At 63.2% G+C, this 56,772-nt stretch carries 49 protein-coding genes, 3 tRNA genes and 1 pseudogene (2 of these 53 running past the window's edge); 28 read left to right on the forward strand and 25 right to left on the reverse strand.

The features are described from left to right. Both ABDW57_RS06040 and ABDW57_RS06045 read right to left on the reverse strand, forming a co-directional pair. Positions 1-385 carry the 5' portion of a metalloregulator ArsR/SmtB family transcription factor gene (locus tag ABDW57_RS06040; protein ID WP_343729303.1) on the reverse strand. Its footprint begins 236 nt before the window's first position, so the window shows 385 of its 621 coding nt (coding positions 1-385); the start codon lies at positions 383-385; its stop codon lies beyond the left edge, outside the window. Beyond that, the gene (locus ABDW57_RS06045) at positions 382-1,599 is read right to left on the reverse strand and encodes an MFS transporter (RefSeq protein ID WP_343729304.1); all 1,218 of its coding nucleotides are present in this window, start codon (positions 1,597-1,599) and stop codon (positions 382-384) included. The genes ABDW57_RS06040 and ABDW57_RS06045 overlap by 4 nt, the downstream gene beginning before the upstream one ends. 122 nt (positions 1,600-1,721) lie before the next feature. Between ABDW57_RS06045 and ABDW57_RS06050 the strand changes: the two genes are divergently transcribed. Then, complete coding sequence (locus ABDW57_RS06050) at positions 1,722-2,060, forward strand: hypothetical protein (protein WP_343729305.1); 339 nt, start codon at positions 1,722-1,724, stop codon at positions 2,058-2,060. Between the two features lie 45 nt (positions 2,061-2,105). After that, on the forward strand, positions 2,106-2,630 hold the full coding sequence (locus tag ABDW57_RS06055) for a hypothetical protein (protein WP_343729306.1): 525 nt from the start codon (positions 2,106-2,108) through the stop codon (positions 2,628-2,630). On the opposite strand, the gene ABDW57_RS06060 is transcribed toward ABDW57_RS06055, so the two are convergent. From ABDW57_RS06060 to ABDW57_RS06070, 3 genes are all read right to left on the reverse strand, one after another. Then, positions 2,578-3,603 carry a transporter gene (locus tag ABDW57_RS06060; RefSeq protein ID WP_343729307.1) on the reverse strand — a complete coding sequence of 342 codons (1,026 nt, stop codon included), beginning with the start codon at positions 3,601-3,603 and terminating at the stop codon, positions 2,578-2,580. The two genes, ABDW57_RS06055 and ABDW57_RS06060, sit on opposite strands and share 53 nt — an antisense overlap. 6 nt (positions 3,604-3,609) lie before the next feature. After that, positions 3,610-4,449: an HDOD domain-containing protein gene (locus tag ABDW57_RS06065; RefSeq protein WP_176647119.1), complete on the reverse strand. Its 840-nt coding sequence runs from the start codon at positions 4,447-4,449 to the stop codon at positions 3,610-3,612. Between the two features lie 172 nt (positions 4,450-4,621). Further along, on the reverse strand, positions 4,622-5,905 hold the full coding sequence (locus tag ABDW57_RS06070) for a D-amino acid dehydrogenase (RefSeq protein WP_343729308.1): 1,284 nt from the start codon (positions 5,903-5,905) through the stop codon (positions 4,622-4,624). 97 nt (positions 5,906-6,002) lie between these two features. On the opposite strand from ABDW57_RS06070, the gene ABDW57_RS06075 reads away from it, so the two are divergent. From ABDW57_RS06075 to ABDW57_RS06085, 3 genes are read left to right on the forward strand one after another with little or no spacing between them, the layout of a single operon-like run. Next, a complete protein-coding gene (locus ABDW57_RS06075) occupies positions 6,003-6,500 on the forward strand; it encodes an Lrp/AsnC ligand binding domain-containing protein (RefSeq protein ID WP_072788401.1) in 498 nt (165 codons plus the stop codon). Between the two features lie 54 nt (positions 6,501-6,554). Further along, the gene (locus ABDW57_RS06080; RefSeq protein WP_343729309.1) at positions 6,555-6,803 is read left to right on the forward strand and encodes a hypothetical protein; all 249 of its coding nucleotides are present in this window, start codon (positions 6,555-6,557) and stop codon (positions 6,801-6,803) included. Between the two features lie 52 nt (positions 6,804-6,855). Next, positions 6,856-8,394, forward strand: a complete 1,539-nt coding sequence (locus ABDW57_RS06085) for a hypothetical protein (RefSeq protein ID WP_343729310.1) — start codon at positions 6,856-6,858, stop codon at positions 8,392-8,394. Here the strand turns inward: ABDW57_RS06085 and ABDW57_RS06090 are convergent. From ABDW57_RS06090 to ABDW57_RS06105, 4 genes are read right to left on the reverse strand one after another with little or no spacing between them, the layout of a single operon-like run. Further along, positions 8,391-9,539 (reverse strand): efflux RND transporter periplasmic adaptor subunit, encoded by a 1,149-nt coding sequence (locus ABDW57_RS06090; protein WP_343729311.1) that lies wholly within the window; start codon positions 9,537-9,539, stop codon positions 8,391-8,393. The two genes, ABDW57_RS06085 and ABDW57_RS06090, sit on opposite strands and share 4 nt — an antisense overlap. Before the next feature lie 12 nt (positions 9,540-9,551). Next, positions 9,552-10,985: an efflux transporter outer membrane subunit gene (locus tag ABDW57_RS06095; RefSeq protein WP_343729312.1), complete on the reverse strand. Its 1,434-nt coding sequence runs from the start codon at positions 10,983-10,985 to the stop codon at positions 9,552-9,554. Between the two features lie 11 nt (positions 10,986-10,996). Continuing rightward, a complete protein-coding gene (locus ABDW57_RS06100) occupies positions 10,997-12,529 on the reverse strand; it encodes an MDR family MFS transporter (RefSeq protein WP_343729313.1) in 1,533 nt (510 codons plus the stop codon). After that, positions 12,526-12,960 carry a MarR family transcriptional regulator gene (locus ABDW57_RS06105; RefSeq protein WP_343729314.1) on the reverse strand — a complete coding sequence of 145 codons (435 nt, stop codon included), beginning with the start codon at positions 12,958-12,960 and terminating at the stop codon, positions 12,526-12,528. Before ABDW57_RS06105 ends, ABDW57_RS06100 begins: the two co-directional genes overlap by 4 nt. A gap of 141 nt (positions 12,961-13,101) precedes the next feature. On the opposite strand from ABDW57_RS06105, the gene ABDW57_RS06110 reads away from it, so the two are divergent. Further along, on the forward strand, positions 13,102-13,566 hold the full coding sequence (locus ABDW57_RS06110) for a hypothetical protein (protein ID WP_343729315.1): 465 nt from the start codon (positions 13,102-13,104) through the stop codon (positions 13,564-13,566). 37 nt (positions 13,567-13,603) lie between these two features. After that, positions 13,604-14,884, forward strand: a complete 1,281-nt coding sequence (locus ABDW57_RS06115) for an FAD-dependent oxidoreductase (protein ID WP_343729316.1) — start codon at positions 13,604-13,606, stop codon at positions 14,882-14,884. Here the strand turns inward: ABDW57_RS06115 and ABDW57_RS06120 are convergent. Both ABDW57_RS06120 and ABDW57_RS06125 read right to left on the reverse strand, forming a co-directional pair. Next, positions 14,881-15,615 (reverse strand): ATP-binding protein, encoded by a 735-nt coding sequence (locus tag ABDW57_RS06120; RefSeq protein ID WP_343729317.1) that lies wholly within the window; start codon positions 15,613-15,615, stop codon positions 14,881-14,883. The two genes, ABDW57_RS06115 and ABDW57_RS06120, sit on opposite strands and share 4 nt — an antisense overlap. A gap of 75 nt (positions 15,616-15,690) precedes the next feature. Then, positions 15,691-17,310 carry a response regulator gene (locus ABDW57_RS06125; protein WP_343729318.1) on the reverse strand — a complete coding sequence of 540 codons (1,620 nt, stop codon included), beginning with the start codon at positions 17,308-17,310 and terminating at the stop codon, positions 15,691-15,693. Positions 17,311-17,489: 179 nt separating this feature from the next. Between ABDW57_RS06125 and ABDW57_RS06130 the strand changes: the two genes are divergently transcribed. Beyond that, positions 17,490-17,909: a hypothetical protein gene (locus tag ABDW57_RS06130; RefSeq protein WP_343729319.1), complete on the forward strand. Its 420-nt coding sequence runs from the start codon at positions 17,490-17,492 to the stop codon at positions 17,907-17,909. A gap of 44 nt (positions 17,910-17,953) precedes the next feature. On the opposite strand, the gene ABDW57_RS06135 is transcribed toward ABDW57_RS06130, so the two are convergent. From ABDW57_RS06135 to ABDW57_RS06145, 3 genes are all read right to left on the reverse strand, one after another. Next, positions 17,954-18,931 (reverse strand): diguanylate cyclase, encoded by a 978-nt coding sequence (locus ABDW57_RS06135; protein WP_343729320.1) that lies wholly within the window; start codon positions 18,929-18,931, stop codon positions 17,954-17,956. Positions 18,932-19,152: 221 nt separating this feature from the next. Then, entirely contained in the window at positions 19,153-21,351 is a 2,199-nt protein-coding gene (locus ABDW57_RS06140) for an ATP-binding protein (protein ID WP_343729321.1), read from the reverse strand. A 67-nt stretch (positions 21,352-21,418) separates the two neighbouring features. Further along, complete coding sequence (locus ABDW57_RS06145) at positions 21,419-22,237, reverse strand: response regulator (protein ID WP_343729322.1); 819 nt, start codon at positions 22,235-22,237, stop codon at positions 21,419-21,421. Between the two features lie 218 nt (positions 22,238-22,455). On the opposite strand from ABDW57_RS06145, the gene ABDW57_RS06150 reads away from it, so the two are divergent. The 8 genes from ABDW57_RS06150 (at position 22,456) to ABDW57_RS06185 (ending at position 26,124) form a co-directional block, all read left to right on the forward strand. After that, positions 22,456-22,683 carry a hypothetical protein gene (locus ABDW57_RS06150; protein WP_343729323.1) on the forward strand — a complete coding sequence of 76 codons (228 nt, stop codon included), beginning with the start codon at positions 22,456-22,458 and terminating at the stop codon, positions 22,681-22,683. A 192-nt stretch (positions 22,684-22,875) separates the two neighbouring features. Then, a tRNA-Arg gene (locus ABDW57_RS06155) sits at positions 22,876-22,952 on the forward strand. A gap of 74 nt (positions 22,953-23,026) precedes the next feature. Further along, positions 23,027-23,103 (forward strand) — tRNA-Arg (locus ABDW57_RS06160). A gap of 57 nt (positions 23,104-23,160) precedes the next feature. After that, positions 23,161-23,237 (forward strand) — tRNA-Arg (locus tag ABDW57_RS06165). A 231-nt stretch (positions 23,238-23,468) separates the two neighbouring features. Continuing rightward, on the forward strand, positions 23,469-23,987 hold the full coding sequence (locus tag ABDW57_RS06170) for an FxDxF family PEP-CTERM protein (protein WP_343729324.1): 519 nt from the start codon (positions 23,469-23,471) through the stop codon (positions 23,985-23,987). Positions 23,988-24,123: 136 nt separating this feature from the next. Beyond that, positions 24,124-24,423, forward strand: a complete 300-nt coding sequence (locus ABDW57_RS06175; RefSeq protein WP_343729325.1) for a hypothetical protein — start codon at positions 24,124-24,126, stop codon at positions 24,421-24,423. Positions 24,424-24,496: 73 nt separating this feature from the next. Continuing rightward, positions 24,497-25,642, forward strand: coding sequence for an alpha-hydroxy acid oxidase (locus tag ABDW57_RS06180; protein ID WP_343729326.1), 1,146 nt, complete (start codon positions 24,497-24,499; stop codon positions 25,640-25,642). After that, entirely contained in the window at positions 25,642-26,124 is a 483-nt protein-coding gene (locus ABDW57_RS06185; protein WP_343729327.1) for a VOC family protein, read from the forward strand. Before ABDW57_RS06180 ends, ABDW57_RS06185 begins: the two co-directional genes overlap by 1 nt. 12 nt (positions 26,125-26,136) lie before the next feature. On the opposite strand, the gene groL is transcribed toward ABDW57_RS06185, so the two are convergent. The 6 genes from groL to ABDW57_RS06215 form a co-directional block, all read right to left on the reverse strand. Next, entirely contained in the window at positions 26,137-27,741 is a 1,605-nt protein-coding gene (gene groL, locus ABDW57_RS06190; RefSeq protein WP_343729328.1) for a chaperonin GroEL, read from the reverse strand. A 26-nt stretch (positions 27,742-27,767) separates the two neighbouring features. Further along, positions 27,768-28,085, reverse strand: a complete 318-nt coding sequence (locus tag ABDW57_RS06195; RefSeq protein WP_343729572.1) for a co-chaperone GroES — start codon at positions 28,083-28,085, stop codon at positions 27,768-27,770. A gap of 103 nt (positions 28,086-28,188) precedes the next feature. After that, entirely contained in the window at positions 28,189-28,821 is a 633-nt protein-coding gene (locus ABDW57_RS06200) for a diguanylate cyclase (protein WP_343729329.1), read from the reverse strand. 200 nt (positions 28,822-29,021) lie between these two features. Beyond that, positions 29,022-29,825 (reverse strand): alpha/beta hydrolase, encoded by an 804-nt coding sequence (locus ABDW57_RS06205; protein WP_343729330.1) that lies wholly within the window; start codon positions 29,823-29,825, stop codon positions 29,022-29,024. Then, a complete protein-coding gene (locus ABDW57_RS06210) occupies positions 29,822-30,790 on the reverse strand; it encodes a D-2-hydroxyacid dehydrogenase (RefSeq protein WP_343729331.1) in 969 nt (322 codons plus the stop codon). Before ABDW57_RS06210 ends, ABDW57_RS06205 begins: the two co-directional genes overlap by 4 nt. Then, entirely contained in the window at positions 30,787-31,740 is a 954-nt protein-coding gene (locus ABDW57_RS06215; protein ID WP_343729332.1) for a LysR family transcriptional regulator, read from the reverse strand. The genes ABDW57_RS06210 and ABDW57_RS06215 overlap by 4 nt, the downstream gene beginning before the upstream one ends. Before the next feature lie 124 nt (positions 31,741-31,864). Between ABDW57_RS06215 and ABDW57_RS06220 the strand changes: the two genes are divergently transcribed. The 5 genes from ABDW57_RS06220 to ABDW57_RS06240 all read left to right on the forward strand — a co-directional run bounded on the left by ABDW57_RS06220 (position 31,865) and on the right by ABDW57_RS06240 (position 39,004). Beyond that, positions 31,865-32,077 (forward strand): hypothetical protein, encoded by a 213-nt coding sequence (locus tag ABDW57_RS06220; RefSeq protein WP_343729333.1) that lies wholly within the window; start codon positions 31,865-31,867, stop codon positions 32,075-32,077. Next, the gene (locus ABDW57_RS06225) at positions 32,074-32,940 is read left to right on the forward strand and encodes an alpha/beta hydrolase (protein WP_343729334.1); all 867 of its coding nucleotides are present in this window, start codon (positions 32,074-32,076) and stop codon (positions 32,938-32,940) included. The genes ABDW57_RS06220 and ABDW57_RS06225 overlap by 4 nt, the downstream gene beginning before the upstream one ends. A 141-nt stretch (positions 32,941-33,081) precedes the next feature. Next, entirely contained in the window at positions 33,082-34,317 is a 1,236-nt protein-coding gene (locus ABDW57_RS06230; RefSeq protein WP_343729335.1) for an efflux RND transporter periplasmic adaptor subunit, read from the forward strand. A 6-nt stretch (positions 34,318-34,323) separates the two neighbouring features. Continuing rightward, entirely contained in the window at positions 34,324-37,512 is a 3,189-nt protein-coding gene (locus tag ABDW57_RS06235; protein ID WP_343729336.1) for an efflux RND transporter permease subunit, read from the forward strand. A gap of 1 nt (position 37,513) precedes the next feature. Next, positions 37,514-39,004, forward strand: a complete 1,491-nt coding sequence (locus ABDW57_RS06240) for an efflux transporter outer membrane subunit (protein WP_343729337.1) — start codon at positions 37,514-37,516, stop codon at positions 39,002-39,004. 137 nt (positions 39,005-39,141) lie between these two features. Here the strand turns inward: ABDW57_RS06240 and ABDW57_RS06245 are convergent, their stop codons facing one another. After that, entirely contained in the window at positions 39,142-39,486 is a 345-nt protein-coding gene (locus tag ABDW57_RS06245) for a hypothetical protein (protein ID WP_343729338.1), read from the reverse strand. A 157-nt stretch (positions 39,487-39,643) separates the two neighbouring features. Between ABDW57_RS06245 and ligD the strand changes: the two genes are divergently transcribed. Next, positions 39,644-42,142: a DNA ligase D gene (ligD, locus tag ABDW57_RS06250; protein WP_343729339.1), complete on the forward strand. Its 2,499-nt coding sequence runs from the start codon at positions 39,644-39,646 to the stop codon at positions 42,140-42,142. A gap of 70 nt (positions 42,143-42,212) precedes the next feature. On the opposite strand, the gene ABDW57_RS06255 is transcribed toward ligD, so the two are convergent. Beyond that, complete coding sequence (locus tag ABDW57_RS06255; protein ID WP_343729340.1) at positions 42,213-43,238, reverse strand: Ku protein; 1,026 nt, start codon at positions 43,236-43,238, stop codon at positions 42,213-42,215. Positions 43,239-43,240: 2 nt separating this feature from the next. Next, positions 43,241-44,233, reverse strand: a complete 993-nt coding sequence (locus ABDW57_RS06260; RefSeq protein WP_343729341.1) for an SDR family oxidoreductase — start codon at positions 44,231-44,233, stop codon at positions 43,241-43,243. A 200-nt stretch (positions 44,234-44,433) separates the two neighbouring features. On the opposite strand from ABDW57_RS06260, the gene ABDW57_RS06265 reads away from it, so the two are divergent. Beyond that, positions 44,434-45,921, forward strand: a complete 1,488-nt coding sequence (locus ABDW57_RS06265; RefSeq protein WP_343729342.1) for a GGDEF domain-containing protein — start codon at positions 44,434-44,436, stop codon at positions 45,919-45,921. On the opposite strand, the gene ABDW57_RS06270 is transcribed toward ABDW57_RS06265, so the two are convergent. Then, positions 45,918-47,054 carry a thiolase family protein gene (locus tag ABDW57_RS06270; RefSeq protein ID WP_343729343.1) on the reverse strand — a complete coding sequence of 379 codons (1,137 nt, stop codon included), beginning with the start codon at positions 47,052-47,054 and terminating at the stop codon, positions 45,918-45,920. The genes ABDW57_RS06265 and ABDW57_RS06270 overlap by 4 nt on opposite strands. Before the next feature lie 87 nt (positions 47,055-47,141). Here ABDW57_RS06270 and ABDW57_RS06275 point away from each other — a divergent pair, with 87 nt between their 5' ends. Together ABDW57_RS06275 and ABDW57_RS06280 are read left to right on the forward strand one after the other, a co-directional pair. Continuing rightward, complete coding sequence (locus ABDW57_RS06275) at positions 47,142-47,708, forward strand: TetR/AcrR family transcriptional regulator (RefSeq protein WP_343729344.1); 567 nt, start codon at positions 47,142-47,144, stop codon at positions 47,706-47,708. A gap of 117 nt (positions 47,709-47,825) precedes the next feature. Then, complete coding sequence (locus ABDW57_RS06280; RefSeq protein ID WP_343729345.1) at positions 47,826-50,213, forward strand: glycoside hydrolase family 95 protein; 2,388 nt, start codon at positions 47,826-47,828, stop codon at positions 50,211-50,213. Positions 50,214-50,383: 170 nt separating this feature from the next. Here ABDW57_RS06280 and ABDW57_RS06285 read toward each other — a convergent pair. Then, positions 50,384-51,412, reverse strand: a pseudogene (locus tag ABDW57_RS06285) (IS256 family transposase); the annotation flags it as partial. Positions 51,413-51,913: 501 nt separating this feature from the next. Here ABDW57_RS06285 and sulP point away from each other — a divergent pair. From sulP to ABDW57_RS06300, 3 genes are all read left to right on the forward strand, one after another. Then, positions 51,914-53,560, forward strand: coding sequence for a sulfate permease (gene sulP, locus ABDW57_RS06290; protein WP_343729346.1), 1,647 nt, complete (start codon positions 51,914-51,916; stop codon positions 53,558-53,560). Between the two features lie 86 nt (positions 53,561-53,646). Further along, positions 53,647-56,208 carry an ATP-binding protein gene (locus ABDW57_RS06295; protein WP_343729347.1) on the forward strand — a complete coding sequence of 854 codons (2,562 nt, stop codon included), beginning with the start codon at positions 53,647-53,649 and terminating at the stop codon, positions 56,206-56,208. A 50-nt stretch (positions 56,209-56,258) separates the two neighbouring features. Further along, positions 56,259-56,772, forward strand: partial view of an EAL domain-containing protein gene (locus ABDW57_RS06300; RefSeq protein WP_343729348.1) — the start only. Its footprint extends 1,670 nt past the window's final position; 514 of the gene's 2,184 nt are visible here — the first part of the coding sequence; the start codon lies at positions 56,259-56,261; its stop codon lies off the right edge, out of view.

Here is a 56,772-nt window from a genome sequence, read left to right on the forward strand (position 1 = left end):
CCAGGGCCTGCACCCGTTCCTGCAGTGTGCGGCTGCCGGCCATGTGCTGGCGGTAATCGCGCTCGCTGGCCGCCTCGCGCGAGCTGATCAGCTTTTCCAGCCCGGCGTCGCCAAACAGCGTGCGCACCTGGTCGATCAGTTGCAGGGTCAGTTCGGCGTGGCGATCGGGAAAGCGCGCGTGGCCGGCCTCGGTCAGCAGCCAGCGGCGCGCCGGCCGGCCCGGTTTGTCGGCCACGTCCTCATAGGTGACCATGCCTTTGTCCTGCCACGACTCCAGTTGCCTGCGCGCGCCCATCGAGGTCAGGTCGAGCAGGGCGGCCAGTTGCTGGGCGGTTTGCGGGCCGCGCGTTTTGAGCAGGAACAGCGTTTGTTCGGCGGTATTCATGGCACGGCGCCTTCCACCCGGCGGTTCATGCTGTGGTGCCAGCTGTGCATGCGCCAGGCCGACCAGGCGCTGAGGGCGGCGCCCAGCAGCAGGATCAGGCGGGTATCGATCAGCGTCAGCACCGCGCCGGCCTGCGCCATGATGATGTTGGCCAGGCAGAAAGTGGTGGAGATCAGGCCCATCACCGCGCCCTGGCCGTGGGCGCCGCCGAAGCGCTCGGCGCAGTAATTCGGCACGATGGCGTTGTAGAACGAGTGCGGAATGCCGTACAGGATGATGCAGATCAGCCCCAGCGTGGCATTGCTGGCGGCCAGCAGGGCGATGATGGCGGCCACGGTGAAGGCATACAGGCGCGCGCGCAGCAGCGGCTCGCCCTTGAACGGGCGGCCGGCCACAATGGTGGTGGCGGTCATCACCGCGCACATGGCGGCTGTGACCCAGGCGATGCCCTGGGCGCCATAGCCGGGCACTTCCACCAGCCACAGCGGGTAGAACTCATAGAACGCGGTGACGCCGCAGGTGTAGGCCAGCGTCACGATGAACAGGCTGCGCAGGTCCGGCTCGCGCAGCAGATTGAGCGAGTGACGGTCGCGCGCGACCTGCCACCATGCGGTGGTGGCGCCGGACGCGGCTTCGCGCGGCAGCGTGGCGGCCACCAGCGCGGCCACCAGCAGCAGGGCGGCGACCGCGACCCAGAACGGCGTGGTGATGCCGAACTGCAGGGTGGCGCCGGCCAGCAGCGGTCCGGCCAGCCAGCCCATGTAGAAGGCGCCATTCAGCCACGACAACGCCTTGCGGCGCAGGTCGCCGTCGAGCCGGTCGGCCAGCAGGGCGCGCGCGACCGAGCCGCTGCCTTCCAGCAGGCCGGTCACGAAACGGGCGATGATGAACAGCGGATAGTTTTCGATGATCAGCGCGCCCGCCGTCACAGCGTGGCCGATGGCGGCGCCGACCGCGGTAATCAGCAGCACCGGACGGCGGCCGTAGCGGTCCGACATCGGCCCCAGCAGCGCCGAGCCGATCAGCAGGCCGAGCGGATTGATGGTCAGGGCCAGGCCGAACAGCAGCTTCGGCGGCAGGCCGAGGAAGGTATTCAGGCCGTTGGTGGCGCCAGCGGCGAACAGCGGCGGCAGGATGGGATACGGCAGCGCCGCCCCGATGGTCGAGAGCAAGGCCAGCAGGCAAGCCGAAGCAATAAGCAGATGTGTTTTCATGCCCTCCACTGTAAGCCTGGCTCATCAATAAGTAAACAAAAAAGTTTATAAATTATGGGTTTGACGAAGATCAAACCTGCTCAGCTTGTCTGAGCGGGAATGCGCGGCGCAAGATAGATGGGATGGAAACGCAGACCGCACAAATCGAAGAACAACTGGGGTCGCTGGATCGGCGGCTGACGACGGTCGAACGCAATCTTGCCGCGCTGACCGTGGAAGTGGCGGTGTTGTCCAAGACCGCCGCAACAAAAGAGGATCTTGCCAAACTCGAAGGCGCACTGCGCGGCGAAATTGCCCGCATTGATGCCACGCTGCTTGTGCTTCAGGAAAACTGTGCAACCAAAGCGGACTTGTATAAGCTGGAAACACGCATCACGAAGTGGATGATCACGACCCTGGTTGGCGTGGCGGCCATGAATTCAGCCTTGATTCTGATTGTGGTAAAACTGCTGCAGCCATGAAAAGCGAGGCTGTATCATACGGCTTTTCATACAAGCAAACTCAACATGAAAGACTGGTTTGCCGGCGAGCGGGGTGCGTATTTTTTTCTTTGGCTCGGCATCGGCCTGATGGCGCTGTTTGGCGTGCTGGAGTACCGCTTTCCCAAGCCCGGGCAGCTGGAGACGGCGCGCGGGCGCGTGGTGTGGCAGCAGGAGACGCGCGGAGCGCTGTATTTCACCCTGTCCGACCAGCAGCAGTTGGTGTTATACGCGAAGGGTGATGCGGATGGCCGCCAGCGCGCCACCATCCGTGACGGCGCCATGTATCCGGTCAGTGTACAGTTTTTCCGCCAGCAGAAAACCGCGATCGGCTTCGCGCCCGGCAAGTTTTACACCGCGTATCTGGTGGCGGTCGGCGGCAAGGAAGTGGTGCCGCTCGCTGCGGTGCGCAGCGCGTATCGCCGCGATAATCTGATTGCGCTGGTGATGGGCATCGCGGCAACGCTGGCCGGCGCCTGGCGTGTGCGTGCGTTCCGGCCTAGCGTACCTCGCGCTGGCGGCGGAAGGCCAGCCAGCCGGCGATCACGGTAAAGCTGGCCACGATCACCACCACAATCAGGAAGCCGTGCTTCGATTCCGCCAGCGGAATGCCGCCCACGTTCATGCCCAGCAGGCCGGCGATGATGTTGATCGGCAGGGCCAGCACGGTCACCACAGTCAGCACGAACAGGCTGTGGTTGTTGGCTTCGCTGGCCAGCGCGGCAATCTCTTCCTGGATCAGCTTGATGCGTTCCTGCAGCGACGCCATGTCCGCCAGCACCATGGAGAATTCCTCGGTCGACTGGCGCAATTCCTGCGCGTCGATTTCCGCCATCCACGCCGGCGGTTTTTGCAGCAGACGGAACAGGGCTGACGGCTCCGGCGCCAGCAGGCGCTGCAGGCGTACCAGCACACGCCGCTGTGCGCCCAGGCTGGCGCGCTTGGTGGTCAGTTTGCCGGCCAGCAGACTGTCTTCGATGCCGTCCACGGTGGCAATCGCGTCGCGCACGATCTTGATCAGGGCATCGGCCTGGTCGCGCAGCAGGTGGATCAGCAGTTCCACCGATGAACGAATGGTCTCGCCGCTGCGCACCGCATTGCGCAAACTGTCCACCGCGCGCAGCGGCTTGCGGCGCGCGCTGATGACGATTTGCTGGTCGACGCTGAGCCAGAGGGTCGAGATGTCCGACGGCTCGAACGAAAAATCGTGCAGCACGTCGTTGACCACGGCAATCAGGGTGTTGTCGGCCAGTTCGATGCGGGTCGAGCGCGGGCCTTCGTGCAGGCTTTCATAGAACTCATCCGGCAGCGCGGTGTGCTCGTGCAGCCATTTTTCGCTGGCGGTGTTGGCCAGGTTGTAGTGCAGCCAGATGAATTCTTGCGGATGCTGGTCGCGCTGCCTGAGCCACGCGCAGGCGGCGTCGGTATCCAGCGGCTGGCCTTTGCCGTCGGCGCTGCGGCCAAACAGATAGCCGCACACCAGACCGGACTGGTCGGAACCGTAGGACAAGGACGTGGCCTGCATCGGCAATCAGACCAGCAGCGCGGCGCTCATTTCGGCCGCATCGCGTTTGGCTTCTTCCAGCATGCTGGCCAGTTTTTGCTCGTCGATGAACAGGTCGATGGCCGAGTCGGAATGCGGCGGCAGGTCGCGCTGCGGTTCCTGCAGCGGCGATTTCACCGGCGTCAGGTGGTTGGCCAGCAGCAGGGTGTCAAGCAGGGTGTCCGGCGGGATCGACATGAAACTGTCGCGCAGGCCTTCGATGGCGTCGGCCACCGGTTCCGGAATGCACAGCTTGCGCATCACTTCGCGGGTGATGATTTCCTCGCTGGCCGAGTGCCAGTTTTCCGGATCTTCGTCCAGCAGGCCGGGGAATTCGTCGGCGCGCGACAGCAGGTAGAAGCCGCCCACCTCATGCACGATGCCGGCAAACAGGGCGGTATCTTCGTTCACGCCGGTGACGTGGCGGGCAATCAGACGGCCCAGCGCGGCCACGGCAATGGTGTGGTCCCACAGCTTTTCAGCCTTGTTGCGCAGTGCCGGATCGGAGATTTTGCTGCCGAACTGGCGCACCACCATGGCGGCGGCCAGCGCGAACAGGTTCTGGTAGCCGATGCGCATGATGGCGCCGCGCACATTGGTCACCACCGGCGCGCCGGCGCGGTTGAACATGGCTGAATTCGAGATGGCCACGGTCTTCGCGGCCAGCAAAGGCTCCGCCAGCACCAGGCTGATGGCGGTGTCGATCGGGCAGTCGGGATCATCCAATGCCAGCTGTACGCGCAGCGCCGCATTCACGCTGGTCGGGAAGACGAGTTCGCCACGTATGGCCAGGGCCGCGATATGGCCGTATGCTTCGAGTTTGTTCATGGTCAAAATTATACGCAGGCTTGGCCCCAATCTCAACGCTCGAACAGCGTGAATGTGGGTTCATGCGCAGATAGTTGCCACAAACGGCAGCCGCTTGTGACAAGCGGATGACATGGGGGAGGGAACAGGCGTTCGCGGCGCCGGCACCGGCGCCGCGAACGAGGGAAAGGGATTACGCGTTGACCAGCTGCGGCTGGCGGGCGCCGCGTTCGGCGCTGTAACGGCTGACCGACAGGTCGTCGGCGCGGATGGCCGGACGGCGCGCCGAGATGATGTCCGACAGCAGCTGGGCCGAGCCGCAGGACATGGTCCAGCCCAGGGTGCCGTGACCGGTGTTGAGGTACAGGTTGCGCAGGCCGGTGCGGCCGACGATCGGGGTGCCGTCCGGGGTCATCGGGCGCAGGCCGGTCCAGAAGCTGGCTTCGGCGGTGTTGCCGGCGCCAGGGAACAGGTCGTTGACCACCATTTCCAGGGTTGCGCGGCGGCGCGGGTTCAGGGTTCTGTCGAAACCGGCGATCTCGGCCATGCCGCCCACGCGGATGCGGTCGTCAAAGCGGGTGACGGCGATTTTGTAGGTCTCGTCCAGGATGGTCGAGACTGGCGCGGCGTCGGCGTTCACGATCGGCACGGTGATGGAATAGCCTTTCAGCGGGTAAACCGGGATGCTGACCAGGTCCTTCAGCAGCGCGGTCGAGTAGGCGCCCATGGCCACCACGTAAGACTCGGCAGTCACCAGCTCGTCGCCGCATTTCACGCCCTTGATGGCGTCGCCTTCCGTGATCAGGCCGTTGATGTCGACGCCGTAGCGGAACTTCACGCCCAACTGCTCCGCCATGGCGGTCAGGCGGGTGGTGAACAGCTGGCAGTCGCCGGTTTCATCGTTCGGCAGGCGCAGGCCGCCAACCAGCTTGTTCCTGGCCAGGCCGGGTTCGGCGCTGACCAGTTGTTCGCGGCTCAGCAGTTCATAGGGCACGCCGGTTTCTTCCAGTACGCTGATGTCCTTGGCGGCGGCGTCCATCTGCTCCTCGGTGCGGAACAGCTGGGTGGTGCCTTGCTGGCGGCCTTCGTATTCGATGCCGGTGGCGGCGCGCAGGGCTTTAAAGCAGTCGCGGCTGTACTCGGCCAGGCGCACCATGCGTTCCTTGTTGACGGCGTAGCGTTCGGCATTGCAGTTTTGCAGCATCTGCCACATCCATTGCAGCTGGAACAGGGTGCCATCCGGTTTGATGGACAGCGGCGCGTGGCGCTGCACCATCCATTTCATGGCTTTCAGGGGAATGCCGGGAGCGGCCCATGGCGAGGCGTAGCCGGGCGAGATCTGGCCGGCGTTGGCGAAACTGGTTTCGAGGGCGGGACCGGGCTGGCGGTCCAGCACGGTGACGTCGTGGCCGGCCTTGGCCAGATAGTAGGCGCTGGTGACGCCGATCACACCGCTACCCAGGATAACTACGCGCATATTGCCCCCGATTATTTAACTGCAAGATATTCCGCTATGGTATTCTGGTTCAGATAGTGTTTGTTACTGTATATATTCGATAAAACAGTGGATTTTTATGCGAATTCAGAAAGAATCGGTCCGCGGCCTGGATAAACTGGACCGAAAGATATTGCAGATCCTGCAGGAGGATGGGCGCATCTCGATGAAGGATCTGGGCGAGCAGGTGGGCTTGTCGACCACCCCGACCATCGAGCGGGTCAAGCGCATGGAGCGCGATGGCGTGATCACCGGCTACCACGCGCGCATCGATCCGCCGTCGCTGGGCGCCAAGCTGCTGGTGTTTGTGGAAATCACGCTGAACCAGAAATCCGGGCCGGCGTTCGAGCAATTCCGGCGCGAGGTGCTGCGGATACCGGAGGTGCAGGAGTGTCATCTGGTGTCGGGCGATTTCGACTACCTGATTAAAGCGCGCATTCACGAGATGGCCGAATACCGCAAACTGCTGGGCGAAATGCTGCTCAGCCTGCCCGGTGCGGCACAGTCGAAAAGCTATGTGGTGATGGAGGAAATCAAGGAAACGCTGACGTTGTCGACCGAGGTGGTGCAGGGCTGATCTGCGTCAAAGTGCGCCGCTTGCATTCGACGGACGGCGGCGCATAATTTTTCCATGAACTCTCTCGAATCCACCAAATACCGTAACACTCTGGAAGCCGGTGGCGTTCCGCCTGCCCAAGCGCTTGCACATGCCGACGCGCTTGGGGAAGTCCTGGAGAACATCCCCACCAAAGATTGGGTCCGGGCCGAGATTCAGGCGCTCAAGTTCGATATGTTGAAATGGATGATCTCACTGTTCCTGGCACAGACCAGTGTTGCCATTGGCGCGGTCGTTGTCCTCATCCGCTACCTGCCGCACTAAGCCGCGCTTCAGTTACAATGCCATAATGGCATCACAACCAACTGGAGCAGGCGTGAATAGTCCGTCATCGCAGCTCGTCGTGCGCTCGCTGGACGAGCATTTATCTTCCGATCAGAGTTTCAGCTCCGCCTACGCGCGGGCGGTGGGCGCGATCGCCGGCAATGAGGGCAGCCTCACGCTGGCCCAATTCGCCGCCGTCACCGACATCGCCGGCGATGGCCAATCGTCCGCCGTGTTCACCGCACTGGTGCTGAACGCCATCGAATCCGGCGTCGAAGTCGATTGGGCGCTGAATGCGCTCAGCCGCAGCTGCACCGGCATCGACCAGTCGGCGCGCGAGCACGCGCTGAGCATGGCGATACCGCTGCTGGCGCTGCACGGCGCCGATGCGCGCTCACTGGCGCAGCGCCTGGCAAAAGCGCTGTCGGTGCGCCTGCCGGCGGAGGACCTGAATCGCCTGCCGCCAGCCGAGGAGCGCGGCATCCTTGCCAATCTGGGCGAACAGGCGCGCCGCCTGATGCGCGGGCGCTCGCTGGCCGACGCGGTGGCGGATTTCGGCCGCACCGCCGGCCAGCAGGAACTGATCAGTCATGCCCGTCATTTCCAGTCCGGCGAAATCGACCAGACCACATTGCGCGAGCTGGTGAGCGCCACCACCGCCGCCATCACGCAGGACATCGGCACGTACGTCGAGCAGGCGCGCCTGCTGTCGGCAGGCGAGGCGGCAGCCAGTTCGCTGGTCAGCGCCGCCAATGACCTGAAAAATCAGGTCACGCAGCGGCTGGTCCTGGTTGACCAGCGCATCGCCTACGAGCGCCGCCTGATGAGCGAGGAAATCGACGACGCCGTGCACGACGCCGGCAACGCCATCGAACTGGCGATGACCGACCGCCTCAACACCGACAAGTGGAAAGACGAAGACGTGTGGGCCAGCATGGGCCGCAACCAGTTCGGGCAGGAGATGGAACGGCGCCTGGACCGCATCGTGCGTCGCAAGGAGCAGGCCTTGCAACTGCTGCAGGAAGACCTGCGGCTGTTCCAGTCGGGGATGAAGCTGGGGCAGGCGACCGTGTTCCAGCGTCAGCACCACGCGGCGCTGGCCAAGCTGATGCCGCGCATGCGCATCGGCACGCGCATCGTCAACAAGCTCGATACGGCGGCCAACGTGACGCTGGTCAGCGGCGCGGCGGTGGCGGCCAGCACCGGCACGGCGGCTTACCTGATCGGCGCGGCGGTGGTGCTGCCAGTGGTGGCGCCGGTGGCGCCGTTTGTCGGCGGCGCGGTGCTGCTGGCCGGCGCGTTCAAATGGTTCACCGACGGCGGCAAGCGCAAACGCACCGAGATCCGCGACAAGCGCATCGCCTTTGAAGAAGAACTGCGCAAGCAGCTGCTGGCGGCGGAGCAGTCCTTCAACGCGCAACTGGACCAGGTGGCGGAAGGCTTCCGCGATTCGGCGGTGCAACTGCTGACGCCAATTCTGCTGGAAGCCGAAGCCGCCGGCCGCGTGCCCGGCATGCGCCAGCGGATTGCCGACCGTGTGATCACGCAAGCGCAAGCCGCCATTCGCCAGCTCGACGCCGAGCTGCGTTAGAGATTGCGCGCGATGATGGCGTCGGCGGCGCTGGCGGCCTGCTGCAGCGGCTGCGTCAAGGCTTGCGTGGTGTAGACCGGCGTTTGCGGCATGGCCGCGCCCAGCACCGGGCCGTCGGTCTTGCTGACATCGACCGACACGGTGGTCGACAAACCGATGCGCAGCGGATGTTCTTTCAGCTCCTTCGGATCAAGCGCAATCCGCACCGGCAAACGCTGCACTACCTTGATCCAGTTGCCGCTGGCGTTTTGCGCCGGCAGCAGCGAGAAGGCGCTGCCGGTGCCGGCCGACAGGCCCACCACGCGGCCGTGGAATTCCACTTTGCTGCCATACATATCCGCTTCCACCCTGGCCGGTTGGCCGACGCGGATGTTCTTTAATTCCGATTCCTTGAAGTTGGCATCCACCCACAGCTGATCCAGCGGCACGATGGCCATCAGCGAGGTGCCGGGCGTGGCGCGCGCGCCAATCTGCACGCTGCGCTTGGCGACGTAGCCCGACACCGGCGCCAGGATGGTGTTGCGGCGCGACGCCAGCCACGCCTGCACATAGTCCGCCTTGGCCGCCTGCACTGCCGGGTGCTGCGCCACGCTGACGCCGCTGACGCCAGCCTTGGCCGCTTCTTCCTGCCTGACCGCGACTGCAATCGCTGCACGCGCATCGGCCACGGCCTGGCGCGCATGCTCGACTTCCTCGCCGGAGATGGTGTGGTCGGCGGCCAGCGGCTTGCGGCGCGCCAGATCATCTTCGGCATTCTTCAACTGCAGCTTGCGCAGCGCGACGGTGGCGTCGTACTGCGCCACGTCGGCGTAGCGCTGACGTTGCTGGCGCACGGCGGCGCCCAACTTGGCATCGGCTTGCGCCAGCGCGATGTCGGCATCGGCGGCATCCAGCTGGATCAGCGGCGCGCCGGCTTGCACCATCTGCGTTTCATCGGCGCGGATCTCGGTCACGTTGCCGGTCACCTGCGACGACAGGTTGACCAGATTGCCGCCCACGTAGGCGTTGTCGGTCTCCTGCACCTTGGACAGCACGGCTTGGTAGTAGACCGCATACGCCGCGCCGGCGGCAATGAAGGCCAGCGTGATCGCGGCCAGCACGAATTTGCGCTTTTTCTCGTTTGGTTTGGTGATTTCAGTGCTCATGATGATGTGTCCTTATTTGATGGCGGTCGCCAGCGGCGCTTCTTCGTGATAGCCGCCGCCCAGCGCATTGGTCAGCGCGACTTCGGCCAGCAGTTGTACCTGTTGCAGATAGAGGTCGGCATCCTGCTGCTTGAGCAGGGCCAGGCGCGCATTCAGCACGCTGCTGTTGTTGGCCAGGCCGTGATCGAGGCGCTTCTGCGCCGACGCCAGTTGCGCGCGTGCCAGCGTGGTGGCCGCGGTCTGCTGGGTGATCTGCTGCTCGATGCCTTGCAGCTGCGCGCCGCCTTGCGCCACCTCGCGCACGGCTTCGACGATGGTCTGGTTGTATTCGGCAATGCGTTCGTTGCGGCTGGTGCGGGCACTGTCCAGCTGCGCATCGAGGCGCTTGCTGTCGAACAGCGGCAGCGACACGCTCGGCCCGATGTACAAGGTGCGGCTGGCCAGTTGCAGCAAGTCTTCGGCTTTGACGCTATTCAGGCCGATCGAGCCGGTCAGGTTCACGTCCGGATAAAACGCGGCTTTGGCGGCGTCGATCCTGCTGAGCGAGGCTTCCAGTTTCCAGCGCGCGGCCTGCAGATCCGGACGGCGCGCCAGCAGTTCCATGCCGAGGCGCGCGGGCAGGGCGTGCGGCGCCGACGACAGGGCGACCGGTTTCAGATCGGCCAGCGCGGTGTTGTCGGCGCCGGCCAGCGCGCGCAGGGCTTCTCGTTCGTGCTCGATGTCGGCCCTGAGTTGTGCTTGTTGTTTGCGGATCAGGCTCAGGTCCGCTTCGGCCGCGCGCTGGTCGTCGGCGTTGGCCAGCCCCTGGGCGATGCGTTTGACTTTATCCTGCACCAGTGCCGTTTGCGTGGCGGCCAGTTGATCGGTGTTGGCAAGGCGCGCCCACGCGCCCTGCAGGCGGAAGTAGCTTTGCGCGATGGAGGCGGCCAGCGCCTGTTCGGCTTCCGCGTAGGCGGCGCGGCCGGCATTCAGTTCGCCCACGGCGGCAGCGACTTGCGCACGGTTCTTGCCCCACCAGTCGAAGTTGTAGCGCAGGTCGAGGCGCAGTGTCTCTTCGGTGAAGTAGGCGCCGCCGATCGGCGCCGGGAACAGGCCGGTGCCGGAGTAGCGCTGGCGGTTGACATTGCCGTTCACCGCACCAGAGATGCCCAGATCGGCCACGCTGCGCGACAGCGAGGAACGCGCGGTGCCGATCTGCGCCGCCGCCACTTCCAGCGACGGCCCGCTGGCCAAGGCTTGCCTGATGATGGCGTTCAGCTGCTCGTCATGGTAGGCGGTCCACCACTGTGCTTGCGGCCAGCCTTCCCTGGCCAGCCTGATGTTGGCTGACAGTTCGGCGCTGGCGATGTCGCGCCTGGCGAGCGGGTGGCTGTCGGTCGGCACTTGCGCGCAGCCGCCGAGGGCCAGCGCGGCGGCTGCGGCCAGGATTGATAGTGTGGTTTTCACTTGGTTTCTCCTCATTCCATCGCAGCGTGATCGACTGCGGCCGGTGCGGTTTTCGCCGGCGGTTTAATCAGCAACAGCAGCGGAATCACGCACAGCGTTGCGATCATCATCAGCCAGAAGTCATCCACGTAGGCGATCATCGACGCCTGGCGGGTGATCTCGTTGTTCAGCGCGGCGGCCGCCTGCGGCGTGGCCAGGTTGTCCAGCAGCGCCGGGTTGGCGGTGGTGATGTGTTCCGTCAGCGACGCGTGCACGGTCTGGGTATTCCGCGCCAGCAGCGTTTGCACCAGCGCGATGCCGATCGAGCTGCCGATATTGCGTATCAGGCTGTAGATGGCCGTGCCTTCAGCGCGCATTGCCGGCGACAGCGTGGCAAAGGTGGCGGCGCTCAGCGGCACGAACACCAGCCCCAGGCCCAGACCCTGGATCACGCCGGGCCAGACGATATCGCTTTGCGACAGCACCAGCGTGTACTGCGTCATCTGCCACAGCGAGAAGGCGGTGATCAGGAAGCCGGTGCCCAGCAGGACCCGCAGGTCGATCTTGCCGACCAGGCGGCCGACAACCATCATGGCCACCATGGTGCCGATGCCGCTCGGCGCGGTCACCAGGCCGGCGATCCTGGCCGGGTAGCCCATCAGGCTTTGCAGCATCGAGGGCGTGAGCGCGCGGGTCGCGTACAGCACCAGGCCGACGATGAAGATGAACAACAGCCCGCTGACGTAGTTGGAATTGCGCAGCAGGCGGTAATCAAAGAAGGATTTGCCGGCCGGGCGCGTGGCCGTGTGGGCGACAAAGTAGGCAAAGCTCAGCGCCAGAATGATGGCTTCCACCCAGGTCTCGGTGGAACTGAACCAGTCATTCTGTTCGCCGCGGTCGAGCAGCATCTGCAGCGCGCCGATGGCGAGGCTGAGCGTGGCGAAGCCGAAGGCGTCGAACTGCATCTTGCGCGGCGCCTCGGTCTTCCTGATGTAGCGCCAGATGCCATAGAAGGCCATGGCGCCAACCGGCACGTTGATGAAGAACACCCAGCGCCAGTCATAGCTGTCGGTCAGCCAGCCGCCCAGGGTAGGGCCAAGAATCGGGCCGATCATCACACCCATGCCCCACACGGCCATGGCCGAGCCGTGCTTTTCGCGCGGGTTGATGTCGAGCAGGGTGGCTTGCGACAGCGGCACCAGCGCCGCGCCGAATATCCCCTGCAGCAGGCGCGCGATGACGATTTCGGTCAGTGAGCCGGACAGGCCGCACAACACGGAGGCAAGGGTGAAGCCGGCCACCGAGGCCAGGAAGATGTTCTTCTGGCCAAAGCGGTCGCACAGCCAGCCAGTCAGCGGCGTGGCAATCGCGGCGGCCACGATGAAGGAGGTCAGCACCCAGGTGATCTGGTCCTGCGACGCCGACAAGCTGCCCTGCATGTGCGGCAGGGCGACGTTGGCGATGGTGCCGTCCAGCGCCTGGATGATGGTGGCCAGCATGATCGAGATGGTGATCATGCGGCGGTTCAGGCCGTCATCAGGGACGGCTGCGGCAGCGGTGCTCATGGCAGCGACTCGATATTGGCCTGGATGGCTTCAAGGAAGGTGGTCACGGTGCGCAGCGTGTCGGAATCGACATTGCCCAGCAGTTCACGGCGCAGGGCGTCGGCTTCCTTCCACACCGATGCATACACGTCCTGTCCGGCCGGCGTCAGGCTGAGCAGCTTGACCCGGCGGTCGGTGGCGGACGGGGTGCGCACCATGTAGCCGGCTTTGACCAGCCGATCGACGGTGGCCACCATGGTGGGATCTTCCACCCCGGCGCGCGCCGCCAGCCGGGTTTGCGACGGCGGCTCGGCTTCCTTGGCGGTGAGGGCGATGGCCATCCAGCTGGCCTGGCTCAGGTTCAGGTGCTTGAGGCGGCGGTCGATGGCGAGACGCCAGGCGCGCGCCGAGTTGTGCAGCGCGGCCGAGAAACGTTCTTCTATAGAAGACATATGATTGCGGGGCTAATGGTTAGGTATCTAACGATTAGTTTAGCACAGGTAATTTATGTTCGCTGGCGCACAGACTTTTGACCGGAGAGCGACTATCATGACAATTGAGCACCTTCGCTCATACAAAAATAGAGACTGAACATGAAAGCCAAGTTACTCGCCGCCAGCCTGCTGGCCTTGTCTGCCTCCGCCTTTGCCACCGATGTTGGTGTTTCCATCAGCGTCGGCCAACCCGGTTTTTATGGCCGCCTCGACATTGGCGACTATCCCGCACCGCAACTGGTGTACCGCCAGCCGGTGATCATCGAGCGTCCGGTGCGCTATGTCGAAACCGCGCCGATCTACCTGCATGTGCCGCCGGGCCACGCCAAGAACTGGGCCAAGCACTGCCGCAAATACAATGCCTGCGGCCAGCGCGTGTACTTCGTGCAGGACAATTGGTACAACAATACCTACGTGCCGCGCTACCGCGAGCGCCATGGCGGTCCGGACCGCTACGACGACCGTCGTGACGATCGCCGCGATTACCGCGACGACCGCCGCGACGACGGACCGGGCCGCGGTCACGGCAAAGGCCATGGTCACGGGCACGATAAACGCGACTAACCCCACGGCGTAGAGCGCCGCCATCCAGGAGCATGCTTTGCAGAGTACATTCGTGATTGTTGGCGGCGGAGCAGGCGGGCTGGAGCTCGCCTGCAAACTGGGCCGTAAATTGGGTCCGGAGGCGGTGATGCTGGTTGACAGCCGCCTGTTCCACATCTGGAAGCCGTCCTTGCACGAGGTGGCGGCCGGCACGCTGGACGTGCACCAGGAAGGCCTGTCTTACCAGATGCTGGCGCACGACAATGGTTTTACCTTCGTCTACGGCCCCATGCAGGCGCTCGATGCGCAGCAGCGCTTGCTGACGGTGGGCGCCATCAGCAGCGAAGGGCAGGAAATCTTCCCCGAGCGGCAAATCCGCTTCGACAAGCTGGTCATTGCAGTCGGCAGCACCTCCAATTATTTCGGCGTGCCCGGCGCCGCCGAACACACCATCTCCCTGAATGCCACCGAAGATGCCGAGCGTTTCCGCCTGACCCTGCTCAAGCGCCTGACCCTGACCGAGCTGCGCAAGGATGGCGGGGTGGATGTGGTCATCATTGGCGGCGGCGCCACCGGCGTCGAGCTGGCGGCCGAGTTGCGCGAGGCCAGCGGCGTGTATGCCGCCTATGGCTTCCGTCAGTTGCAGGCCGAGCGCGATGTGCGCATCACCTTGCTGGAAGGCGCGCCGCGCATCCTGGCGCCGCTGCCGGAAAAAGTCTCCACCGCCGCGCTGGAACTGCTGCGCCAGCGCGCGGTCACCGTGGTGACCAACACCCGCGTGACCGCCATTGACGCCGACACCGTCACGGCCGGCGACACCGTGTATCCCGCCCAGATCGTGGTGTGGGCGGCCGGCATCAAGGCGCCGGATTTCCTCAAGTCGCTGGGCTTGCCGACCGTGAAGTCGGGCCAGCTGGACGTGGAGGGCACGCTGGCGGTCAAGGGCTTCGACTATATCTATGCGCTGGGTGACTGCGCCGCCTGCGCCGGGCCGGATGGCAAGCTGGTGCCGCCGCGCGCGCAAGCCGCGCACCAGCAGGCCGATTATCTGCTGCAGACTTTCCTGCGCCAGCAAAAGCATCAGCCGCCGCAGGACAGGCCGTACATCTATCGCGACTACGGCTCGCTGGTGTCATTCGGCCAGACCACCTCGGTGGGCAGCCTGATGGGTTCGCTCAAAGGGCTCAGCTGGTTTGTGGATGGCTTTGTGGCACGCATGATGTACGTGAGCCTGCACCTGATGCATCACCAGGCTGTGCTGGGTACGGTGCGCACCGCGGTGCTGGCGGTGGCGCGCTTCCTGATCAAGCGCACCACGCCGCTGGTCAAGTTGCATTAAGCCACGCCGCTACGCGGCTTGGGCAGCACCATGGTCAGAGTGACGCCGCCTTCGGCGCCGGCCGACAGGGTCAGGGTGCCGCCCAGGTAGGCCGCGCGCTCGCGCGCCATGCGCAGGCCGAACTTGCCGGCCGCCTGGTCGCCCACGGCTGGGGTGGCCACCGGACCGCTCAGACCGACGCCGTTATCCTTCACCGTCAGCATGACTTCATCTTCGTTGTCGTCAACGATGACGTCCACCTCGGTGGCCTGGGCGTGCGCCACGATGTTGCGCAGCGCTTCTTCCAGGGTATGCAGCAGCACGATGCCGTGGCTGCGCGGACAATCGAGTTCTTCTTCCGGCAGGCTGCAGCGGGCGGTGATGCCGCGCTGCTCGCCAAATTGCGCGACCAGCTCCTCCAGCGCCACCCGCACGCCAAGGAACTCCAGCTTGTCGTTCCACAGCTTGAGCTGCATCTGGCGGTTGGTTTCGACGATCTGGCCCAGCAGCTTTTTCATGTGGCCGGCGCGGTCTTGCAGCGCCGGGTCGGGCGGCAGCTTCTGCATCAGCAGGCCCAGGTGCATGGTGAGCGCCGTCAACGACGAGCCGAGGCTGTCGTGCAGCTGGCGCGACAATGAGCGCCGTTCGTTGTCCCAGCAGGTGTGGACATGCCCCAAAAGCTCGCTCAGGTCCGCGCTGCGCAGGGCGTCTTGCTGGGAATTAAGGTGTTCTTGCGGTGCCGGTACGGACATGGTTTTTCTCTATTAAGTCGGACAGACTACGGTTTGCTCCGATCATACCCGAGCTTTGCAAGGCGGGGCGCACGACTATTGCTTGACCGGGACTTGGGCGCAGGTATCGATCACTTCCATCAGTTGATCGATATCGACCGGCTTGACCAGGTGGCGGTCGAAGCCGGCGTCCATCACGCGCTGCAGGTCCTCGGCCAGGCCGTAGCCGGTGAGGGCGATCAGCTTGATCTCGCGCGTGGCCGGATTGGCGCGCAGGCGGCGCGCCACCTCATAGCCGTCGATGCCGGGCAGGCCGATGTCCACCAGCGCCAGGTCGGGCTGGTAGCTGGCGGCGGCGTTCAGGCCAAGCAGGCCGTCGGCGGCCGCCTGCACGTCGTAGCCGTAACCGCCCAGCATCATGGTCATCATCTCGCGGCCGTCGTCGTTATCCTCGATCAGCAGCACGCGCGGTTTGCCATGCTCGCTGCGGGACGGCGTGGCCGGCACGGCCGGCTGCAGTTGCTCGATGCGCGGCAGGCGCAGCGTGAAGGTGCTGCCGCGGTTGGGGCCCTTGCTGTCGGCCTCAATGCTGCCGCCGTGCAGCTCGGCCAGCCGGCGCACCAGCGACAAGCCGATGCCCAGCCCGCCCTGCGAGCGGTCCAGCGTGCTGCTGCCTTGCACGAACACGTCAAACACGTGCGGCAGCAGTTCGCCCGGAATGCCGACGCCGGTGTCGCGCACGCTTAGCACCACCTCGTCGTTCTCGGTCCAGGTGCGCACTTCGATGCGGCCGCCGGGCTGGGTGTACTTGAGGGCATTGTCGATCAGGTTGCTGGTGATCTGCTCCAGCCGGGTGCTGTCGCCGTCCACCCAGCCGGCATCGAGATCCTGGTCCAGCTCGTAATCCGTGCTGCGGCCGGTGGCGCGGTAGGTTTCCAGCGTTTGCGCCACCAGCGCCGACAGGTCGAGCGGGGCGCGGCTCAGCAGGATCTTGCCCGACATGGCGCGCGACAGGTCCAGCAGGTCGTCGACAATGCGGCCCAGGTGCTGGCTCTGGCGCTGGATGATTTTCTTGGCGCGCTGCACGCCATCGGCCGACACGCCGGGCAAGCCGATCAGCGAGGCGGCGCTGCTGATGGCGCTCAGCGGATTGCGCAGCTCGTGGCCCAGCATGGCCAGGAATTCGTCCTTGGCATGGTTTTGCCGTTCCACCGTCTGGCGTTCCGCGATTTCGCGCGTCAGGCGCTGGTTGGTGGCGGTCAGCTCGGTGGTGCGCTGGCTGAGCTGGCGGGCCTGCTTTTTCAATTCCTCGTTCTTCATGGCCAGCGCCACGAACACTGAAATCTTGGCGTACAGGATTTGCGGGATGACCGGCGTGAACAGGAAATCCACCGCGCCGTGCTGGTAGGCTTTCAGCCGGTCCAGTTCGTCGGCCAGGAAGGCGGTGATGAAAATGATGGGGATGTCGGCCGAGCGCGCGCGCGCATGGATGGCGGCGGCGGTCTCAAAGCCGTCCATGCCGGGCATGTTGACGTCCAACAGGATGACGGCAAAGTCGTGCATCAGCACCTGGCGCAAGGCGTCCTGGCCGGAGCGGGCCGCCAATACTTCGTAGCTTTCCTGCTCGGCCCATTGGGCGAGCAGGCTGGTCAGCGCGAACAGGCTGTTGGCGTCGTCGTTAACGACCAGGATCTTTGGTTTTTCTATTTTAGGCACGGGTGTCTCTGCCACGAAAGCATCAATCGATCATAGCAAGCGCTTATATGAATGTCAAAAGCGCCATGCAGGCGAACGCAACAGCGGTCAGGCAGCGGGAGCAGCGTTCGCTCCCGCACAGACCCGCGGCAGGCCGGCTGGCACAGTGGGGCAGGACGTTCAACTGAAAGGAATCCATCATGAATATCGATACTGTCGTGGACAAGGAATACGTGGGCCTGAGCTTCCGCGCGCTGGCCGACGCCCCGGTCAGCGCGCTGCGCGGGCTAAGCGCCAAGGATGCCAAGGCGCTGGCCCAGGCCTTCAACGTGCACACGGTGCGCGACCTGGCCAACCTGGAGTTCGTCAAGTGGGCGGCGGCCATCACCACGCTGGCCAGCCACGAGCAGGAAACGCCGCAGGAGCAGGCCAAGGAAACCCTGCTCGACAGCGGCGTCGAGATGACGTTCCCGGCCAGCGATCCGGTGTCGGTGGATGCCGGCATCACCCGCATTGAAGTGCCGCCGGAAACCGTGGACGCGCATGACGACCACCAGCACGCCGGCAAGGTCGAGCAAAGCACGCAAAAAGGCTTGAAGGAGGAAGCCGCAACCCATTAAGCGGGCAAATGGGCGGGGCGGGCGCTGCATGGCCCGCCGCGCGCTCATGCCAGGCTGGCCGACATGGCGTGGTGCTGGGTGGGCGGTGTGCGCATCATCTGCGCGGTGCAGCAGCGGTTCTTGCCGGACCGCTTGGCTTCATACAGGGCGCCGTCGGCGGCCGCAATCAGGGGCGCCACTTCGGTCGCGTCGTCGGGGAAGATGCCGACGCCAATGCTGGTCGACAGCTGCAGCGTCAGGCCATTGATCTGGTACGGCTGCGACACCGCCTCGATCAGCTTGTTGCACGGCTCCTGGGTATCGGCCACGGTGGCGATATTGCCCATGACAATGACGAACTCGTCGCCGCCCACGCGCGCCACCGTGTCTTCCTTGCGCGAGCAGCCGACCAGGCGCTGCGCCACCTGCTTGAGAATCTCGTCACCGTAGGCGTGGCCGTGGGTGTCGTTGATGGTCTTGAAGCCGTCCAGGTCGAGGTACATCACGGCCGCCTTGTTCTGCTGGCGGGTGGCGTGCTGCAGCACGGTGGAAATACGGTCTTCCAGCAGGCGCCGGTTCGGCAGGCTGGTGAGGGGGTCGTGCAGCGCCAGTTCCTGCTGCTGGCGGCTGTATTGGGCCAGTTCGCGGTAGAGCAGGCGCACTTCCAGCATATTGTGGATGCGCTTGTGCACCTCCAGCAGGTCGAACGGCTTGCTGATGAAGTCGCGCGCGCCCGCTTCCAGCGCGGCGATCTTGAAGCTGGGTTGGGCGGTCAGGGCCAGCACCGGCAGGTAGCCGCCTTGCTCGATTTCCTTGAGCCCCTTCATGACCTGAAAACCGTTCAGGCCCGGCATTTGCAGGTCCAGCAGGATCAGGTCGTAGTTATGCTGGCGATGCAGCGGGCAGACCTGCTCGGGCAGCATGGTGGACGAAACATTGGTATAGCCGGCCTCGCGCAGGATTTCCAACATCAGGTCGACGTTGTCTGCGCTGTCATCCACCACCAGAATTTTGGCGTTCAGGATTTCGTCTCGGCTCGGCATAGTGTGTGGTCTCGTCAGTCTCAGTATTCGGTATAAATTCGATAATAGCCCAGGCTTGGGTGCTGCGGCGCACACAACGGCACAAATTTCCATGTGGAAACTATTGTACGCCTTTTTTTAGATTATTGTAGTGTATCAAGAGTTTTTAAAATTGCTTGTAGGACAGCGCCGCGTCTGCAAGTAGGAGTATGTACTTGCCGTGCGGTAATTTTTCATCTCCTTTATGCATGCCGCTGGGCAGCGCTGGTGGCGGCCACCTTGGCGATCAATTCATTGGGCTCCACCGGCTTGGCAATGTGGGCCAGAAACCCGCTGGCCAGGGCCTTGATCCGGTCTTCCGAGCGGGCAAATGCGGTCAGGGCGATGGCCGGCAGGTCGCCGCCGCGCGACGGCCCCATGGCACGAATGCGATCCAGCAGGCCATAGCCATCCACCTCCGGCATGCCGAGGTCGCTGACCATCAGGTCGGGGCGCTCGTGTTGCAAAAGGTTTAAGGCTTCGGTGGCGGTGGCGGCCGTCAGCACCTCGGCATTGCAGTCGATGAGGATGCGCTTGATGAGTTCGCGCGCATCGTCTTCGTCATCCACCACCAGCACCTGTAGCCCGCTCAGATCATGCGGTGCAGCATGCGGCGGCGCCGGCATGGCCGGCTCGGCGCGCGCCGCGGTCTGGGTGCTGCCATAGGTCGGCAGGCGCAGGGTGAAGCTGGCGCCGCGGCCTTCGCCTTCGCTGGCCACGCTGACCGTGCCGCCATGCTGTTCCACCAGGTGCTTGACGATGGCCAGCCCCAGACCGAGGCCGCCGTGCTGGCGGGTGGTGGTGGCGTCGGCCTGACGGAAGCGCTCAAACACATGGCCGAGGAAGCTGGGGGTGATGCCGATGCCGCTGTCATGCACGGTGATGGCCACGTGGTCGCCGTCCGGCTGCACGCCGACCCGGACCGTGCCGCCGCGCGGGGTAAATTTGATGGCGTTGCTGAGCAGGTTCCACAGCACCTGCTGCAGACGGTTGGCGTCGCCGGCCACCATGCCGGGCGTGCGCGCAAAGTCGCGCTCGATCTGAATCTGCTTGGCCTCCGCTGCCGGGCGCACCGATTCCAGCGCGGCCGCCACCAGCGCCGCCGGCGCCAGCGGCTGCATTTCCAGCCGCACCTTGCCGGAGGCGATGCTGCTCATGTCCAGTAGATCCTCAATCAGCTGGGCCTGGGCGCGGGCGTTGCGCTCGATGGTTTGCAGGCCGCGCTGCAGGTCGGCCTCGTCCCGGCTGCCGCGCCGCAAGACCTGGGCCCAGCCCAGGATGGCGGTCAGCGGAGTGCGCAGTTCGTGCGACAGGGTGGCCAGGAACTCGTCCTTGAGCTGGCTGGTGCGCTCGGCCTCGGCGCGCGCCTGGCGCTCGCTGTCGAGCAGTATCTTGCGTTCTTCGGCGGCCTGTTGCGCGGCCTCGTACAGGCGTGCATTGTCGATGGCCACCGCCGCCTGGGCGGCAATGCCGCCGATGATGCGCTCGGTGCGTTCAGTGAAGATGCCCGGCTGCGGGTGGCCAAACAACAGGCAGCCGATCACCGGGCCGCCACGCAGCGCCACCGGCACCGCCAGGTAGCTGCGCACCGGCGGATGGCCGTCCGGCACGCCGTGGTAGGGGAAGTTCTTGCCGTAGCGCGGATCCTTGAGCAGATCGTCGCTGCGGATGGTGCCTTCGCCGCGCATGCTGTGGCCGAACAGGGCGGTGGCGCGCGGCTGGCCCAGCTCGGCAAAGGCGTCCGGCGCTCCGCTCGACAGGGTGTGCAGCAGCATGGCTTCGCCGGCGGCATTGGTGGTGTGGTAGAAGAAGGCGCCAAAGCGCGCGCCGCTGATGCTGGTGGCGGCATCGGTGACTTCCTGCAGCAGGGGGCGCAAGTCGCGCTGCGAGGCCAGCATGGTGCCGGTGTGGTTGAGCAGTTCCAGCACGGCGGTTTCATCGCGCAGCGCTTCCTGCACGCGCTTGACCTGATCGACGTCGGTGCTGGTGCCGAACCAGCGCACAATGTTGCCGTCGCTGTCGTGCACCGGGTTGGCGCGCGTGAGGAACCAGCGGAATTCGCCGCTGACGCTGCGGATCGGAATTTCCAGCTCAAACGGGGTGCCGGTGCGGCGCGAGTGCTCCCAATGCGATTCCATGGCGCCGAGGCAATCGGGCGCATACACCCGCTGCCAGCCGTCGCCGGTCATTTGTTCAGGGGTCGTGCCGGTGTAGTCATACCAGCGCTGGTTGTACCACACCATCGGGCCTTCTTGTTCGGCAATCCATGCGAGTTGCGGCATCGAATTGGCGAGCGCCCGCAGTTCAAGCTGGCTTTGGCGCAAAGCCTCCCTGGCGCGCAACAATTCTTCGTGCGCGTCCGGCGCGGGCGGCGAAGTAGCGGTAGGGTCGTTCGGAATCATGCGCTTATTCTAGCGCCAACTTCGATGCTGGCTCCGCACGGTTGCGGGAGTGTCCAGGACAAAATAATCAGCGCGTGCGCAATTGGGTCGCGATACGCTCCAGTGCACTCTGCAGTTGGTCGATGTCGTACGGTTTTTGCAGGGACAGGGCCGGAAACTCCAGGTGGCGAGTGAGTTCGTCACCGTAACCGGAGGCAAACAGCAGAGCCAACTGTGGCGCCCGCTGCAGTGCGTGACGCGCCAGATCGACGCCCGACATGCCGGGCAGACTGACGTCGGTGAACAGAACATCGAACTGTTGAATGCTCAGCAGCGGCAAGGCTTCCTCGCCGCTGGCCACGGCCTGCACCTCGTGGCCGAGGGCGCGCAGGGTTTCGCACACCAGGTAGCGGGCGTCGGCGTTGTCTTCCACCACCAACAGGCGCAATGGCGCGTTCTGCTCCGCCACCGCGGCCGCCAGCGCCGGCACCAGCGTGCACAGGATGCCGTGCACGCCGTGTTCCGTGCGGATCGGCGTGTAATACAAATCCAGTGCCATCGGTTCGACGCGCTGATTGCGCCAGACCGGCAGGCTGCAGCCGTGGTAAGCCAGGCTGCGGCCGGCGCGCACCTCGGCCAGGGCGGCGCTGCTCCAGCTCCACGCGGCCGGCTGCACCGACGGCACCTTGCCGCCAGGCGCGCGCAGACCGGGCAGGGCAATCAATTCAGCGTAAGCCTGGTTGTAGATCATGATTTGCTCGGGTCCCCACATCAGCAGCATGGCTTGCGGGGAGTTGAGCATGATGTCGGTGGTGAGCCGCAGGCTGGGCGGCCAGCCTGCGGGATCGCCAAGGGCGGTTTGGGACCAGTCGGCGGCGGGGGGCGGGACGGCGGAAGGCGAATTCATGCGGTGCGTGTATTCTCTGTTATCTGTCTTATGAAAAGGCAAAGGTTGAGTGCATCGTACACGGTAAAAAAAAAGCCCGCTACAGGAGCGGGCTAAATCTATTTCCTTGGAGGAGAATAGAGGAGACAGTTGAATGATGCTGCAATGCGCAATCGAATGCAAATTTATATTTGTAATGTGCGTAATCACTGGCATGAATGAAGGAAGGGAGCGGCGCTATGGCTAGCGTTATCAAGCATCGGAAAGTCAAGATTGTGGTATTGGAGCAGGGCGAGGACATGAGCGCGCAATGCCGGCCTGGCGATATTGCCCTTCTGTCCGACGCGGCGGGGTGGTGGATCAAGTTTGTCGGAGCGGGCGGGCAGGTGGATTGCTATGGCATTCCGTATGCCTCCTACAACGAGGCGCTGTGGGCAGCCAAGGCGGCGGCCGAGTTTGGCACCTGACACGGAGTGCTGGACAAGCCATGGGACTGTCTCTATAATGCTGCTTCTTTCGAACGGCATGCTGTTTGAAAGAATGCAGCAAAGCAGTTTTGCAGGGCGGTTGATTCGGAACTTCGTGCGCCGGACCAACTAAACGATAGAAAATATCCAACCTTGCAAAATAAAATTTATGCTTTATAATGCTTGCACAGTGCGGCTGTAGCTCAGCTGGATAGAGTACTTGGCTACGAACCAAGGGGTCGTGGGTTCGATTCCTGCCAGCCGCACCAATCGTTTTGCCGGAAGAGTTGGAAGATTCTTCTGTTTTCTACAAGAAAGTGCTGTTATAATCTTCTTGTTTTGCGCGGCTGTAGCTCAGCTGGATAGAGTACTTGGCTACGAACCAAGGGGTCGTGGGTTCGATTCCTGCCAGCCGCACCAGATTTAAAGTTGGATAGACTGTCGAGTCTGTCTGATAGCAGTTGTAGTAAAAGTTAAGCGGCTGTAGCTCAGCTGGATAGAGTACTTGGCTACGAACCAAGGGGTCGTGGGTTCGATTCCTGCCAGCCGCACCAAACATGTAGAAGGGCCTGATGAGCAATCATCAGGCCCTTTTGCTTTCCTGGCCGCATTTTCTAAATGTGAAATCCGCATATCAATAGTTAATTTCCGTTGTATTTTCTAAATCGTTTCTTAAAGGTATGGAACGCGCCCGGTCGAGCTTGTTGACTTAGATAAGATCGCCTGCATCCCACCCAAGGGATATTCCGATCTACGCGCTGTTCTTTAAATGAAAAGGGATGATCATGAAAGTAAAAAAGATAATTGCTGCCTCGCTGATCGCGATGGCTGCTGGCGTTGCTTCTGCGGATGATTTCCAGATTGACGCTGGTGCGATCACCACCGACGTCATGAATCCATACGGGCACATGTTCATGCATGAAGTCGGGATGTTCACCGACACCATCGATTTCACGATTCCGGCAGGCAGCCTCGGTAGCTCTGCAAACGCCATCATGCTCACGCTGGGCAACACGAATGTGTTCAGCATTACCGGCCTGACGTACTCGGTGTACGGCGGCACTTCCACCAATGCGGGCCCGTGGTATGCGACCTATGCGGGCAACAACATCACCAATGACCTGCCGCTCAGCATGGCGGGCGCCTACCACATCATCGTCACCGGCAACGCCGATGGCACGATGGGCGGCAGCTATGCGATTTCGCTGGTATCCTCGGTGCCCGAGCCAGCCACCTACGGCATGATGTTGGGCGGCATTGCGCTGCTGGCCGGCTACGCCCGCAGCCGCAAAGCGCGTTCCTGAACAGCGATTCAAAAGCTCCCCCTTTTAAAGCCGCCTGCCCGGGCGGCTTTTTTTGTGGAGTGAGCCTTCCTTGCGGCGGCTCAAACGCGGTCTCAAGTGCGCACGATAGACTACTTTTCTTGACCGGGAGGCCGCCATGGCGAATGATCAAAGCATTGAGCTGCGCGTATCGCTGCAGGAGCGTCAAATGGAAACGGCGGTGGAAATCGTTGAAGAGATTCGCGCCAACTATGTCACCAGGGCTGACCTGAAGGACGCCATCCGCGACCTGAAGGCTTATCTGGATGAACGGTTGGCGCACTACGCCAGCAAGGTGGAGCTGGAGCGCATGCGGCAAGATACGCGCAATTGGATGATTACTTTCGGCATTTCCCTCGCTGCACTGCAATTTTCCATGCTATTTGCCTTCTTTCAGCTTTATCTGCACCTCCGCTGACCACACATCCCTATTGGCATTTTCTTAAAAATGCCCGATGATCTGTCGATCATCGTTACCAGGGAGCGTGTGCATGACCATCGTCACCAATATTGAAGACCTGCGCCTGCTGGCTAAGAAACGCGTGCCGCGCATGTTTTACGATTACGCTGATGCCGGTTCCTGGACCGAATCCACCTACCGCGCCAACAACGACGACTTCGCCAAAATCAAGTTCCGTCAGCGCGTGGCGGTCAACCTGGAAAACCGCTCGCTGGCCAGCACCATGATCGGCCAGCCGGTGGCCATGCCGGTCGCGCTCGCGCCCACCGGCCTGACCGGCATGCAGCACGCCGATGGCGAAATCCTGGCCGCCAGGGCGGCGGAAAAATTCGGTGTGCCGTTCACCCTGTCAACCATGAGCATTTGCTCGATCGAAGACATCGCCGCGCATACCAGCAAGCCGTTCTGGTTCCAGCTGTACGTGATGAAGGACCGCGATTTCATCAACCGCCTGATCGACCGCGCCAAGGCCGCACGCTGCTCGGCGCTGGTGCTGACGCTGGACCTGCAGGTGCTGGGCCAGCGCCACAAGGACTTGCGCAACGGCTTGTCGGCGCCGCCCAAGCTGACCCTCCCGAATATCCTCAACCTGGCCACCAAGCCGCGCTGGTGCCTGGGCATGCTGGGCACCAGGCGGCGGACTTTCGGCAACATCGTCGGCCATGCGACTTCGGTATCGGACATGTCCTCGCTGTCGTCGTGGACCTCGCAGCAGTTCGATCTCAGCCTGTCATGGAAGGACGTGGAGTGGATCAAGCAGCGTTGGGGCGGCAAGTTGATCATCAAGGGCATCATGGATGCGGAAGATGCGCGCCTGTGCGTGGCAAGCGGCGCCGATGCGCTGATCGTCTCCAACCACGGCGGCCGCCAGCTCGATGGCGCCGAGTCCTCGATCGGCGCGTTGCCGGCAATTGTCGATGCGGTCGGCAAGCAGATCGAAGTGCACATGGACGGCGGCATCCGCTCCGGCCAGGACGTGCTCAAGGCGCTGGCGCTGGGCGCGCAAGGCGTGTACATCGGCCGTCCCTTCCTGTACGGACTGGGCGCGATGGGCGAGCAGGGCGTCAGCAAATGCCTGGACATCATCCGCAACGAGCTGGATCTGACGATGGCCTTCTGCGGCCTGCGCGATGTGCGCCAGGTCGATAAAAATATTTTACTGCCGGGGAGTTTTTAATGCTGGATCAAGCCGTAGGCCACACCTATATTTTTGCCGAGACGCTGGCGCCGAGCCAGCGCATGCACATGGTGCTGCTGGGGGTGAACGACGTGGCGCGCGCGGCGCGCTTTTATGAGGCGCTGGGCTGGCAGCGTTCGCCCACCAGCAGTGACGGCTTCGTCAAATTCAATATGGGCGGTTACGCCATCTGCCTGATCAACCGCGGCGATCTGGCCAAGGATGCACTGGAGCCGACGCCGGAGAACAAGGGTTTCTCCGGGGTGGCGCTGATTCACGTGGCCCGCAAGCCCGAGGACGTGCCGCGCATTCTGGCCAAGGCGGAAGAGGCGGGCGGCAGGATCGTCAAACCTGCCACCCGCACTCACTGGGGCATCGCCGGCTACTTCAAGGACCCCGATGGTCACCTGTTCGAAGTCGACTACGAAGACGTCTGGGTGCTCGACCAGGACAACCATCTGGTGGTGGATCGCATCAACTAGCCGGAGCTACGCTTAGGCCAGTTCCTTCTGCTTCTCTTCAGCCGTGGTTTCAGAGATCGTGGCTTCGGTGGTCAGAATCAGCGAAGCGATCGATGCCGCGTTTTGCAGCGCGGTGCGGGTGACCTTGGTCGGGTCGATCACGCCGCTTTCCACCAGATCGCCGTACTGGCCGGTGGCGGCGTTGTAGCCGAAGTTGCCTTCGCCTTCAATCACTCTGGCCACCACCACCGACGGCTCATCGCCGGCGTTGGACGTGATCACGCGCAGCGGTTCTTCCAGCGCGCGCAGCACGATCTGGATGCCGGCGTGCTGGTCGGCATTCGCCCCCTGCAGCTGGGCGATCGCCTTGCGCGCACGCAGCAGCGCCACACCGCCGCCCGGCACAATGCCTTCTTCCACCGCGGCGCGGGTCGCGTGCAGCGCATCGTCGACGCGGTCGCGTTTCTCTTTCATCTCGACTTCGGTGGCTGCGCCGATCTTGATCACGGCTACGCCGCCCGCCAGCTTAGCCACGCGTTCCTGCAGTTTTTCCTTGTCGTAGTCGCTGGTGGCTTGCTCGATCTGCGACTGGATCGCCGCCACGCGCGCATCAATGCGTTTCTGATCGCCGGCGCCATCGATGATGGTGGTCGATTCCTTCAGCACCTCGATGCGTTTGGCGCTGCCCAGCTGTTCCAGCGTGGCTTTTTCCAGCGTCAGCCCGGTTTCCTCGGAAATCACGGTGGCGCCGGTCAGCACGGCGATGTCTTCCAGCATGGCCTTGCGGCGGTCGCCAAAGCCCGGCGCCTTCACGGCCGCCACTTTCAGGATGCCGCGCACCGAGTTCACCACCAGCGTGGCCAGCGCTTCGCCTTCCACTTCTTCCGCCACGATGAACAGCGGCTTGCCGGCCTTGGCCGAGATTTCCAGCACCGGCAGCAGCTCGCGGATGTTGCCGATCTTTTTGTCGTATAGCAGCACCAGCGGATCTTCCAGCCGCGCCAGTTGCTTGTCCGGATCGTTGATGAAGTAGGGGCTCAGGTAGCCGCGGTCGAACTGCATGCCTTCCACCACTTCCAGCTCGTTCTCCAGCGACTTGCCGTCTTCCACGGTAATCACGCCTTCCTTGCCAACGCGCTCCATGGCTTGCGCAATGATGTCGCCGATGGCGCTGTCGGAGTTGGCCGAAATCGAGCCCACCTGGGCGATTTCCTTGCTGGTGCTGATCGGGCGCGAGATTTTCTTCAGTTCCGCGATGGCCGCGCTTACGGCCTGATCGATGCCGCGCTTGAGATCCATGGGGTTCATGCCGGCCGCCACGTACTTCATGCCTTCCTGTACGATGGACTGGGCCAGCACGGTAGCGGTGGTGGTGCCGTCGCCGGCCACATCGGCGGTTTTCGAGGCGACCTGTTTCACCACCTGCGCGCCCATGTTTTCCAGGCGGTCCTTGAGTTCAATTTCCTTGGCGACCGAGACGCCATCCTTGGTGATGGTCGGCGCGCCGAAGCTGCGGTCGATCACCACATTGCGGCCCTTCGGACCCAGCGTTACTTTCACGGCATTGGCCAGCACGTTCACGCCTTTCACGATACGGGCGCGCGCGTCATCATGGAATTGGACTTCTTTTGCAGTCATTTTTTTCTCCGTATAGTCAGACAGGGTTAAGCGGCGGCTTTCACAGCGGCCGAGGATTGCTCGATCACGCCGAGGATGTCTTCCTCGCGCATTACCAGCACCTCTTCGCCATCCAGCTTGACGGTCTGACCGGCGTATTTGCCGAACAATACAGAATCGCCGACCTTGACCGCCACCGCGCGCAGCGTGCCGTCCGGCAGTGCCCGGCCGTGACCGACTGCCAGCACTTCGCCTTGTTCAGGCTTTTCTGCGGCGGAATCAGGAATCACGATACCGGAGGCGGTTTGGCGTTGTTGCTCAATTCGCTTAACAATAACCCGGTCGTAAAGGGGACGAATTTTCATCATTTCTATCTCCAATGGTTACAGATCATTCCAAAGTGAACCGGCCCAGACTCAGCTGGACCTGACTTCAGCGAGGCGAAAATAGGTTGCGGCCTTTTTATTTTCAAGACCTCGCCAAGCCGCCTGTTTGTAACAAAATGTATCCAAGCTGATAGACGGTTCTGGCGGCCGGGCCGGGTGGCAGCGGCGTTACCGGACAGTCCGATTGACGGCCGCCATCGGCGTCCAGGCTGTCGTCGGCGGGGCCGATGCCGGACCAGATGCCGCCCTTGTTCGGCTGGAACAGCCAGCGCGAATAGCCCTTGCGCGCGGCCAGATGCATCAACTCATTGCGCAGCGACGGATCGGTGCCCAGCACCGTGTCGTCGGGGTAGTCGGCGGCATTGTCGCCAAAGGCCAGGCGGCAGTCGAAGGCTTCGCTGGCCTTGGCGGACACGTGGTTGCAGGCGCGCCGTTGCCAGCGCTCGACATTCCAGGCGCCGAGCCGCCAGGCCGCATCAAGCACTTCCTGTTCGGTCTTATGCAAGGTGCCGTCGAACTGCAGGGCCGAGCTGGGCACGGCGCGCGGCGGCAGGTCCACGCCATCCAGTTGCAGCGGGGTGGCGCGGCGGAAGCCGTGCCAGTGGAGGAAAAGGAGCGTCGGCGTATCAGGCAGATTGACGCGCGTTGCGGAGACGGCATACAAGGGCAGGCCGACCGCTCCCATGTGGGCTGAAACGATATCAAAGATATGCATAGTAGTTCCCCATTCATACACGATGATGGGGAAATTCTAGCGCAAGACGCTCATGCCGTTCAGTTAAGCCTGTCGTTCCGGCGAAAGCCGGAACCTATAGAACGCCTGAGCTGTGTCAACGCTGGCCTTCCATGGATTCCGGCGTGCGCCGGAATGACCGTTCAGGCGTTAACTGAACGGCCTTAGCGCAGGACGCCGGATCATTGCGCGTCCGGCCTGGCCGCAATCGTCTGTATCACCGCCGCGCTGATCGCTGCCGGATCGGCCTGCGCCACCTCGCTCACCTTGATCCCGCCAAACGGTTTGCGTGCCTTGCGCAACTGATCGGCGCTGACCTCCAGGCTGTCCAGCTCCGACGCGCGGGCGCGCCAGTAAGTCAGCTTGCTGACCTGCGCTGCCTGCGCCGCCGCCAGCGCCGGGCCGATCTCGCCGTTGATGCTGCTGGCGGCATAGCCGCACTCCGCACCCGGCTTGCCTTGTTCGGCCGCGCCCAGGCAGGCCAGCATCGCATCCAGCTTTGCCGCGCGGTCGGCGGGCAGGGCGTCTTCATGCATCGGCTGGACCAGCACCAGCGCGCTGACGTTGGCGCCGCGCGAGCGCAGCGCAAAGTGCTGCGCCACCATGGCGCCATAACCGGCGCCTACCAGTACGAATGGCCCCTCCATGCGGGCGTTCCTGATCAGGAAGTTCAGGTCCTTGCTGGCATTGGCCACCGTCGAGGCGCGGATAATCGGATCACTCGAACCCAGGCCGGCGCGGTCGTACACGCAAGCGCGTGTGTGCTTCGCCACTTCCGGCAGCACCGCCGACCAGTCCCACCCGGCGCGGCCGGCATCGGCCTCGAACAGCACGGTGGGCGAGCCCTTGCCGGTGCAGTAGGTATTCAGTTTGCGCCCGCCGACATCGACCCTGACTTGCGGTCCGGCCAGCGCATCCTGCCCGGCCGGCGGCGCTGCGTGCACATGGGCCGACAGCAGGGCGGCGATCAGAACGGCGCACTTCATGCCGTCACCACATTGCGCGGTGCGCCGGCCACCCAGGCTTCGATATTGTCGATCAGCTGATCGACCAGCGTCTGCATGGCTTGCGTGCTGGCCCACGCCGAGTGCGGCGTGAGAATGAAGTTGGGCAGGCGCAGGTTGAGCAGCACATTGTCCGCCGGCGGCGGTTCGGTCATCAGAACGTCAAAGCCGGCACCGGCGATCACGCCGGCGCGCAAGGCATCGGCCAGCGCCACTTCGTCCACCAGACCGCCGCGCGCGGTGTTGATCAGCAGGGCGTTGCGCTTCATGCGGATCAGCTCTTTGGCGCTGATCATGTTGCGGGTCTTGTCGGTCAGCGGCAGGTGCAGGCTGATGATGTCCGAGGTCTCCAGCACCTCGTCAAAGCTGGCTTCGCGCACACCATCGGCGGCGGCGTCCGGCAGCGGCGAGCGATTGTGGACAACGACTTCCATGCCGAACGCGCGCGCGATCTGCGCGGTGGCCTTGCCCAGCGCCCCATAGCCGAACAGGCCCAGACGGCTGCCCGCCAGGTCGGAAACCGGATGACCGAACAGGCAGAATCGCTCGGATTTCTGCCACAGTCCCGCCTCGATATCGGCGCGGTATGCCACCAGTTGCCGGCGCAGCGCCAGGATCAGCGCAAACGTATGCTCCGGCAGCGTATGCACGGCGTAGTTGCGGATGTTGGACACCACAATGCCGCGCTGCGCTGCCGCCGCCAGAGCAATGATGTTGGTGCCGGTGGCCGCCACCGCGATCATCTTCAGGTCCGGCAGCTGCGCCAGATCATCCGCCGACAAGGGCACCTTGTTGGTGATGCAGATGGTGGCGCGCGCATCGCGCAGGCGCCGCACCGCCTCGCCGGCGCGCGTGGCCGCATATTCGGTCCACTCGTGCGCAAACGCGGGCTTGCGCACATTGGCGATCACGCTGTCGCGATCAAGGAAAACGATACGTTCGGTCATATGGCAACCTCTAAGGTAGAAGCACGCGCCGCCGGACCTTTGGGCAGGCGCATGCCAGGGTGATTGGAAAACAGTTCGGCAATCCATTCGACAAATACGCGCACCTTGGCCGACAGATGGCGGTTCTGCGGATACACCACATGCACCGGCAGCGGATCGCTGAGCCAGTCGTCAAGGATGGTTTCAAAGCGGCCGTCCTTGATCATCGGCTCCATCCAGAAATTCGGCATCTGCACGATGCCCAAGCCGGCCAGCCCCGCCGCCGTGTACGAATTGGTGTCGTTCAGCGCGATCAGGCCGGGCAGGGCGACCTGCACCCGCTCGCCGTTGCGCGTGAAGTCCCAGTCGAAGATTTTACCGGTGCGCGAGGAGAAATAGTTGACGCAGCGGTGGCGCAGCAGTTCGTTCGGATGGGTGGGCCGGCCGTAGCGGTCCAGGTAGGCCGGCGTGGCGCAGGTAATGAAATGCATGATGCCGACCCGGCGCGCGATCAGGCTGGAATCGCCCAGCTGTCCGCCACGTACCGCGCAGTCCACGCCTTCCTCGACCAGATCCACCGTGCGGTCGCTGGAGCCCAGCTCCAGCTGAATGTCCGGATAGCGCTCGAAAAAATCGGGCAGGGCCGGGACAATCACTTCGCTGGACAGGCCGGTCGGCGCATCCACCCGCAGCCGTCCGGAAGGGCTGAGCCGGGTGCGCGACAGCGATTCCTCGGCCTCGCGCACGTCCGCCAGGATGCGCAGGCAGCGCTCGTAATAGGCGGCGCCGTCGGCCGTCACGCTGACGTGGCGCGTGGTCCGATGCAATAATTTGGCCGCCAGCGACGTCTCCAGAGACTGGATCAAGGTAGACACCGTCGCCTTCGGCAATTTCATGTTTTCCGCCGCGCGCGTAAAGCCGCCGGCGTCCACCACCTGCACAAACACTTCCATCGCTTGAAGTTTATTCATCTTTGAGCCTCATTGTTCCGGATTCTGAACAATCAATTCAACTTTGCCGTATTTATCGGATTGTAGATCAAGTTTAAGATTGCTGTACTGCACAAAGCAAAAGACGAAGAAAGGAGGACTTATCATGAAATATCGGGATGCAATTTTCGCAACGATGACACTGGCGCTGACGTCGGTGGCACTGGCAGGCGTGGTATATACCGATGCCTATTCCCACACCGCGCAGGTCGAAGTTCACGGCGTGCGTGCCCTCACCCTGGTGGCCAGCGGCGACGCGGCGGTCTGCGATCCTGCTACCATGTTGTCCTCCAACGAATCGGGCACGGTGCAACAATGAACAATCCAGTAGAGAAGCTGCCGACTTTGTCGGACCAACTGAAAGTCCGCAGCCTTGAGGTCAAGGGCGCGGAAGGTCCGCTGGCGGCGCGTCTCTACACCAGTGGCGACGTGGGCGTGAAGCGCGATGCGCTGCTGGTCTTCTTCCACGCCGGCGGCTTTGTCGGCGGCGATCTGGAGGATGCGGATATCTTCCTGCGCCATTTGGCAGACGACAGTCCGCATGTCGCCGTGTTAGCCTCTGCCTATACCCTGGCAACCGAAAAGCCTTTCCCGGCGGCGGTGGAAGATGCGCATGCGGTGCTGGTATGGGCCAAGAAGAATAAGACCAAGTTGGGCTGGACCGGCAAGCAGCTGCTGGTGGCAGGGATTGAAGCGGGCGCCAATCTGGCAGCCGTCTGCGCGCTGATGTCACGCGACCGCGGCGGCCCGGCGCTGACGGGGCAGATCCTCATCATGCCGATGCTGGACCCGGGCCTGACCACCTGCTCGATGCGCGAAATGCAGACGGCGCCGGAGTTGCTGGACGTGGCGGACGCCTGTGCGAAAGCCTACCGCGGCTACCTGCCGAATGCTGCCGACCGCACCCACCCGTACGCGTCGCCGCTGCAGTCGAGCCGTTTGAAAAACCTGCCGCAGGCCTTGATCCTGTCGACTGAAGATGACCCGCTGCGCGACGAAGCGGAACAATATGGCGCCAAGCTGATCTCGTGCGGCGTTAAGACCACTGTCCGGCGTATGCAGCCGGCGCCCCTGAATGATGTGGGGGCACGTAACGAATGCGCCTGTCGATGTCAGGCGCTGGGTGAGATCGCCGGTTTTATCGCCGGCCTGGAACGGTCCGAGACGCCGCCAGCCGCATAGGATCCCCCTAACCCTTAGCAGTAAAGAGTCACGTCCCCACTGGCTTGCCGGCGGGGCGCTAGTGCCGTGTTTTCTCGATTTCGTTGAGACCGCCCGGTGCCGCCTTTTCTATTAATTATTTTCATACAAAAAGGATTTTAAATGAAAAACATTAAATCAATGACCGCTGTAGCCCGGCCGCTGGCCGCCGCTATGGCGCTGGCGGGCCTGGCCGCAATTGCACTGTCCGGCTGTGGCGAAGCCACCGGCAAGGCAGCAGAAGCACCGGCAGGTGCGGGCGGTCCTCCGATTTCGGCTGCAGCCGTGGTCGAGAAAAGCATCATCGAAACGCAGGAGTTCTCCGGCCGTCTGGAAGCCATCGAACAAGTGCAGATCCGTCCGCGCGTGAGCGGCTTCATCACCGCCATCAACTTCAAGCCTGGCTCGCAGGTGAAGAAGGGCGACGTGCTGTTCGTGATCGATCCGCGTCCATACCAGGCGGAAGCCAACCGCGCTGAAGCGGCCGCCAACTCGGCGCGCGCCAAGGCCGACCTGGCCAAGGTGGAGCTGGTGCGTTCGGAAAAACTGCTGGCCGATAAAGCCATCGCCCAGCGTGAATATGACGCTTCGGCATCGAGCTACAAGCAGCTGGACGCCGACGCCCGCGCCGCGCAAGCCCAGTACGAAGCGGCCAAGCTGAATCTGAGCTACACGCAAGTGACCTCGCCCATCAACGGTCGCGTGTCGAAAGCGGAAATCACCCTGGGTAATCTGGTGGATGCATCGGCGGTGCTGACTTCCGTCGTGTCGCTGGATCAGATCTACGCCTCGTTCGACGGCGACGAAGACACCTATCTGCGCGTTGGCGCCGCTGCCCACCAGGGCAAGCCAGCCACCGTGAAGATCGGCCTGGCCAACGAAACCGGCTTCCCGCATGAAGGCAAGCTGGAATTCGTCGACAACCAGCTGGACGTGCGCAGCGGCTCGGTGCGCATGCGCGCCACCCTGGCCAATACCGATGGCGCACTGGTGCCAGGCCTGTTCGCCCGCGTGCAGCTGGCCGGCAGCACCGGCGCCAAGCAAGCCATCCTGATCAACGAACGCGCCGTCAACACGGACCAGAACCGCAAGTTCGTGTTCGTGGTCGACAAGGACAACAAGGCTGAATACCGTCCGGTCACGCTGGGCCAGCAAATCGATGGCCTGCGCGTGGTGCGTGAAGGTCTGAAACCGGGCGAGAAGATCGTCGTCAACGGCCTGCAACGCGTGAAGCCAGGTTCGCCGCTGACCCCGACCGTGGTGCCGATGGATTCCGATCCGCTGGCAGCCAACGTGGCCAAGAAAGAAGAGAAAGTCGCTGCAGTTGATACCAAAAAGACTGGCACTAGCAAGGAATAATTAAAAATGAATATCTCTCGATTTTTCGTCGACAAGCCGATCTTCGCGGCGGTGCTGTCGATCGTTATCTTCGTCGCCGGCTTGATATCCATCTTCAAGCTGCCGATCTCGGAGTACCCGGACGTGGTGCCGCCGTCGGTGGTGGTGCGCGCGCAGTACCCGGGCGCGAATCCGAAGATCATCGCGGAAACCGTGGCCGCGCCGCTTGAGGAACAGATCAACGGCGTCGAGAACATGCTGTACATGTCCTCGCAAAACACCTCGGACGGCGCGCTGGCGCTGACCGTCACCTTCAAGATCGGCACTAACGTCGAGCAGGCCGAAACGCAAGTGCAGAACCGCGTCCAGCGCGCGCTGCCACGCCTGCCGGAAGAAGTGCGTCAGATTGGCGTGACGACCGTCAAATCGTCGCCTAACCTGACCATGGTGGTCCACCTGAATTCGCCGAACGGCCGTTACGACGACCTGTATCTGCGCAATTACGCGGTGCTGAACATCAAGGATCAGCTGGCACGCCTGCCTGGCATGGGCGAGGTGCAGCTGTTTGGTTCGGGCGACTACGCCATGCGCGTCTGGCTCGATCCGCAGAAAGTGGCGCAGCGCGGCCTGACCGCTGGGGACGTGGTGAACGCCATCCGCGAACAGAACGTGCAAGTGGCAGCCGGTGTGATCGGCCAGGGCCCGAGCAAGAACGCCGACTTCCAGCTGACCGTGAACACGCAAGGCCGTCTGCAGTCGGAAGAAGAATTCGGCAACATCATCCTGAAGACCAACAGCGACGGCGCGGTCACGCTGCTGAAGGACGTGGCTCGCCTGGAGATGGGCTCGAACTCCTACGCTCTGCGTTCGCTGTTGAACAACAAATCGGCAGTGGCGATCCCTATTTTCGAAGCACCGAACGCCAACGCGCTGCAACTGTCGGCTGACGTGCGCTCGACCATGGCTCGCCTGTCGAAAGATTTCCCGGAAGGCGTCGAATACAGCATTGTGTACGACCCGACCCAATTCGTGCGTGAATCGATCCGTTCCGTGATCCACACCCTGGTCGAGGCAATCATCCTGGTGGCACTGGTGGTGATCGTATTCCTGCAAACCTGGCGCGCATCGGTGATTCCGCTGCTGGCTGTTCCGGTCTCGGTGGTGGGTACTTTCGCCGTGATGCTGGCCTTTGGCTTCTCGATCAACACCTTGTCGCTGTTCGGCCTTGTGCTGGCCATCGGTATCGTGGTGGACGATGCGATCGTGGTGGTGGAAAACGTCGAGCGTAATATTCACGACGGCCTGAATCCACGCGACGCAACCATCCAGGCGATGAAAGAGGTGAGCGGTCCGATTATCGCGATTGCGCTGGTGCTGTGCGCCGTGTTCGTGCCGATCGCTTTCGTCTCCGGTCTGTCCGGCCAGTTCTACAAGCAGTTCGCGCTGACCATCGCGATTTCGACCGTGATCTCGGCATTCAGCTCGCTGACCCTGGCGCCTGCGCTGGCCGCGGCGCTGCTGAAACCGCACGATGCGCCGAAAGATGCGCTGACCCGCGGCATGGACAAGGTGTTTGGCGGCTTCTTCGGCTGGTTCAACCGCTTCTTCAACCGTGCTTCGCACAGCTATGAAACCGGCGTGACCGGCGTGTTGAAACGCAAAGGCTCGTCGCTGATCGTGTACGCCGTGCTGGCGGTTGCGGCAGGCTTCATGTTCAAGGTGGTGCCACCGGGCTTCGTGCCGGCGCAGGACAAGCAGTACCTGATCGGCTTCGCCCAGCTGCCTGACGCAGCCTCGCTGGACCGTACCGATGCCGTGATCCGCAAGATGTCGGACATCGCCAAGGAAATCCCTGGCGTGGAGAACTCGATCTCGTTCCCCGGCCTGTCGATTAACGGTTTCACCAACGCGCCTAATGCAGGTATCGTGTTCACTGGCCTGAAGCCATTCGACCAGCGTACCAAGCCTAGCGAGTCGGCAGAAGCGATTGCCGCTGAAATCAACAAGCGCATGGGTTCCATCGAAGGCGCGTTTGTGATGGTGCTGCCGCCACCGCCAGTCAATGGCCTGGGCACCACCGGCGGCTTCAAGCTGATGATTGAGGACCGCGACAACCTCGGTTACGACGCGCTGTACAAAGCTGTGCAAGCGGTGCAGATGAAAGCATGGCAAAACCCGAAACTGGCCGGCGTGTTCTCCAGCTACCAGATCAACGTGCCGCAGCTGTTTGCTGATATCGACCGCGCCAAGGCCAAGCAACTGGGCGTGCCGCTGAATACGATCTATCAGACCTTGCAGATCAATCTGGGCTCGCTGTATGTGAACGACTTCAATCAGTTTGGCCGTACCTATCAGGTGCGGGTGCAGGCTGACCAGCAGTTCCGCTCGCATGCGGAAGACATCGCTCAGCTGAAAGTCCGCAACGACAAGGGCGAGATGATTCCGCTGTCCTCGCTGATGCGCGTCAAAGACAGCTATGGCCCGGATCGCGTACAGCGTTACAACGCCTACGTGGCTGCTGAAATCAACGGCGCACCGGCTCCTGGCGTGTCGTCGGGCGAAGCGCAGGCCGAGATGACCAAGATCGTCAACGAAGTTCTGCCGAAAGGCATCGGCTACGAATGGACTGAGCTGGTGTATCAGGACATCCTGTCGGGTAACACCATGATTTATGTGTTCCCACTGTGCGTGCTGCTGGTGTTCCTGGTGCTGGCTGCGCAGTATGAAAGCTGGACCCTGCCGCTGGCGGTGATCCTGATCGTGCCGATGTCGATCCTGTGCGCGCTGATTGGCGTGAAACTGACCCACGGCGACAACAACGTGTTCACCCAGATTGCGCTGTTCGTGCTGGTTGGCCTGGCGTCGAAGAATGCGATTCTGATCGTGGAGTTTGCACGGGAGCTGGAACACCATGGCCGTTCGATCGTGGAAGCCGCGCTGGAAGCATGCCGTCTGCGTCTGCGTCCGATTCTGATGACGTCGATCGCATTCATCATGGGCGTGCTGCCGCTGGTGTTCTCGCACGGTGCGGGTTCGGAAATGCGTCATGCGATGGGTGTGGCGGTGTTTGCCGGCATGCTGGGCGTGACCTTCTTCGGCCTGTTCCTGACGCCGGTGTTCTACGTCCTGCTGCGTACCCTGGCTGTGCGTCTGGAGAAGAATAAACACGCCGTGGCGGCGGATGCCGCTCCGGCCAAACTGGAAGGGACTCACTAACATGAACAAGCTGCATATGATCGCAAAAGGCGTTGCGCCCATCCTGGCTGCCTTGCTGATGACCGCGTGCGCCGCACCGGAATTCAAGCAGCCAGCGATCGAAGTGCCGACCGCCTTCAAGGAGTCGCAGGCGCCGGCGGAGGTCAAGACCGCCGCCGACGGCAGCACCTGGAAACAGGCGCAACCTGCCGAAGCGCAGCCGCGCGGCGAGTGGTGGCTGGCTTTCAATGATCCGGCCCTGAATGAGCTGATCAACGAAGCCACGCGCGCCAACGCCAACCTGGCCGTGGCTGCGGCCCGCGTCAAGCAGGCGCGCGCCATTGCCGGCATCGCGGAAGCGGACCGCATCCCGCAGGTCGGCGTGAATGCCGGTGCGCAGCGTCTGCGCCAGTCGCCGACGGAGGCCGGCCTGCCGGCCGGTACGCCGGTCGATCCGGCCAAGGTGTTCAACGCCAGCCTGACGGCCAGCTACGAGGTTGACCTGTTCGGTCGCGTATCGTCGAATGTGGCGGCAGCGCGTGGCGACGCCGCTTCGGTGGAAGCCAACTACCGCTCGGTGTTGCTGGCGGTGCAGGCCGATGTGGCGCAGACTTACTTCCGTCTTCGTTCCACCGACGCCGAGCTGGAAACGCTGAACCGCACGGTGCAGACGCGTGAAGAAAACGTCAAGGTCAACCAGCGCCGTTTCGACCTGGGCGACATTGGCGAGTTCGATCTGTCGCGTGCCAAGACCGAACTGGCGACGGCGCGGGCCGAAGCCATTGGCCTGCAGCGTCAACGCGTGACCACCGAGCATGCGCTGGCGGTCCTGCTGGGCAAGCCAGCGGCCAGCTACACGGCCGGTAACAGCCCGCTGCTGGATGGCACGCTGCTGCCGGTGATTCCTGCCGGTCTGCCTTCGACCCTGCTGGAGCGTCGCCCGGATGTCGCCGCCGCACAGCGCGCGATGGAAGCGGCCAATGCCCGCATCGGCGTGGCGCGGTCGGCCATGTTCCCATCGCTGGTGCTTAACGCGAATGCGGGCGGCGTCTCGGGTAACACGGTGGCGGATGTGTTCAAGTGGAGCAGCCGTTCGTGGTTGCTGGGTGCTGCTCTGTCGATGCCGTTGATCGATGGTGGCCGCAACCGCGCCAACATCACGCGCAGCGAAGCGGCGCTGGAGGAATCGGTCGGCACGTATCGTCAGAGTGTGCTGACGGCGTTCGCGGAAGTCGAAGACAACCTGGCGGGCCTGCGCATCCTGGCTGGCCAGACGGCGCAGATTGAAGACGCCGTGGTGTCGGCACGCCGTTCGGCGGACCTGGCGCAGAAGCTGTACACGGCCGGCCGCTCCAGCTATCTGGATCTGCTGGATGCGCAGCGCAACCTGGCGACGGTGGAGCGCAATGCGGTGCAGTTGCGCGGCAATCGTGCCATCACGACGGTGGCGTTGATCCGCGCGCTGGGCGGTGGTTGGGGCGATGCCCCGCCAACGACGCTGGCGCAGAAGTAACGCAAAGCGGACCGTGAGGTCCGCTTTTTTTTCGTCACTCCGGCGTACGCCGGAGTCCATGGAAGGCATGCGCTATGTCAGCTCGTGCGTTCCATGGACCGCAGCGGCGCACCGTCCGCGTGCGCCGGATGACATAGTTACTTGGTCACGACTGGGGCAGGGGTGGTTTCTGCTTTTTCGGCCTTGGCATGCGCTTTGGCTTTGGCTTTGGTGGCCTTGGCATGAGCGTCGGCCTTGTCGGCTTTTTCTTCGGCCTTGGCGACGGCGACGTCTTTCTTGGCGTCGGCTTCTACCTTGGCAGTCTTGGCTTCTGCCTTGATTTCGGCTTTGGTTTCTTTGGCTTCGGCTTTGGCGGCTGCCTTGGTTTCCTTGGCTTCGGCTTTGGCTGCGGCCGGGGTGGCTGGAGTGGCAGGGGCTGGAGTCTGTGCGAATGCTGCGGTAGCGAACAGGCCGGCGATCAGGGTAGCGATTACTTTAGTCATGATTCAATCCTTTAGTTTTCAGGTTTCGGGCCCGGGACAATTCCCGCGTCTCTGAGCAAAAAACGCCGCCTGAAATCGTATCGTTGACGGTCTTTACAATCGCTTACATGTTCGTTATCGCACGGTGTGCGCGCTGAATCGGGCATAGGCTGAGCGCATGAAAGGCTCGCTCAAAACCTATAAGGCCAAACGCAACTTCGCCATCACGCCGGAACCGGCGGAAGGGGGGGAGGAAGGCGTTGGTGCGCTGACGTTCGTCATCCAGAAGCATTGGGCGACGCGCCTGCACTACGATTTCCGCCTGGAGCTGGACGGCGTCATGATGAGCTGGGCCGTGCCCAAAGGGCCGAGCTACGACACGCATGACAAGCGCATGGCGGTGCATGTTGAGGACCATCCGATTTCGTACAACGATTTCGAAGGCACGATCCCGCCCAGGCAATACGGCGCCGGCAAGGTGATCATCTGGGATAAGGGCACATGGAAGCCGCTCGATGATCCACACAAGGCGCTCAAGGCCGGCAATCTGAAATTTGAAATGTACGGCCACAAGATGCACGGCCGCTGGGTGCTGGTGCGGATGAAGGGGAAGGGCGAGAAGCAGGAGCCGTGGCTGCTGATCAAGGAGCACGATGAGTACGTGCGCTCCGCTGAGGAATTCAGTGTGGTGGACGAGATGCCAGACAGCGTGAAAGCGCTGCCGATGCCCGCCGCTGCGCACCACACGACCGCGGCCACGGAGCCGTCGGCCGCCAACGCCGCGGCATTGGCGCGCGCCGCGCCGAAGGCGGCGATGCCCGAGACGCTGTCGCCGCAACTGGCCACCTTGGTCGATGCACCGCCGGCGTCGGCGGAGGACTGGCTGTTCGAGGTCAAGTTCGATGGCTACCGACTGCTGGCCCGCGTGGACGGCAAGGACATCCGCCTGATTACCCGCAATGGCAACGACTGGACCCACAAGCTGCAACCGCTGCGTGCCGAACTGGCGCGCCTCAAGCTGCCCTCGGGTTGGTACGATGGCGAAATCGTGGTCCATGATGAAAGCGGCCGCCCCGACTTCGGCTTGCTGCAAAACGCCTTCGACGAAGACCATCCCGGCGACATCGTCTACTTCCTGTTCGACATGCCATTTCATAACGGCCGCGATTTGCGCGATCTGCCGCTGGAGGACCGCCGCGCTATCTTGCAAGACATCATGGCCAAGCGTGAAACCGACAACGTCCGTTTCAGCGCCGCGTTGAGCGCACCGCCGCAGGATATGATCGCCGCCGCCTGCCAGATGGGCCTTGAAGGCATCATCGGCAAGCGCAAGGACTCGCGCTACACCGCGCGCCGCACCGGCACCTGGATCAAACTCAAATGCGGCCAGCGCCAGGAATTCGTCATTGGCGGCTACACCGACCCGCAAGGCTCGCGCAGCGGCTTCGGCTCTCTGCTGCTGGGCACCTACGACCAGGACGGCAAACTGCAATACGCCGGCAACGTCGGCAGCGGCTTCAACGCCACCTCGCTGCAGGACCTGAAAGCGAAAATGGACAAGCTCCACGCCGATAAAAGCCCGTTCGCCCCCAGCCGCGACATCGACAAAAAAGCCCACTGGCTCAAACCCACACTGGTGGCAGAAATCAGCTTCAGCGAATGGACCCATTCCGGCTCGATCCGCCACGCCGTGTTCCAGGGCCTGCGCAAAGACAAGCGCGCCGCAGGGATCACACGCGAAACGCCAGTTCACATCAAAGAGGAGCAACCCGCCATGCAATCCGCGCTCGCCTCCATGAAGATTACCAATCCAGACCGCGTCATCGACAAACAAAGCGGCGCCACCAAGATTGCGCTGATACGCTACTACGCCCTGGTGGCCGACCTGATGATCCCGCACCTCAAGGGCCGCCCGGTATCGCTGGTGCGCGCGCCGGAAGGCGTGGGCGGTGAACTGTTCTTCCAGAAGCACGCTGAAATCAGCCGCATGCCTGGCGTGAAGCAGTTCAAGCAGTCGCTCGATCCGGATCACCCGCCGATGCTGGAAGTGCCGACTGAAGAAGCCTTGCTGTCAGCCGCGCAGATGAACGTGGTCGAGCTGCACACGCAAAACGCCAACGGCAGCAGCTACGAAAAACCCAACCGCATGATCTTCGACCTCGACCCCGGCAAGAATGTCAGCTGGGACCAGGTCAAGGAAGCGGCCCACCTGATGCGCGCCTTCCTCACCGGGCTTGAACTGCCGGCCTTCCTCAAGACCAGCGGCGGCAAGGGGTTGCACGTGGTGGTGCCCATCAAGCCTGGTTACGGTTGGGACGACGTGAAGTCCTTCTCGCAAGCGATTGTTGCCCACATGGCGCAAACCATTCCGGATCGCTTTGTGGTGAAAAGCGGCCCGCGCAACCGCGTCGGCAAAATCTTCATCGATTATTTGCGCAATGGACGCGGCGCCACCACCGTCAGCGCATGGTCGGCGCGCACGCGGCCTGGCCTGGGCATCTCCGTACCGATTACGTGGGATGAGCTGGATGGCTTGCAGAGCGCGGACCAATGGAACGTCACCAACGTCCACGACCGTCTCGACGTCGGCAACGCACCATGGGACGATTACGCCAAATCCGCCAAGGGTCTGGCGCCGGCAATGAAGCTGATGAAGTTCAAGCCAGGACAGGGCTAAGCGGGGGAGGGGGGAACGCCGCAGGACAGCGCGGCCTCACCGCCCCGGCGGGCTGGCCGCGCTCCGCTCATCACGCGGCTTTGCGGCTGGTGGCGGGTTTGCGTTTGGCTGCGGTGGCGTGGCTCGCGGTCTTTGCGGTGGACTTGGTACTGCTCTTGGCGCGCGAGGTCGACGTGCTGCGGCGCGTGGTGCTGCCGGACTTGCTGCTGCGCGCCTTCGGCTTGGCTTCTTCCTCTTCTTCGTCCTCCTCTTCCTCAACGGGCGCAGGCCGCGACTTGGCTGCCGCACCCTTGCCGCCGCGCTTGCCCAGACTATCCTGCAGCAGCGCCACCAGATCAACCACATTGGAGGCTTTCGGCGCAGCCGTTTCCTTGTCCGGCGCCGTGATGGTCTTGGTCTGGCCGGCCTTGATTTTCTTCTTCACCATGGCCATCACGTCTTCCTTGTAGGTGTCGTGATACTGCTCCGGATTCCATTCCTCGCTCATGCCGTCCACCAGCGACAGCGCCATTTGCAGCTCCTTGTCGCTGATGCCGGCGGCCTTCATGGTGGCTGGCGGCAGCTTGAGCTCCTCGGCGCTGCGGATCTCGGTCGCGTAGCGCAGGGTGTTGAGCACGATCTTGTCTTCCACGCACACCAGCGCGCACAGATGCTGCTTGGTGCGCATCACCACCGTGGCGATGCCGATCTTGCCGGCCTTGCGCAAGGTCTCACGCAGCAGCGCATACACTTTGCCGCCGCCCTTGGCCGGCGCCAGGTAGTAGGGCGTTTCATAATAGGTGAGCGGTACATCGGCCGCCTCCACGAACGCCACGATATCGATGGTCTGCGTCGCCTCCACATTGGCGCGCTTCAGATCCTCGTCGGACAGCACCACGTACTCGTTATCCTCGTATTCGTAGCCCTTGACGATATCGTCCCACGTCACCTCCTTGCCGGTTTTCTTGTTATAGCGCTTGTAGCCGACCGGCGAGAAGTCACGCCGGTCCAGCATGGTCAGATCCAGGTCGTGCTCCTGCACGGCCGTGTACATCTCGACCGGAATATAGACCAGGCCAAAGCTGATCGCTCCTTTCCACAAAGCGCGCGCGGCCATGACTAGCCTCCCACCGAACCGGTAATCGGCAGCACAATGCCGGAGATGTAGCTGGAGCAGCACGGCGCGGCCAGGAACACATAGGCCGGCGACAGTTCCTGCGGTTGGGCAGGGCGCTTCATGTCGGTGTCCGCACCGAACTTGGCGATCTTTTCCGGTGTGGCGTCGGCCGGATTCAGCGGCGTCCACACCGGGCCTGGCGCCACCGCGTTCACGCGGATGCCCTGCTCCAGCAGGTTGGAAGCCAGCGATTTGGTGAATGCGTGGATCGCGCCCTTGGTGGTGGAGTAGTCCAGCAAATGGCTGGAGCCTTCCAGCCCCGTGACCGAGCCGGTATTGATGATCGAGGCGCCGCGCTTCAGATAGGGCAGCACCGCCTTGGCCATGTGGAAGTAGCCGTAGACGTTGGTCTTCATGGTCAGGTCAAAGCGGTCCTCGGTCAGGTCGGTCAGTTTTTCCGCATGCTCCTGAAACGCCGCGTTGTTGACCAATATGTCCAACCGGCCAAAGCGCTCGTGTGCCTGCTGCGCTGCGTCGCGGCAGAACGAAGGATCCCGCACATCGCCGCGGAGCAGCAAACAGGTCTGGCCTTCGGCCTCGACATAACGCTTGGTGTCTTCAGCATCCTGATCTTCCTCCAGGTAGACGATGGCGATGTCCGCGCCTTCGCGCGCATACAGCACCGCCACCGCGCGGCCGATGCCCGAGTCGCCGCCGGTGATCAGCGCCGCCATGCCGGCCAGCTTGCCGCTGCCGACGTAATCGGGCGCCAGGAATTCGGGCTTTTGCTGCATGTCGGCTTCCAGCCCCGGTTTTTCAAGGTGCTGGGATGGCATCGGCGTGCCGGGATATTGGTGGTCCGTGGTCTGGACGGGTTCCTTGCTCTTGCTCTCGCTGCCGCCCTGGCTTTGCCGGTCCGCCTGGTCCTGGCGCTGCTGAATTTCGCGCTGCAAGCTTGCCGAGCCTGGATCAGCCTTGTTTTCCGAATTTGCCATGGTGTCCTCCTTGATGTCGAAGGAACAGTATGGCGCGGGCTGCCGGCCGGACCGTGCGCTTACTCACACAGACAAGCCATCACCGGCAAAAAAAAATGATCTTTAATGCAAAAAATATTGCTAATTATGAACTTTATGGCACACTATCAGACGAGACAGTTTTAAAACCTAAAATAGAACCAAAGCAGGGGAGTATCATCATGGCGGACGTTTTCACCCGATCGAGCAGCACGGGCGTATTTTTTAACCCAAGCGGCGAGCGCCGCGCGGAATTCCAGTCCTGCTGCGCAGAGATGTTCAGCCAGCTGGTGCTGTGCGACAGCGTGGATGCCGCCGGCGTCGCGCTGGTCAAGCGCGAGACCGATCTGCTGATCCTGGACCTGAACGGTTTCGACCACCTGAATGAACTGACTGGCGTCGGTGCGCTGATCCGCAGCCGGGCCGGCGCTCCCATCCTGCTGCTGTGCGCCTATGAGCACAGCGCCTGGCTGCCCGAGTTGATGGCCTATGGCACCTTCGATTACCGCATTTGCCCGGTGCTCAACGACGAGCTGCAACAGGCCGTGCGGCAGGCGCTGGCCGTGCCGGCCGATGCGGCGGCGGCCATGCAGCAGGAGCTGCTGGACAAGGAAAAAGAGCTGCGCGACCTGCTGGGCGTGCAGCGCAGCCTGCAGCGCGCCTTGGGCGGCATCGACACCATCGCCACCATGGCCTCGCAGATCTGCCTGGCCCTGTGTAATTTCCCTGGCGTGCGCCATACCTCGCTGCTGCACATGAAAGGACGCGGCGACCTGCAATTGGTGGCGCAGGAAGCGCGCAACCACCTGGATCTGGGACGTTTGCTCCAGCGGCGCGACCGCCTGCTGCAATCGCCGCTGCGCGATGTGTTCCCGCCGCTGATGGCGGTCTCGCGCGGCGAAATGGTGCTGCTGGATGCGCCGGAAAAAGCCGGCGATCCGGAACTGGCGATGCAGCTGCATGACCGTAATGTGCGCATGGTGCTGGCGCTGCCGCTGCGCGCGGAACCGGGTGGCCCCGAGATGGGCGCCATCTGCCTGATGTTCGACCGCCACATCACCTTCTCGCGTGAGCAGTTTGCCTGCTTCGCCAGCCTGGCGCAGTTTGTCAGCTTCGGCCTTGGCATGAGCGAATTGAAGCACGAGAACGACGCCCTGTCCGGCCAGCTGTCGCAGATGAGCACCGTCGACGCGCTCACCGGCGCCGCCAATCGCCGCGCCGGCGAGGATACGCTGGACAATGAAATCCGCCGCGCGCGCCGCTATGGCCTGCCGCTGTCGGTGCTGACGTTCGACGTAGGCAGCTTCCGCTCCGCAAACGATTTATACGGTTCCACCGTGGGCGATCTGGCCCTGCAAAAAATCGCGGAAACGGTGATGGGCCGCCTGCGCACCTCGGACACGCTGGCGCGCATGCGCGGCGAGGAATTCCTGATCGTCGCCACCCACACCACGGCGGACGACGCGCTGCGGCTGGCGGAAAAACTGCGCGTCGCCATCACCGAGGCTGACCTGCCGGGCGCCGGCTTTGGCGCCACCGTCAGCATCAGCCTGGGCGTGACGCAGGTGAACGCCGACGAAGGCAGCGCCACAGTGCTGGACCGTCTCGACACAGCGCTGCACCGCGCCAAGCGCGCGGGCCGCAATTGCATCGAGCTGGCGACGGTTTAAATCTTTTCCAGGATGGTCGCGATACCCTGGCCACCGCCGATGCATTGGGCGGCCAGCGCGTAGCGGCCGCCGGTGCGCTTGAGCAGCGCGGCCGCCTTGCCGGTGATGCGCGCGCCGGTGGCGCCCAGCGGGTGGCCGATGGCCATGCCGCCGCCGTCGATATTGAGCACTTCCGTCTTGATTCCCAGCTCGCGCACGCAGGCCAGCGCCTGCGAGGCAAAGGCTTCGTTAATCTCCGCCACGTCGATATCTTCCGCCTTCAGGCCGGCCAGCTTGAGGGCTTTTTGCGTGGCCGGTATCGGGCCGACGCCCATCAGCGCCGGATCGCAGCCTACCGCCGCCATCGAGACGATGCGCGCGCTCGGCTCCAGCCCATGCTTGCGGGCGAATTCCTCGGTGGTCACCAGCACCACCGATGCGCCATCGGTCAGCGGCGACGAGGTGCCGGCCGTGACCACGCCGTGTTCAGGATCGAAGACCGGCTTCAACGACGCCAGCGCCTCCAGCGTGGTGCCGGGGCGGATGCAGCCGTCTTCCGTGATCACGTCGCCGTTGGCGGTGGTGATGGGGACGATTTCGTCTTTCAGCAGACCGGCCGCGCGCGCCGCGGCGGCCTTCTGGTGCGACTGCAGCGCCAGCTCTTCCTGGTCGGCGCGCGACACCTCGTACTTGCGGGCGACGTTTTCGGCGGTGTCGCCCATGCTGATGTAGGTGTCGGTGTCCGCCAGCAGCTGCGGGTGCGGAGAGAAGTTAAAGCCGCCTTGCGGCACCATCGTCATCGACTCGACGCCGACGCACAGATAAGCCTCGCCCAGGCCGGCCTCGATATTGGCGGCGGCGATGTGCACCGCCGACATCGACGAACCGCAGAAGCGGTTGATGGTCATGGCGCTGACTTCATGCGGGAACCCGGCCAGCAGCGAGACGATGCGCGCCAGATTGTTGCCCTGCGCGGATTCAGGGTAGGCGCAGCCGAGAATCACGTCGTCCAGCCGGCGCGGATCGATGCCGGTGCGTTCGATCAGGCCTTTTACCACCTGCGCGCCGAGATCGTCGGGGCGCACCTCGGCCAGCTTGCCTTTGCGGGCGAAATGAAAGGGCGAACGCGCGTAGGCGCTGATAACTGCTTTCATGATGGGTTACCTTTAATGATGGTCATAATGTTTGATATATTACGCTCGTAATATATAATGTCAATACGGTTGAAGTAGGAGGCGAATATGAAAGTCAGCAGGGAACAAGTAGCGCTCAACCGCGAGCGCATCGTGGAAACGGCCGCGCGGCTGTTCCGCGAGAAGGGCTATGACGGCATCGGCGTGGCCGATCTGATGAAGGGCGCTGGCCTGACGCACGGCGGTTTCTATGGCCATTTCGAGTCCAAGGAAGACTTGCTGGCCGAAGCGGCCGCGCATGCGCTGAAAAAATCGGTGGCGCGCTGGGAAGGCTATCTGGCCGAGGACCGTGCGACTGCGCTGGACAAGATCGGCGACGGTTACCTGACCAAACAGCATCGCGATCATCCGGAGAAGGGATGCTCGGTGACGGCGCTGGGCGCCGACATTGCCCGTCTCGGCCCCAAAGCACGCCATGCGGTGACTGAAGGCGCCACCGGTCAGATGGCGGTGCTGCAGCAGTTGATGCCAGGCGCGGACGACGCCGAGAAACGCAAGCAGGCCCTGGCCACCTACGCGGCCATGGTTGGCGCCATCGTGCTGTCGCGCGCGGTCGATGACGAGGCCTTGTCGGTCGAGGTGCTGCAGGCGGTGCGCGACTCGCTGCCGGGCTGACTGCACAATATCGTCGGCGGCTTGGTTAATTTCGTAATTGAGATGTTGGCCTGACCCGCTCACAATGGACGCATGGAGACGACACGACGCAGTTTTATGATATCGGCGGGACTGGCGATGGCCTTTCCCGGTTTGGCCCGCGCCGCCGTTCAAGCCACCACGCGCGGCCAGCAGGAGAGCCTGTCGCTGTGGTACGAGCAGGCCGCCGGCCCATGGGTGGAGGCGCTGCCGGTCGGGAACGGCCGGCTTGGCGCCATGAGCTTCGGGCGCATCGCCCAGGAGCGCATCCAACTGAATGAGGACACGCTGTTTGCCGGCGGTCCGTATGATCCGAATAACCCGAAGTCCGCCGCCGCGCTGCCGCAGGTGCGGGCGCTGATCGATGCCGGCAAGTTCAAGGACGCGGCTGATCTGATCTCCTCGTCCATGATGGGCGTGCCGGCGACGCAAATGCCTTACGGCGCGGCCGGCGATCTGCTGCTGGACTTCCAGGGACTGTCGGCCGGCACGGCTTACCGCCGCTGGCTCGACCTCGATACCGCCATCAGCTCCACGCGCTTCAACAACGGCGCCACCCAGTTCAAACGTGAAGTCTTCGCCAGTGCGCCGGACCAGGTGATCGTGATACGGCTGACCGCCAGCGGCGGCGTGATGAACTTTGACCTGGGCTATCGTCATCCTGTCGAAGTGCAGTACGGCGCCACCGATTACAACGGCAGCGGAACGGCCAAGTCGGCGTCGGTTACGCCCTGGGATTATCGCGAATCTCTGCGCGCCGCAGAGCGGCCGTCGTCGCTGTCGATCCGTGCCGATGGCGCCGACGCCTTGCTGATCGAAGGCCGCAACGTGGCTGCCGCCGGCATTCCAGCGGCCCTGCGCTACGCGGTGCGCGTGCAGGCGCTGGGCGATGGCACCATCACGCCGCGTGAAGACCGGATCGAAGTGCGCGGCGCCACCACCATCACGCTGCTGGTGGCCGCCGCCACCAGCTACGTCAACTACGCCGACGTCAGCGGCGATCCGGTGAAGACCGTGCGTGCGCAAACCGCCGCCGCTGCCGCCAAGCCGTACGCGCGCCTGCGCAGCAGCCATGTACATGCGCACCAGATGCTGTTCCGTCGCTTGTCCTTGCGGCTTGGCTCCGGCGCGGCCGATCCGCGTCCGACCAACCAGCGCATCGCGGTGGCCGAGCAGCAGCCGGATGCTGGTCTGGCGGCGCTGTACGTGCAGTATGGCCGCTATCTGCTGCTGTCGTCGTCACGTCCCGGCAGCCAGCCGTCCAACTTGCAGGGCTTGTGGAACGAAGGCACCAATCCGCCATGGGGCAGCAAGTACACCATCAACATCAATACCGAGATGAATTACTGGCCGGCGCAATCGGCCAATCTGCGCGAATGCGTGGAGCCCTTGCTGCGTATGGTGGAAGACCTGAGCTTGACCGGCGCCATCGCCGCCCGCAAAGGCTACGGCGCGCGCGGCTGGATGGCGCATCACAACACCGACTTGTGGCGCGCGGCTGCGCCGATTGATGGCCCGCTGTGGGGCATGTGGCCATGCGGCGGCGCGTGGCTGTGCCAGGCCCTGTGGGATCACTATGAATACAACCTGGACGAAGGCTGGCTGCGCCGCATCTATCCGCTGCTGAAAGGCGCGTCGCTGTTCTTCATCGACACGCTGGTGGAAGATCCGCAGGGCAGGGGATTGGTGACTTCGCCGTCCATCTCGCCGGAGAACCAGCATCACGATGGTGTGGCCACGTGCGCCGGTCCGGCCATGGACCGCCAGATCATTCGCGACCTGTTCAGCTGGACCTTGCAGGCGCACGCACTGCTGAAAGAAAGCGACGCCGCCTTTGCGGCCGAACTGACAGCCAAACGCGCGCGCCTGCCGGTCGATCGCGTCGGTGCGCAAGGCCAGTTGCAGGAATGGCTGGAGGACTGGGACGCCGGCGCGCCGGAGCAGCAGCACCGCCACGTCTCGCACCTGTACGGCATCTACCCGAGCGAACAAATCAACGTGCGCGACACGCCGGAACTGATCGCCGCCGCAAAAAACACGCTCAACACGCGCGGCGACAAATCCACCGGCTGGGCCACCGCCTGGCGCCTGGCTTTGTGGACGCGCATGGGCGAGGGCGAGCGCGCCTACGCTATCCTGCAAGGGCTACTTGGCCCGGAGCGCACCTACCCGAACATGTTCGACGCTCATCCGCCGTTCCAAATCGACGGCAACTTCGGCGGCACGGCGGCGATCCTGGAAATGCTGGTGCAATCGTGGGGAGGCGAAATCCGCCTGCTGGCGGCCTTGCCGAAAGCCTGGCCGGAAGGTTCCGTGCACGGCGTCCGCGCCCGCGGCGGCGTTGAACTGGATCTCGATTGGTCGGAGGGACGCCTGAAACAACTCCAGGTGCGTGGCAAGCCCCACCAGAAACTCAAGATCCGTCAGGGCGATCGCCTCACCGAAGTCACCCTCGACGCCAAAGGCCGCGCCACGATGCGGGGCTAAATGATGTACTGAGAGCGCGATCGGAAATGATTATAGCGATTGCGCTCTCAGCTTCTTCTGACGCGCGACTCTCAGTCCGATTCTTCCACGGCCCGTCCGCTGCCTTAATTAGAGTTAACGCCCCGCTTCCTCTCCATGCAACGCCGCTACTCTGTCCGTGAGATTTCGCCGTTGGTGCGCCTTTTGACTTCGGCGTTCAAGCGCTCCAAGGGATTGGTGCTGTGGATTTGTGTTCGGTGCGCGCGCGGAAAACTCATGAAGGTCAGCACCTCGCTTTCGGCATCGTCCATCATGGCGGCCAGTTTGGGGAACTTAGCGCGCAACTGGTCGGCCACGATGCGCCACTGACTAGCGGCCGCTTCCGCCGTTTCCTGCACAAAGATCGTGTTGATCATTGCCAGTACCGCCTGACGCTGCCCCTTTCCGACATGGGCCAAAGCGTTGCGGATGAAGTGGACGCGGCAGCGCTGCCAACTGGTCTTTAAAACCTTGCTGGCAGCTGCCTTAAGCCCTTCATGGGCATCTGAAATGACCAGCTTCACGCCATGCAGGCCGCGGCGGGTCAGACTGCGCAGGAAATTGGTCCAGAAAGTTTCGGCCTCGGATGCGCCAGTGGCAACGCCAAGAATCTCGCACACACCGTCAGTGTTAACGGCAACGGCGATTATTACTGCTACGGACACGACGCGCCCACCTTCGCGGGATTTGACGTAGGTGGCATCGATCCAGAGGTAAGGCCAGTCGCCCTCGATGGGGCGCTCCAGGAAAGCGTGAACCCGCTCGTCAATCTCCTCGCACAGTCGTGAAACCTGGCTTTAGACACGCCGCTCATGCCCATGGCCTTAACCGGCTCATCGACCGAGCGGGTGGAGATTCCCTGGATATAAGCTTCCTGGATCACGGCCGTGAGGGCCTTCTCGGCGGTACGGCGCGGCTCCAGGAAGCTTGGGTAATAGGTACCGCTGCGTAACTTGGGAATCTTCAGTCTACCTTGCCGGCCCGCGTCTCGTACGCTCGGTCGCGGTAGCCATTGCGGCTGTTGATACGCTCATCAGTGCGCTCGCCGTAAGCGGCCCGGCAGAGCGCCTCGGCATCCATCTCCATGAGGCGCTGCAGGGCATGCTGCAGGGTCTGGCGAATGAAATCTGCGTCTGCCCCTTTTCGGCAAGCTCAGAAAATGCGATAGTGGTGGTGGTCATTGTGGCTTCCTATTGGTTGAGTTGAGTCTTCGCAAACCCAAATTTACCTTAAGAATCACAATGACCGCCCCTTCAGGCAGCCTTCCTAAACGCCCGTTCCGGCGCAGTCTTCATACACCACTCCGCGGGACACCATCGTGTGTTCAGTTCCGTGCGATCATATCCCTCGTCGTAGCTGGTTTTATTGCAGGTTTTGCAGATAATTTCGTTGTCGAAAAATTATTTGGCGGCTGGCAGCCCAACCACTGCGTGAAGTCCAGGCTTGCCCCGTTCGTTGACGGTCGTTGAGACGAGTCATTAATAATAAAGCCGTCTTTCTGTATCAAGCAAATTGACCGGCGGCGTCGGCGCGTAACCAGCCTGTCGCGTTTGCGCGCTATTGCGCCCGAGTCTGAGCTGACTCAGGCAAAGCTCGGACCTGGCTTATGAGTTTTTCGCATTAGCTAATTTGAAATTCTCATTTGATGTAAACTGTCGGCATTTTCTGTATCTGGAACGACAATGCTGCAATGGTTGAAGCTTTACCGGCGTGATCAGCTGCCCGGCGATATCAGCGCCGGGCTGGTGGTGGCGATGATGATGATCCCGCAGGGTATGGCGTATGCCATGGTGGCGGGGTTGTCGCCGGTAGTCGGCATCTACGCCAGCATCATGCCGCCCATCGTGTATGCGCTGTTCGGCAGCAGCATGACGCAGTCGGTTGGCCCTATGGCCATCATTTCGCTCATGACCGCCGCCGTGATCGGGCCAATGGCGCCGGCCGGTTCCGCGTTGGCTGGCGTGCTGGCGGCGCAGCTGGCGCTAGTGGCCGGCGCCGTCCTGCTGCTGTGCGGCCTGCTGCGCATGGGCTTCCTCGCCAATTTCTTCTCGCGCCCGGTGATGAGCGGCTTCACGGTCGGTTCGGCCATCGTCATCGCTTTCGATCAGGTGCATACGCTGCTTGGCGCCGAACTGCCGCATTGGCACGCGCCCAGCGCCGCGCTGGGCGTCGGCGCGTTGCTGCTGCTGGTGCTGGCGCGTTTCTATCTGGCCGCGCTGCTCAGGCGCTGCGGCCTGCCGCCCGTCGCCGCCGATATTGGCGCCAAGCTCGCGCCGATGGCAGTGGTCCTGGGCGGCATCGCGCTGATGGCCACCACCGGCCTGGCCGAGATGGGGGTGCGCACCACCGGCGCCATTCCCGCTGGCCTGCCGCATCTGAATCTTGCTTCATCCAGCCAGCATTGGCGCGCGCTGCTGCAACCGGGGCTGCTGATCGGCTTCATCGTGTTCCTGATGTCGATGTCCGGCGCGCAGGCGCTGGCGCTCAAGCGCAATGAGAAATTGGTCAGCAATCATGAGCTGATCGGCCTGGGCGCGGCCAACGTGGCCAGCGCGCTGTCCGGCGGTTTTCCGGTGACGGGCAGCCTGTCGCGCTCCGCCGTCAACTTCGCGGCCGGCGCCAATACGCCGCTGGCCAGCCTGATTACTGCGGTGCTGCTGGCGTGCGCGCTGATGGCGCCAACCGGCTGGCTGGCCTTGCTGCCGCTGCCGGTGCTGGCCGCCACCATCATCGTGGCTGTGTTGGGCATGCTGGAGCTGGGCATCCTGCGCACCGCCTGGGAATACGACCGCGGCGACGCGCTGGCCTGGGGCGCGACCTGCCTCGGGGTGCTGGTGCTGGGTGTGGAAGCGGGGGTGATCATCGGCGTGGCGCTGTCGATGGGGACCCTGATCTGGCGCGCCAGCCGGCCGCATATCGCGGTGCTCGGCCGCATCGCCAACAGTGAGCATTTCCGCAATATCGAACGCTATCCGGCCGAGACCCAGCCGGAACTGCTGGTGCTGCGCATCGACGCCAATCTGTTCTTCGGCAATGTGGAAGCGGTGAGCGAGCGCATCGAATGCGAACTGGCCACCCACCAGAGCGCACGCCATCTGGTGCTGGTGATGACGGCGGTCAGTTCGATCGATACCACCGCGCTGATGGCGTTGTCGGAATTGAATCAGAGCCTGAAGCGGCGCGGTATCGGGCTGCATCTGGCGGAAGTCAAAGGGCCGGTGATGGACCGGCTGCGCAATAGCACGCTGCTGCAGGAGCTGAACGGCAAGCTGTTCCTCAGCACAGCCAACGCCTGGGATCAGTTACATTCCGCCAAGGATGTTGCTTGAGCGCAAATTCCCATGGACTTCATATCAGTTTGAACCTATGATCTAAGTCGTAACAACGCAGATTAACCCCAAAGAATGGTTTTCCGATGTTGGTCCGACTCGCCCGCCGCTTAGGAAAGGTATCGATCGCTGTATTCGTCAGCGTGACGCTGACCGCCGTGGTGACGTTGGTGCTGACCACTTTTGCGCTGTATTTCTATCAGGTGGAGCGCGCCCAGCGCTGGGAGCAGTTGCACAAGACGCTGGCCAACAGCGCCGATGAACTGGCCGCCGCAGTGGCGCTGCCGGCCTGGAATTTCGACGAAACCCAGATCATCACCATCATGAAGAGCGGGTTGAGCAACCGTGACCTGTATGCCAGCGCGGTGGCGCCGGCGGCCAGCACCAAGCCCTTCATCCTGACCCGCAACGAGCAGGCACAATTGGTGCCGAGCGAGCGTTTCCCGTCCGATCCTGCCTTGTTGTCGGAGCAGCGCCCCATCGTGGCGGGCGGCCAGAATATCGGCACCATCACCGTGTACGCTTCGCCGGCGGTGCTGATCGAGCAGCTGCGCCAGCGCCTGTACACCATCGCCGGCCTGATTTTCGTGCTGGATGTGACGCTGGTGCTCAGTCTGTACCTGCTGCTGTGGCAGCTGATCCTCAAGCCGCTGACCAATATCGAACGCTATGCGGCCAGCGTCAAGGCTGGCCTGAATCCGGGCGCCTCGCCGCCGCGCGACTGGTATACCGGCGAACTGAAAACGCTGAACGCCTCGATCCGCGAGATGGTACGCCTGATGGAAAGCCGTTACGTGGCCATGCACGCCAGCGAGGAGCGGTTGCAGATCGCGTCCAGCGCCGCCGCCATCGGCATCTGGGACTGGAATATCGTCACCGACGAGATGGTGTGGGATGAGCAGATGTACCGTTTGCACGGACTGGAAGGCCGCACGCTGGAAAAGCCGTTCGACACCTGGCGCAAGATGGTGCATCCGGACGACGCCATTCCCACCGAGATGCTGCTGCAGCAGGCGCTGGACGGCACCGCCGAATTCGACGTCGAGTTCCGCCTGATCTGGCCGGACGGCTCGCTGCATTACCTGAAGGCGGACGCCATGGTGTTCCGCGATGCCGAAGGTCATCCGATGCGCATGGTGGGCGTGAATTACGACGTCACCGCCAGCCGCACGGCCGAAGCGGAACTGCGCCGTCACCGCATTCATCTGGAGGAACTGGTGGCCGAGCGCACCAACGCGCTGTCGGTGGCGGTGCGCCAGGCGCAGGCCGCCAACCGCGCCAAGAGTACCTTCCTGGCCAACATGAGCCACGAGCTGCGCACGCCGCTCAACTCCGTGATCGGCTTCTCGCGCCTGATGGCCGACTCCAAGAACATGCTTCCGGAAGAGAAGCGCAACCTCGCCATCATCCACCGCTCTGGCCAGCACCTGCTCACGCTGATTAACGACATTCTGGAACTGTCCAAGATCGAGGCCGGGCGCGCGGTGCTGCAAACCGAAGTGGTCAACCTCAACGACATGCTGCAGGAAGTGATGGACATGGTCAGCATGCGCGCCGGCCAGACCGGCGTGGAGCTGGAGCTGGACAGCGTTGGCCTGCCAGCCAGCGCGCGCGTGGACGGCACCAAGCTGCGCCAGGTTTTATTGAATCTGATGTCCAACGCGGTGAAATTTACGGCGCAGGGCAAGGTGACGCTGCGCGTGCGCGGCAGCGCGCGCAATGGCGACTGCGAGCTGACGTTTGCGGTGATCGACAACGGCCCCGGCATCGCGCAGGAAGACCAGGCCCGCATCTTTGAACCGTTTATCCAGGCCGACGGGCCGGGCGCGAAGGAGGGGACCGGCCTGGGCCTGACCATCTCGCGCGAATTCGTCCAGCTGATGGGCGGCGCTCTGGCGCTGCAGTCGACGCTGGGCGCCGGCGCCACGTTCCACTTCACGGTGACGGTGCAGGTGACCGACGAAGCGCCGGCCGCGAGCGAGGAGGAGGTCAGCGCGCTGGAGCCGCAGCAGCGCCGCCGCATTCTGGTGGCCGATGACAACGCCGACGGCTGCACGCTGCTGGAAAGCCTGCTGAAGCCACTCGGCTTTGATGTGGCGGCGGTGGGAGATGGCGCGCAGGCGCTGGCCATGGTGGACGTGTGGCAGCCGCATCTCGTGTTCATGGACTGGCGCATGCCGGCGCTGGATGGCCTGAGCGCCACCCGCCGCATCCGCGCCAACAAGGAGGGGCCGCAACCGCGCATCGTGATGCTGACCGCCTCCGCCTTTGCGGAGGAACGCGAAGAGGCGCTGAGCGCCGGCGCCGATGAGTTCATGCGCAAGCCGGTCGAGCAGGAGCAGTTGTATGCGGTGCTGGAGCAGCAGCTGGGGGTGCACTTCGTGCGCCGCCATCAAGGCATGCGGCCGGTGGCGCCGGCGCCGCTGGCGCGCGAAGACCTGCAGCGCCTCGACCCGGCCTTGCGCGACGACTTGAAAACCGCCCTGCAGGAACTGAACCTGTCGCGCGTGAATGCGCTGCTGGCGCCTTTGCCGCCCGAGCTGGCAGAGGTAGTGGCGCGCATCCAGCACATGATCCAGCTGCACCAGTACCCACAGCTATGCGCCCTGCTGGACGAAGCGGGTAATGAATTGGAGTCCCCAGCATGAGGGGTATATCATAGAGTAGTTGAGCGGTTGACTAGGCGAGAGAGTTTTACATGCACCGGGATTTGTCGGAACAACACACCAAGGGCGAAGTGCTGATCGTGGAGGACACGCCGGCCTCGCTCAAGCTGCTGAGCGACCTGCTGACGGAAGCCGGTTACTACGTGCGTCAGGCGCCCAATGGCGAGCTGGCGCTGTGGACCGCGCAATCGCGTCCGCCGGAGCTGATCCTGCTCGACATCCGCATGCCCGGCATCGACGGTTTTGAGGTTTGCCGCCGTCTGAAAGCCACGCCGGAACTGGCGCAAGTGCCGGTGATCTTCCTTTCCGCCCAGCACGACACCGACGACAAGGTGCGCGGCTTTGAACTGGGCGCGGTGGATTTTATCGCCAAGCCATTCCAGGCCGAGGAGATCCTGGCCCGCACCGACGCCCACGTCAAGCTGGGGCGCGCGCAGAAAGCGCTGGCCAGTGAGCGCGCCTTGCTGGAAGAGCGGGTGGCCGAGCGCACGGCCGAACTGGCCAGGGAAGTGGAGCAGCGCCGCGCCAATGAAGAGTTTCTGCGTC

It is taken from the genome of Duganella sp., assembly GCF_039595735.1.
Taxonomy (GTDB): Bacteria; Pseudomonadota; Gammaproteobacteria; order Burkholderiales; family Burkholderiaceae_D; genus Rugamonas.

Bases quoted from the DNA above. Each gene is read 5' to 3' on its own strand.
- ABDW57_RS06045 (WP_343729304.1), bottom strand. From the start codon at position 1,599: ATGAAAACACATCTGCTTATTGCTTCGGCTTGCCTGCTGGCCTTGCTC.
- ABDW57_RS06050 (WP_343729305.1), top strand. From the start codon at position 1,722: ATGGAAACGCAGACCGCACAAATCGAAGAACAACTGGGGTCGCTGGAT.
- ABDW57_RS06055 (WP_343729306.1), top strand. From the start codon at position 2,106: ATGAAAGACTGGTTTGCCGGCGAGCGGGGTGCGTATTTTTTTCTTTGG.
- ABDW57_RS06060 (WP_343729307.1), bottom strand. From the start codon at position 3,603: ATGCAGGCCACGTCCTTGTCCTACGGTTCCGACCAGTCCGGTCTGGTG.
- ABDW57_RS06065 (WP_176647119.1), bottom strand. From the start codon at position 4,449: ATGAACAAACTCGAAGCATACGGCCATATCGCGGCCCTGGCCATACGT.
- ABDW57_RS06070 (WP_343729308.1), bottom strand. From the start codon at position 5,905: ATGCGCGTAGTTATCCTGGGTAGCGGTGTGATCGGCGTCACCAGCGCC.
- ABDW57_RS06075 (WP_072788401.1), top strand. From the start codon at position 6,003: ATGCGAATTCAGAAAGAATCGGTCCGCGGCCTGGATAAACTGGACCGA.
- ABDW57_RS06080 (WP_343729309.1), top strand. From the start codon at position 6,555: ATGAACTCTCTCGAATCCACCAAATACCGTAACACTCTGGAAGCCGGT.
- ABDW57_RS06090 (WP_343729311.1), bottom strand. From the start codon at position 9,539: ATGAGCACTGAAATCACCAAACCAAACGAGAAAAAGCGCAAATTCGTG.
- ABDW57_RS06100 (WP_343729313.1), bottom strand. From the start codon at position 12,529: ATGAGCACCGCTGCCGCAGCCGTCCCTGATGACGGCCTGAACCGCCGC.
- ABDW57_RS06105 (WP_343729314.1), bottom strand. From the start codon at position 12,960: ATGTCTTCTATAGAAGAACGTTTCTCGGCCGCGCTGCACAACTCGGCG.
- ABDW57_RS06110 (WP_343729315.1), top strand. From the start codon at position 13,102: ATGAAAGCCAAGTTACTCGCCGCCAGCCTGCTGGCCTTGTCTGCCTCC.
- ABDW57_RS06120 (WP_343729317.1), bottom strand. From the start codon at position 15,615: ATGTCCGTACCGGCACCGCAAGAACACCTTAATTCCCAGCAAGACGCC.
- ABDW57_RS06130 (WP_343729319.1), top strand. From the start codon at position 17,490: ATGAATATCGATACTGTCGTGGACAAGGAATACGTGGGCCTGAGCTTC.
- ABDW57_RS06135 (WP_343729320.1), bottom strand. From the start codon at position 18,931: ATGCCGAGCCGAGACGAAATCCTGAACGCCAAAATTCTGGTGGTGGAT.
- ABDW57_RS06140 (WP_343729321.1), bottom strand. From the start codon at position 21,351: ATGATTCCGAACGACCCTACCGCTACTTCGCCGCCCGCGCCGGACGCG.
- ABDW57_RS06145 (WP_343729322.1), bottom strand. From the start codon at position 22,237: ATGAATTCGCCTTCCGCCGTCCCGCCCCCCGCCGCCGACTGGTCCCAA.
- ABDW57_RS06150 (WP_343729323.1), top strand. From the start codon at position 22,456: ATGGCTAGCGTTATCAAGCATCGGAAAGTCAAGATTGTGGTATTGGAG.
- ABDW57_RS06170 (WP_343729324.1), top strand. From the start codon at position 23,469: ATGAAAGTAAAAAAGATAATTGCTGCCTCGCTGATCGCGATGGCTGCT.
- ABDW57_RS06175 (WP_343729325.1), top strand. From the start codon at position 24,124: ATGGCGAATGATCAAAGCATTGAGCTGCGCGTATCGCTGCAGGAGCGT.
- ABDW57_RS06180 (WP_343729326.1), top strand. From the start codon at position 24,497: ATGACCATCGTCACCAATATTGAAGACCTGCGCCTGCTGGCTAAGAAA.
- ABDW57_RS06185 (WP_343729327.1), top strand. From the start codon at position 25,642: ATGCTGGATCAAGCCGTAGGCCACACCTATATTTTTGCCGAGACGCTG.
- groL (WP_343729328.1), bottom strand. From the start codon at position 27,741: ATGACTGCAAAAGAAGTCCAATTCCATGATGACGCGCGCGCCCGTATC.
- ABDW57_RS06195 (WP_343729572.1), bottom strand. From the start codon at position 28,085: ATGAAAATTCGTCCCCTTTACGACCGGGTTATTGTTAAGCGAATTGAG.
- ABDW57_RS06200 (WP_343729329.1), bottom strand. From the start codon at position 28,821: ATGCATATCTTTGATATCGTTTCAGCCCACATGGGAGCGGTCGGCCTG.
- ABDW57_RS06205 (WP_343729330.1), bottom strand. From the start codon at position 29,825: ATGAAGTGCGCCGTTCTGATCGCCGCCCTGCTGTCGGCCCATGTGCAC.
- ABDW57_RS06210 (WP_343729331.1), bottom strand. From the start codon at position 30,790: ATGACCGAACGTATCGTTTTCCTTGATCGCGACAGCGTGATCGCCAAT.
- ABDW57_RS06215 (WP_343729332.1), bottom strand. From the start codon at position 31,740: ATGAATAAACTTCAAGCGATGGAAGTGTTTGTGCAGGTGGTGGACGCC.
- ABDW57_RS06220 (WP_343729333.1), top strand. From the start codon at position 31,865: ATGAAATATCGGGATGCAATTTTCGCAACGATGACACTGGCGCTGACG.
- ABDW57_RS06225 (WP_343729334.1), top strand. From the start codon at position 32,074: ATGAACAATCCAGTAGAGAAGCTGCCGACTTTGTCGGACCAACTGAAA.
- ABDW57_RS06230 (WP_343729335.1), top strand. From the start codon at position 33,082: ATGAAAAACATTAAATCAATGACCGCTGTAGCCCGGCCGCTGGCCGCC.
- ABDW57_RS06235 (WP_343729336.1), top strand. From the start codon at position 34,324: ATGAATATCTCTCGATTTTTCGTCGACAAGCCGATCTTCGCGGCGGTG.
- ABDW57_RS06240 (WP_343729337.1), top strand. From the start codon at position 37,514: ATGAACAAGCTGCATATGATCGCAAAAGGCGTTGCGCCCATCCTGGCT.
- ABDW57_RS06245 (WP_343729338.1), bottom strand. From the start codon at position 39,486: ATGACTAAAGTAATCGCTACCCTGATCGCCGGCCTGTTCGCTACCGCA.
- ligD (WP_343729339.1), top strand. From the start codon at position 39,644: ATGAAAGGCTCGCTCAAAACCTATAAGGCCAAACGCAACTTCGCCATC.
- ABDW57_RS06255 (WP_343729340.1), bottom strand. From the start codon at position 43,238: ATGGCCGCGCGCGCTTTGTGGAAAGGAGCGATCAGCTTTGGCCTGGTC.
- ABDW57_RS06260 (WP_343729341.1), bottom strand. From the start codon at position 44,233: ATGGCAAATTCGGAAAACAAGGCTGATCCAGGCTCGGCAAGCTTGCAG.
- ABDW57_RS06265 (WP_343729342.1), top strand. From the start codon at position 44,434: ATGGCGGACGTTTTCACCCGATCGAGCAGCACGGGCGTATTTTTTAAC.
- ABDW57_RS06270 (WP_343729343.1), bottom strand. From the start codon at position 47,054: ATGAAAGCAGTTATCAGCGCCTACGCGCGTTCGCCCTTTCATTTCGCC.
- ABDW57_RS06275 (WP_343729344.1), top strand. From the start codon at position 47,142: ATGAAAGTCAGCAGGGAACAAGTAGCGCTCAACCGCGAGCGCATCGTG.
- ABDW57_RS06280 (WP_343729345.1), top strand. From the start codon at position 47,826: ATGGCCTTTCCCGGTTTGGCCCGCGCCGCCGTTCAAGCCACCACGCGC.
- sulP (WP_343729346.1), top strand. From the start codon at position 51,914: ATGCTGCAATGGTTGAAGCTTTACCGGCGTGATCAGCTGCCCGGCGAT.
- ABDW57_RS06295 (WP_343729347.1), top strand. From the start codon at position 53,647: ATGTTGGTCCGACTCGCCCGCCGCTTAGGAAAGGTATCGATCGCTGTA.